The sequence below is a fragment of the Rhodococcus sp. 14-2496-1d genome, from assembly GCF_002259365.1.
GTDB lineage: Bacteria > Actinomycetota > Actinomycetes > Mycobacteriales > Mycobacteriaceae > Rhodococcoides.
Genome location: NZ_NPFV01000029.1, coordinates 1 through 57,389 on the forward strand (window position 1 = coordinate 1; position 57,389 = coordinate 57,389).

A 57,389-nucleotide genomic window follows, 5' to 3' on the forward strand; every position below is an offset into this window, starting at 1 on the left:
GGAAACGCCCGGTCCCATTCCGAACCCGGAAGCTAAGCCCTCCAGCGCCGATGGTACTGCACTCGACAGGGTGTGGGAGAGTAGGACACCGCCGAACACCCGTTGTAGGAAGGGGACCCACCTGGTGGGTCCCCTTTTTGCGTTTGTACCGAAATCCGAAAGGACGCCCGTGTCGGAAGACAACAACGATCGTCGCCCCTCCCGAGGGGACGGCGGCAACCGCCCGAGCGAGTCCCGAGACCGCAACCCCCGCGCTCAGGACCGCCGCGGAGACCCGCGTCGCTCGGACGGTCCTCCTCGCAGGCGCGGCGGTGAAGGTGGATTCTCCGGAGATCGGCGCGGAAACAGCGCATCGTCGGACCGTCGACCGCCGCGTCCGGATGAACCGGATCTGCCCGACGAGGTCGAAGCCGGGCAGCTCGAGCCGGCAGTGCGCCGAGACCTGTTGAGCTTGGACAAGAACAATGCCACTGCTGTGGCCCGTCACCTCGTGATGACCAGCAGACTGCTCGACGACGATCCGCAGTTGGCGCTACTGCATGCGAGCGCTGCTCGTCAGCGTGCCGGTCGTATCGCTGTAGTCCGTGAGACCGCGGGAATCGCGGCGTACCACGCTGGTGAGTGGGCCGAAGCGTTGTCCGAGCTTCGCGCTGCCCGACGCATGGCAGGCGGGCCGGGTCTGATCGCTGTGATGGCCGACTGCGAGCGCGGACTGGGACGTCCCGAGCGCGCTATCGAACTCGGTCGCAGCGACGAGGCGCGTGAGCTGACCGGTGAGGAGGCGTCGGAGCTTCGAATCGTCGTGGCAGGTGCGCGGATGGACCTGAACCAGTACGACCAGGCCGTCGTCACGCTGCAGACCCCGGACCTCGACGCGTCGCGATCCGGAACCGCTGCCGCGCGCCTGTTCTACGTCTACGCCGATGCGCTGGTTGCTGCAGGTCGCGTCGATGAAGGTGTGAAATGGTTCCTCAACGCTGCTGCGGCCGATGTCGATGGTGAGACCGACGCCGAAGAGCGGGTCGAGGAGCTGTCCGGAGGCAGTCAGTGACGTTGCTACGCGACGCCCACGACGTTCTGCTGCTCGACCTCGACGGCACCGTCTACGCCGGCAAGGATCCCATTCCCGGTGCAGTCGAAGCATTGTCGGGTGGGGCCGAGAAGCAGTACTTCGTCACCAACAATGCCAGTCGTGCTCCCGAGGACGTCGCCGAACATCTAGGTAGTCTCGGCTTCGCTACCTCAGCAGAGTTCGTCGTCACCAGTTCCGAGGCGGCCGCTCGGGTACTCGCGGGCAAGGTGGACTCGGGCTCACGGGTGCTCGTCGTCGGCACCGACGCATTGGCGAACGAGATCACCAAGGTCGGTCTGGAACCGGTCAGGTCTGCCGACGACGATCCCGTGGCCGTGGTGCAGGGGCACTCCGTCGATACAGACTGGAAGATGCTTGCCGAGGCTGTCCTCGCCATCCGGGCGGGTGCGCTGTGGGTGGCTACGAACATCGACGCCACCTTGCCGACCGAGCGAGGACTCGTGTTGGGGAACGGCTCGATGGTCGCGGCGGTTCGCAACGCCACCGATATCGAGCCCATCGTGGCAGGCAAGCCGGCCGCCCCGATCATGCACGACGCCATCGAGCGCAGCGGAGCACGCGCGGCCCTGGTCGTCGGAGACAGGCTCGACACCGACATCGCTGGTGCGAACGAAATCGGTCTGCCGTCGCTGCTGGTGTTGACCGGCGTCAGTACCGCTGCAGAGTTGCTGCATGCGCCTCGGCATCTGCGCCCCACTCACATCGGCCTCGATCTCGGAGTCCTGAATAAGGACGAAGTGGCGTCGAGCGTCGGCAGCAAGACCGGTTGGACGGTCGCCATCGACGACGAGGTGCTCTCGGTGCAGTACGGCGGGGACGGTACGCCCGATGCGTTCGAGGGTGCGCTTGCCACACTGCACGTCGCCTGGTCCGGCTCGGCCTTCTCGGATATTCGCTTCGAGGGGGATGGACTCGGCGATCTGCGTTCGCTGCTCGGGTGCTGATACCGCGTTCGACAGCAGTGTTCCGAGAGCGGCGGCGATCGGGCGTACGTCGGACCCATCCGATAGCGTGAGAGGCGATGAGCGCGTCTATTCCACTACCAGGACAGCACCGGCCGAGCGGTGCAGGCGATGAGTCGTCTGCAGATCCGGACACTGTTCGCACCGAAGTTACCTCGCTGCTGAATCAACTCACGATCGAGTCGACTTCCCACGAGGAATCCGAGGCTGTGGATTCCGACGCCCTTGCGCGCGACGCGAGTCTGCTCGACCGCGCGCACGAGGTACTCGTGCGCGCCCTGACCACCGTCGACAAGACCTGACGTGGCTCGTCGCGCACGGGTCGACGCCGAGCTGGTTCGTCGTGGACTTGCCCGATCTCGCGAGCACGCTTCGGAGCTGATCGAAGCGGGACGGGTGAAGATCGCCGGGACGGTGGCCTCGAAGCCCGCGACCGCGGTGGAACCGGGCACACCGCTTCTGGTGGCCGAAGAAGACAACGAGGTCTCGTGGGCCTCCCGCGGCGCGCACAAATTGCTCGGCGCTCTCGACGCATTCGAGCCGCTCGGGCTGACCGTCGAGCGTGCACGTTGTCTGGACGCCGGTGCATCCACCGGTGGCTTCACCGACGTGCTTCTCAGTCGAGGTGTGCGTGAAGTGGTCGCCGTCGACGTGGGATACGGGCAGCTGGTGTGGCGTCTGCAATCCGACGACCGCGTTCATGTCATCGACCGCACCAACGTTCGGTCGATCGATGCGGAGACGATCGGTGGACCGGTGGACGTGATCGTCGCAGACCTGTCGTTCATCTCGCTCAAGCTCGTTCTTCCCGCATTCGTTGCCTGCTCGAAGTCGGGTACCGACATGGTGTTGATGGTCAAGCCACAGTTCGAGGTCGGCAAGGATCGAGTGGGTTCCGGAGGTGTGGTGCGCGATCCTGCGCTGCGCGCCGAGGCCGTCGAGGACGTGGCGAAGGCGGCCGTCGCCTCGAATCTCACGGTGCAAGCTGTGGCGGCAAGCCCACTGCCGGGGCCGTCGGGCAATGTCGAGTACTTTTTGTGGCTGAGGGCAGGTGTGGGCGAGGACTCGCCACGCGCCGACATCACGGAACTCGTCCGGCTCGCGATCGAGGAAGGACCACAGTGACTCCGTCCCAGTCAGCACCGGAACGGGAGTCGACTCGAGAGATTCTTCTCGTCGCCCATCCAGGTCGACCGGACATCGCCGAAACCGCGCGTCGGGTGGGCAAGGTCTTCGACGAAGCGGGCATCTGCCTCCGTGTGCTCGTCGACGAGGTCGAGCCATCGAAGATCGAAGCCTCCGATACGGAGGAACACGACCATGTGTTCGTCGCAGACATGAAGCTCAACGTCGTCGAGTTCGGACCGGACGCAGCCGCCGGCTGCGAGATGGTCCTCGTGCTCGGTGGTGACGGGACCTTCCTGCGCGCAGCCGAGCTCGCGCAAGCGGCCTCGATACCGGTGCTCGGCATCAACCTCGGGCACGTCGGGTTCCTGGCCGAGGCCGAGGCCGACCACCTCGAAGGTGCCCTCGCCCGCGTCATCGCCGGGGATTACCGCATCGAACAACGCATGACGTTGGACATTGCGATTCGCGTGGGCGATCAGGTGGTCGATCGGGGCTGGGCACTGAACGAAGCGAGCATCGAGAACGGGTCGCGGCTCGGGGTGCTCGAGGTCGTGCTCGAAGTCGATGGGCGCCCGGTGTCCGCATTCGGGTGCGACGGCGTTCTGATCTCGACGCCGACGGGCTCGACGGCCTACGCGTTCTCGGCCGGTGGGCCTGTGGTCTGGCCGGAACTCGAAGCGATATTGGTCATTCCGAGCAACGCGCACGCTTTGTTCGCGCGGCCGCTCGTCACCAGCCCCGAGTCGATCATCGCGGTCGAGATCGATGCGGGCGGACACGCAGGATTCGTATTCTGCGATGGCAGGCGCACACTGAGCCTGCCGGCAGGTGCTCGCGTCGAGGTGGTGCGGGGAGCGTCACCGATCAAATGGGTTCGACTCGATTCGGCACCGTTCGCCGATCGCATGGTCAAGAAATTCGAACTGCCCGTTACCGGGTGGCGGGGGAGAGCGAGGTAGGAATGCTCGAAGAGATTCGGATCGACAGCCTCGGAGTCATTTCCGGTGCCAGCGCACAGTTTCACGAGGGGCTGACCGTACTCACCGGCGAGACCGGTGCGGGTAAGACCATGGTGGTCACCAGTCTGCACCTGTTGTCGGGTGCCCGCGCCGACGCAGGCCGGGTTCGGCTCGGCGCACAGCGTGCTGTCGTGGAGGGGCGATTCAGTACCGACACCGCGTCGGAGCAGGTGATCGACGACGTCGACAAGGTGCTCGAGTCCTCGGGAGGTCAACGCGACGAGGACAATTCGATCATCGCCGTGCGTACCGTCAACTCGGACGGTCGCTCGCGTGCGCACCTCGGTGGGCGCAGCGTGCCCGCATCGGTGCTGTCGAACTTCACCGACTCGCTGCTGACCGTGCACGGTCAGAACGACCAGCTGCGGCTGCTGCGTCCCGATCAGCAACTCGGCGCGCTGGACAGATTCGCCGGGGACGCGGTGGCGTCCCTGGTGTCGAAGTACCGCACCGCGCGCAAGACGTGGCTCGACGCGCGCAACGAGCTGATCGACCGCACCGAACGCAGCCGCGAGCTGGCGCAGGAAGCCGATCGGCTGCAGTTCGGCCTGCAGGAGATCGACTCTCTGGCACCGGAGCCGGGTGAAGATCGCTCCGTGGCCGAGGATGTGCGTCGGCTGGGGGACCTCGATTCGCTGCGTGAGACCGCGGAAGGTGCCTCGGCAGCACTCGTCGGGAGTACCGAGGAGGCGTCGGACACGGCGTCCGCGCTGTACCTGCTGGGCGAGGCTCGCTCTCGCCTCGAACATGCCGAGGACGCAGCACTGACCGAGCTGTTGCCGCGACTGAACGACGCGATGGCGATCGTGGGCGACATCGGGGCAGACCTCACCTCGTACTTGACGGATCTGCCGTCCGATCCGGGTGCCCTCGACACGATCCTGAACCGGCAGGCCGAGCTGAAGTCGTTGACGCGCAAGTACGCCGCCGATGTCGACGGCGTCATCGCCTGGGCGGAAGACGCCCGCGAGCGACTCTCGCACATCGACACCTCGGCCGATGCGCTCGCCGAGTTGAGCGCCAAGGTCGACGCGGCTGCGATCGACGTCGCCGCGGCTGCGTCGAAGCTCAGTGCGGCTCGAGCGAAGGCCGCCGTAAAGCTCTCGAAGGCGGTCAGCGTCGAGCTGGCGGGCCTGGCGATGGGAAAAGCCAAGCTGCAGATCGATGTTCGCGCACTTCCCGCCGGACCGTCCGACACTGCCCCGATCGTCGTCGACGGTACCGAATTGCATGCGGGCAGCAACGGCGTCGACGAGGTCGAGTTTCGTCTGTCCGCGCACGACGGTGCCCAGGCGCTTCCGATCAGCAAGAGTGCATCGGGCGGTGAGCTCTCGCGGGTGATGTTGGCACTGGAAGTGGTGCTGGCGGGCTCGGACAAGGGTGCGACGATGGTCTTCGACGAGGTCGATGCCGGAGTCGGTGGTCGCGCGGCCGTCGAGGTCGGGCGCCGACTCGGCCGGTTGGCTCGCACACACCAGGTCATCGTGGTCACCCACTTGCCGCAGGTCGCTGCGTTCGCCGATACCCACCTGGTGGTCGACAAGACCGACGCCAAGAAGGGCGCGGCGAACAGCGGCGTCAGAACGTTGTCGTCGTCGGAGCGGGTCGTCGAGCTCGCGAGAATGCTCGCGGGTCTGGACGACACGGAGACCGGACGTGCGCATGCCGAGGAGCTGCTGGCCACGGCAAACGCCGATCGAGCCGCGTTGTAACTTTTGGTGCTGATGTGATCAGTGTGGTAGTTGTTTCGGCGCGCCTCCGTCGCCGGGCGTGTCGATCGGGTCATCATGGTCCTCATGAAGATGCCGGCTCTGCTGTCACGTAGTCAGGATTCGCTGCCCGGAATCACCGGTATCGCGCGAGTCGATCGCAACACGGCCAAGCTCCTCAAACGGGTCGGCCCGGGCGACATCGTCGTGCTCGACGAGCTCGACCTCGATCGCCTGACCGCAGATGCGCTCGTCGAGGCGGGGGTGCTGGCGGTGGTCAACGCGTCGCCGTCGATCTCCGGGCGCTATCCCAACCTCGGTCCCGAGGTCATCGTCGCCAACGGAATCACCTTGATCGACTCGGCCGGCACCGAAGTCTTCAAGAAGATCAAGGACGGCACCAAGATCCGCCTCAACGACGGAGGTGTCTACACCGGCGATCGTCGTCTCGCCAAGGGCGAGGAGCAGAGCGAAGCCGAGATCTCCGACAAGATGATCGAGGCCAAGACGGGCCTGGTCGACCATCTCGAAGCGTTCTCGGGCAACACGATCGAGTTCATCCGAACCGAGAGTCCGTTGCTCATCGACGGAGTCGGCGTGCCGGACATCGACATCGATCTCGAGGGCCGTCACGTGGTCATCGTCGCAGACGGACCCGGTCACGCCGAGGATCTGAAGAATCTCAAGCCGTTCATCAAGGAGTACTCGCCCGTCATCATCGGCGTCGGTGCGGGTGCCGACACCGCGATGAAGGCGGGTCATCGCCCCGACCTCATCGTCGGCGATCCCGAGGACGTCACTGCACAGACGCTCAAATGCGGTGCAGAGGTTGTGCTTCCGGCGGATTCCGACGGACACGCGCAGGGTCTCGAGCGCATTCAGGATCTCGGTATCGGTGCCATGACGTTCCCGGCCACCGGTGCCGCTGCCGACCTCGCGCTGTTGTTGGCCGATCATCACGGGGCCTCGCTCATCGTGTCTGTGGGTAGCCCGGCCAGCCTGGACGAGTTCTTCGATCGTGGTCGACGCAACACCAATCCGGCCGCATTCATGACGCGTCTGAAGGTCGGCGCCAAGTTGGTCGACGCCAAAGCTGTTGCGACGCTGTACCGCAGCCGTGTGTCCGGCGGTGCGATCGCGCTGTTGGTTCTGGCGGCGCTCGTTGCCGTGATCGTGGCGTTGGCCGTTTCCAACATCGGCGGTGAAGCGTTGGATTGGGCAATCGATCTGTGGAACCGGTTCGCTCTGTGGTTCCAGGGGTTGCTTTCGTGATTTCGCTTCGCCAACATGCCATTTCGCTGGCAGCGGTCTTCGTGGCCCTGGCCATCGGCATCGTGCTCGGTTCGGGTCTGCTCTCGAGCGGTCTGGTGTCGGGCCTTCGAGACGACAAGACCGGCCTCGAAACTCAGGTGGACGATCTGGAGGCGACCAACAATCGCCTGGGTGAGCAGCTCAACTCGGCCGACGGCTTCGACGCTGCGGTTTCGGGCCGAGTGCTGCGGGATACGTTGGTCGATCGCAGCGTCGTGGTGATCACCACCCCGGACGCCGACCCCGGGGACGTGGACGGAGTCACGCGGTCGATCGGAGCATCGGGCGCCACCGTCACCGGTCGTGTGTCGCTGACCGATTCGTTCGTCTCCGCTGCGAACGGCGACGATCTTCGGACGCGTCTGACCAACGTCATTCCGGCCGGCGTGCAGTTGCGCACCGGCGCGGTGGACCAGGGCAGTCTCGCCGGGGACCTGCTGGGTTCGGTGTTGCTGCTGAACGCCGAGACCGCCCAGCCGCAGTCGACTCCCGAGGAGCTCTCGCTGGCACTGGAGACGCTGCGCAGCGGCGGGTTCATCGCGTACGACAACGGTGCCGTCGCACCCGCTCAGTTGGCTGTGGTCGTCACCGGTTCCGGTACCTCGGACGTGGAGGACGGCAATCGTGGGGCCATCGTCGCCCGCTTCGCGGGAGCCCTCGATTCACGTGGTGCAGGCGCGGTACTGGCCGGTCGCTCCGGTGCGGCCGAGGGCAACGGTTCCATCGCTGTCGTGCGAGCCGATTCGGCGCTGTCGTCCGCTCTCAGCACGGTCGACAACGTCGACCGTGAAGCAGGACGGATCACCACCGTTCTCGCCTTGGCGGAGCAGCTGGACGGCGCGTCCGGCCGTTACGGCACCGGAGCCAATGCCAACGCCGTGACCGTCGGAGCGCCGGCGAGCTGATCGTCGTACGAACGCGCGTGTCGTTGGCGGTGAGGTAGGTACTGGTGTTACCGTGAAGTCCCGTGGGTAGCAGGCCCAATTTCCACGCTTCACCTCTCTTATCAGCCCCCTGATAGGAGCAAGCCCTGCAGACTCGTCACGGGAGCCTCATTGTCACGCCTTCAGTCGCGTTCCGACACCAAGCACATTTTCGTCAGCGGGGGCGTCGCGTCCTCGCTCGGAAAAGGCCTGACGGCATCGAGCCTCGGCCAGCTACTGACCGCACGCGGACTGCGCGTGACCATGCAGAAGCTCGATCCTTACCTCAACGTCGATCCCGGCACGATGAACCCGTTCCAGCACGGTGAGGTCTTCGTCACCGAAGACGGATCCGAGACGGACCTCGACGTCGGACACTACGAGCGGTTCCTCGACCGTGATCTGTCCGGTTTCGCCAATGTCACCACCGGCCAGGTCTACTCGACGGTCATCGCCAAGGAACGCCGCGGTGAGTATCTGGGCGACACCGTTCAGGTCATCCCGCACATCACCGACGAGATCAAGCGTCGCATTCTCGCGATGAACGGCCCCGACCTACAGGGTCACCAGCCGGACGTCGTGATCACCGAAATCGGCGGCACCGTCGGCGATATCGAGTCGCAGCCGTTCCTCGAAGCCGCGCGTCAGGTGCGCCACGACGTCGGCCGAAACAATGTGTTCTTTCTGCACGTGTCGCTGGTTCCGTTCCTGGCTCCGTCCGGTGAACTCAAGACCAAACCAACCCAGCACTCCGTCGCGGCGCTGCGCAGCATCGGTATTCAGCCCGACGCATTGATCCTGCGTTGCGATCGCGACGTACCGCCAGGATTGAAGAACAAGATCGCGCTGATGTGCGACGTCGACGTCGACGGCTGCATCTCCACGCCCGACGCGCCGTCGATCTACGACATTCCCAAGGTGCTGCACAAGGAAGGCCTCGACGCGTACGTCGTTCGTCAGCTCGGTCTGCCGTTCCGTGATGTGGACTGGACCATCTGGGGTGGACTGCTCGAGCGTGTTCACCAGCCGCGTGAGACCGTGCGCGTCGGTCTGGTCGGCAAGTACGTGGACCTGCCCGACGCGTACCTGTCGGTCACCGAGGCGCTGCGTGCAGGCGGATTCGCTCATCGCGCGAAGGTCGAGATCAAGTGGGTCCCATCCGACGAGTGCTCGACGCCCGCCGGGGCGCAGGCCGCGTTGGGCGATGTCGATGCCGTGCTCATTCCCGGTGGCTTCGGTATCCGCGGTATCGAGGGCAAGCTCGGGGCCATCGAGTTCGCACGTACGCGCAAGATTCCGTTGCTGGGGTTGTGCCTCGGGTTGCAGTGTGTCGTCATCGAGGCGGCTCGTTCGGTCGGTCTGACGGACGCCAACTCCGCCGAGTTCGACCCGGAGACCAAGGATCCGGTGATCTCCACGATGGCCGATCAGGAAGATGCCGTCGCCGGTGACGCCGATCTGGGCGGCACGATGCGTCTCGGTGCCTACCCGGCAACCCTGCAGAAGGGTTCGGTCGTGGCGGCGTCGTACGGCACCGAAAGCGTTTCCGAGCGTCACCGTCATCGCTACGAGGTCAACAACGACTACCGGGATCGAATTGCCAAGAGCGGCTTGGTGTTCAGCGGTACTTCTCCGGACGGCCACCTGGTCGAGTTCGTCGAGCTGCCTGCCTCCGTGCACCCGTTCTTCGTGGCCACTCAGGCGCATCCGGAGCTCAAGAGCCGGCCCACCCGTCCGCATCCACTGTTCGCGTCGTTGATCAATGCCGCGCTGAAGTACAAGGCCGCGGAGCGTCTGCCGGTCGACGTGCACGGAGATACGGGTCAGACGGAGGAATCGGACGTCGCCGCCGAGACCGTCGGATGAGCGAGCCTCGGCACGAGTTCACCACCCTCGATTCGTCGGTGCCGTACTCCGGCGCAATTCTCGCGCTCCGGCTCGACCAGGTGGCGATGCCGAACGGTCGTCAGGCCGAGCGCGAGGTGATCGAGCATCACGGCGCGGTCGGGATCCTGGCCGTCGACGACCGGGATCGTGTGGTGATGATCGAGCAGTACCGGCATCCCGTAGGTCGTCGATTGTGGGAGTTGCCCGCCGGTCTGCTGGACGAGCCGGGGGAGCGGCCGGTGGTTGCGGCTCAGCGTGAGCTCGCCGAGGAGACCGGGCTCGCCGCGCAGACGTGGTCGGTTCTGGTCGATTTGCTTGCCTCGCCCGGGTTCACCGACGAGGCCGTGCGGATCTTCCTCGCGCAGGGCCTGACCGAGGTCGATCGGCCCGAGGCACACGACGAGGAAGCCGACATCGAGCTCTCCTACGTTCCGGTGGACGAGGCCGTCCGCCGTGCGCTGTCGGGCGAGATCGTCAACGCATCCGCCGTCGCGGGCGTTCTCGCGTTCGCCGCGGCGCGCGCTACCGGTACCGAACTGCGTTCGGCCGATGCGCCGTGGGCGGATCTGCCGACGGCCTTCGAGAAGCGAAAGAGTTCGCGAAAGTAGCCACCGTGATCGGCCAGCAGATTCAGACGTACCTCGACCATCTGGTGGTCGAGCGCGGGTCGGCACCGAACACGGTGTCGTCCTACCGTCGCGATCTGGTGCGGTACGAGCGGTTCCTCAGCGGCTACGGCATCACCGATCTGGCGAAGGTCGCCGAGAACGACATCACCGAGTTCGTGCTCTATCTACGGCGCGGTGACGACGAGTTCCCGGCACTCGCAGCGAGTTCGGCGGCCCGGACGTTGATCGCGGTGCGCGGTCTGCACAGGTTTGCGCTCGCGGAGGGGATGGTCGAGCGCAACGTCGCGAGCGAGGTCAAGCCGCCGCAGCCGGCCAAGCGGTTGCCGAAGTCGCTGCCCGTCGATCAGGTGGTTGCACTGCTCGAATCGGCGTCGATCGCCGGTCCCGATGCCCCACGCGGACTGCGGGATCGGGCTCTGCTGGAACTGCTCTATTCCACCGGGGCTCGTATATCCGAGGCAGTCGGGCTCGACGTCGACGACATCGACACCGAGGCTCGCTCGGTGCTGCTGCGCGGCAAAGGCGGCAAGCATCGCATCGTGCCGGTCGGGCGACCCGCTGTCGAGGCCGTCGACGCCTACCTGGTGCGCGGCCGGCCGGGGCTGGTCTCCCGCTCGAATCCTGCCCTGTTCCTCAACGTTCGGGGCGGCAGGTTGTCTCGACAGAGTGCGTGGCAGGTGTTGCAGGATTCGGCCGTGCGGGCCGGGATCACCGCGGGGGTATCACCGCACGTCCTTCGGCACTCGTTCGCCACTCACCTGCTGGACGGCGGCGCCGACGTCCGCGTCGTGCAGGAGCTGTTGGGTCATGCGTCGGTGACGACGACGCAGATCTACACTCTCGTCACCGTCAACACCCTGCGCGAAGTGTGGGCAGGAGCGCATCCACGGGCCCGGTAGCACGAGGCCGGCTGTCGTGCGTCAGCGTGTCCGGTGACGATGCGCGAGCGTCAAGCGGTAGCGTTTGCGTGAACTACTCGAAGACGAACGGGACAGGGGAGCGCTGGAACGTGTCGACACCGCAGCCGCCAGCGGCGGAGTCAGGCTTGAATCATCCGCATCTCGACGGTGCCCTGTTCCAGACGCGTCAACCGGAATCCAGTCGGGAGACACACGACATCATTCCCGCGCCGAACGAGCTCGGGCCCACCGGTCGCAAGACCAGGGCCGTCCCCGATCCGCAACCGCTGGCCAGTCACGGCCCGGCCAAGATCATCGCGATGTGCAACCAGAAGGGTGGCGTCGGCAAGACGACGTCGACCATCAATCTCGGTGCCTCGTTGGCCGGCTACGGCCGCCGCGTGCTGCTCGTGGATCTCGACCCGCAGGGCGCACTGTCCGCGGGATTGGGCGTCGCACATCACGAGCTCGATCTGACGGTCTACAATCTCCTCGTCGAAGCGAAGGTCTCCGCCGACGACATCATCATGCGCACTCGCGTCGAGAACCTCGATCTGATGCCCAGCAACATCGATCTCTCCGCAGCCGAGATTCAGTTGGTCACCGAGGTCGGCCGGGAGCAGACACTCGGGCGGGTGCTGCATCCGATTCTCGATCGCTACGACTACGTCCTCATCGATTGCCAGCCGTCGCTCGGTCTGTTGACGGTCAACGCGCTCACGTGTGCCGACGAAGTGCTGATCCCCATGGAGTGCGAGTACTTCAGTCTGCGCGGACTGGCGTTGTTGAACGACACCGTCGAGAAGGTGCGCGATCGGCTCAACCCGAGGCTCACGTTGGCCGGCATCGTGGTGACGATGTTCGACGCCCGCACATTGCACTCGCGTGAGGTGATGACGCGAGTGGTCGAGGTGTTCGGCGACGTCGTCTACGACACGGTGATCACCCGTACCGTCCGATTCCCGGAAACCAGTGTGGCCGGTGAGCCGATCACCACGTGGGCTCCGAAATCCGGCGGCGCACAGGCGTACCGCGCCCTCGCGCGCGAGGTGATCTACCGGTCGGGTCCGTGACCGTCGACGCTGCCGACGAGGCCCCGATCGAGGTTCCGGCCGACGCGGATCCGTCGAAATTCCGGGTGCGGTTGCTCAACTTCGAGGGTCCGTTCGATCTGCTGCTGTCGTTGATCAGTCAGCATCGAATGGACGTCACCGAAGTGGCGTTGCACACCGTCACCGACGATTTCATCTCGTTCACCAAGTCGCTCGGTGCCGATGTCGGCCTCGACCAGACGACGGAATTCCTCGTCGTTGCCGCGACGCTGCTCGACCTCAAGGCAGCACGGTTGCTGCCCTCGGGCGACGTGGAGGACGCCGAGGATCTTGCGCTGCTCGAAGTTCGAGATCTACTCTTCGCCCGGCTACTTCAATACCGGGCCTACAAGCAGGTCGCTCTGCTGTTCGGTGAACTGGAAGCTGCTGCGCTGCGACGTTATCCGCGATCGGTGTCGGTGGAGGACAGGTACGCCGATCTGATTCCCGAGGTGCTGCTCGGCGTCGACCCGGCCACATTCGCCGACATCGCCGCTGCGGCATTTCGACCCAAACCGATTCCGCAGGTGGGGCTCGATCACATCCATCAGCACGCGGTCTCGATCCCGGAGCAGGCGGCGTGGCTGCTCGACAATCTGCAGGGCCGAGGCCTCAACGAGTGGGCATCGTTCTCGGAGTTGGTGCAGGACTGCGAGGTGCAGGTCGAAATAATCGCGCGATTCCTGGCGTTGCTGGAGCTGTTCCGCCAACAGGTGATCGCGTTCGAGCAGCCCGAGCCGCTCGGCGATCTCCGAGTGAGTTGGACCGGTAAGGACGAAGGACCCATCGTGGTCACGGAAGAGGACTACGCATGAGTGTCGACCCGGAGCTCGAGCTCGAGGACGGCGAGAATTCCGAGGAGCTCGACGACGCCACCCTCGCCTCGGCTCTGGAAGCTGTGTTGCTGATCGTCGATACCCCTGCCTCGGACGAGCAACTCGCCTCGGCGGTGGGTGCGTCGATAGCGCGCGTGCGCGCCACCCTGAACGAGATGGCTGCCGCACTGACCGAACGAACCAGCGGAATAGACCTTCGCTACGCCGGTGACGGATGGCGCTTCTACACCCGAACCGCCTATGCGCCGTACGTCGAACGGCTGCTTCTGGACGGGGCTCGGTCCAAGCTCACACGCGCGGCATTGGAAACCCTGGCCGTGATCGCATATCGTCAACCGTTGACCCGCGCACGAGTCAGCGCCGTACGTGGAGTCAACGTCGATGGAGTGATGCGTACGTTGCTCGCCCGTGGACTGATCTCCGAAGCAGGAACGGACCCGGAGACGAACGGCACGATGTACTGCACCACCGAGTTGTTCCTCGAACGGCTCGGGCTCGCATCGCTCGGTGACCTACCCGAACTGGCACCGCTGTTGCCGGGTGTGGACCTGATCGACGAGATCAGTGACAGCATGGACACCGACCCGAGAACGACCCGCTCCACCAAGAACCGCGGATCGAAACCCGATCCGGCAGCCGAGCTCGACTCGGACGACTGATAGGTAAGACAAGTGAACAAGCCCGCTCGCCGTGATGGCACACCGGACCGTAACAAGAGACAAGACCCACGCAGGAAGCCGACCGCAGGTAGGTCGGACACTCCGCGTGACGCGCGCCGCGGAGATCGCACCCGCGACGCGGCGCCCCGTGACGGCGCTCCCCCTACCGGAGCCCCTCGCGCTGGTGCCCCTCGTACCGGGGGACCCCGTGCTGGTGCACCCCGCACCGGAGCTCCTCGTGCAGGAGCCCGGCCGGCCCCGCGCAAGGGCGTCGAGCAGGAATCCTTCGATTACAAGCCTGTCGAGACCGGCATCAACGACCGCAGCAACGACGCCGTTCCTCGCAAGAAGCCCTCGCGTCCCAAGCCGCCGAAGCCGCAGAAGAAGCAGGTTCCGTCGACCACGATCAGCAACGCCAAGCCGGCGAAGCATCAGCACACCGATTCCTCACCGCGCAAGCACGTGCCCGCCGGTGAAGGCGTTCGGTTGCAGAAGGTGCTCGCGCAGGCAGGCGTCGCATCGCGTCGTGCCGCCGAGGAACTGATCGCCGACGGCCGCGTCGAGGTCGACGGACGCATCGTCACCGAACAGGGCATCCGCATCGATCCCAACATCGCTGTGGTCCGCGTCGACGGCACTCGCGTGGTCGTGAAGGAAGAGCTCGTTCACCTCGCGATGAACAAGCCGCGTGGATGGCAGTGCACCATGTCCGACGATCTGGGACGCCCGTGCGTCGGCGACATCGTCTCCGAGCGCGTGCAGGCGGGGCAGCGACTGTTCCACGTCGGACGCCTCGATGCCGACACCGAGGGGCTGTTGCTCTTCACGAACGACGGTGATCTTGCTCACCGTCTCATGCACCCGTCGTTCGAGGTCTCCAAGACCTACCTCGCGACGCTGTTCGGCACCATTCCCCGCACTCTGGGCAAGCAGCTGCGTGAAGGCGTGACCCTCGACGACGGCCCGGTGAAGGTCGACGGCTTCCAGCTGCTCGACATCTCGGACGGCAAGTCTCTCGTCAAGGTGACGCTCCACGAGGGCCGCAAGCACATCGTGCGTCGGTTGTTCGACAAGGTCGGCTTCCCCGTCGGACGTCTCGTGCGTACCGATGTCGGCAACATCGTGCTCGGCGATCAGCGTCCAGGAACACTGCGTGTCCTCGGACGCGGCGAGATCGGCAAGCTCTACGAATCCGTGGGCCTGTGATGAGCGCGCTCGTGGTGGCGATGGACGGGCCTTCGGGCACCGGCAAATCGTCGGTATCGCGCAGGCTCGCATCGGCACTCGAAGCAAGCTACCTCGACACCGGTGCGATGTACCGCGTGGCGACGGTGTGGGTGCTGCGCTCGGGCGTCGAGCCCACCGATGCAGACGCTGTCGCGAAAGCTGTTGCAGCACTTCCCCTCAAGATCGGCAAGGACCCGCTGTCCGAGACCGTTCTGCTCGACGGTGAGGACGTCAGCGGCGAAATCCGCGGCGATGCGGTCACCAAGGCCGTCTCGGCCGTGTCCGCAGTGCCTGCGGTGCGCGAGCTCTTGGTGCAGATGCAGCGCGACCTTGCGAGTTCGTCGACGCGAATCGTGGTGGAGGGACGCGACATCGGCACCGTCGTTCTTCCCGACGCCGACGTGAAGGTGTTCCTGACTGCCTCACCGGAAGCGCGGGCACAGCGTCGCAACAAACAGAACATCGAACAGGGTCGCGACGACGACTACGAATCCGTGCTCGCGGACGTGCAACGCCGCGATCACGCAGATTCGACGAGAGCAGTGTCACCGCTTCGTCCCGCCGAGGATTCGGTGATCGTCGATACCAGCGAGCTGGATCTCGACGGCGTGATCGAGCGTTTGCTGCTCGTGGTGAACGACAGAAGTGGAGCAGTCCAGTGAGTGAAGAATTCTTCTCCGGCGCAGCGGAAACCGCGGGCGACGGAACATGGAGTGACGAGGGCGAGTGGGAGTACGTCGACCTCAACGAAGGTGAAGACGGCGAAGATGCCGTAGCGGTACCGACTCTCGCCGTGGTGGGCCGACCGAACGTCGGTAAGTCGACGCTCGTCAACCGCATCATCGGACGACGCGAAGCAGTGGTCGAGGACGTCCCAGGCGTCACCCGCGACCGGGTGTCGTACGAGGCGAACTGGAGTGGTCGACGCTTCCTGGTGCAGGACACCGGCGGTTGGGAACCCGACGCGAAGGGTCTGCAGCAATCCGTTGCGCGCCAGGCCGAGTTGGCGATGAACACCGCCGACGCGATCCTGTTGGTCGTCGACGCGCGAGTCGGTTCGACGACGACGGACGAGGCAGTGGCGCGAGTACTGCGTCGCTCGAAGACTCCGGTTCTGTTGGTGGCCAACAAAGTCGACGACGGCCGCACCGAGTCCGAGGTTGCCGCGCTGTGGTCACTGGGTCTGGGGGAGCCGCTGTCGGTCTCGGCCACCCACGGGCGCGGTACCGGTGATCTGCTCGATCGCGTGCTCGAGGCCTTGCCCGAGACGCCGCGTGAGGGAATTCCCGGTGGGGGACCCAGGCGTGTCGCTCTGGTCGGTAAGCCGAACGTTGGCAAGTCCTCGCTGATCAACAAGCTGTCGGGCGACGAGCGCTCGGTGGTGCACGATGTTGCCGGCACCACCGTCGATCCTGTCGACTCGTTGGTCGAATTGGGCGGCAAGACTTGGCGATTCGTCGATACCGCAGGACTGCGTAAGCGCGTCAGCCATGCCAGCGGTGCCGAGTTCTACGCGTCGCTGCGCACCAAGTCCGCCATCGAGGCCGCCGAGGTCGCGATTCTGCTTCTCGATGCCTCACAGGTGATCTCGGAGCAGGACATGCGTGTGCTGAGCATGGTCTCCGATGCCGGCCGCGCGTTGGTGTTGGCGTTCAACAAGTGGGATCTGGTGGACGACGATCGTCGTCAGCAGCTCGAGAAGGAGATCGATCGTGATCTCGCTCGGGTTCCGTGGGCGCAGCGTGTGAACATCTCGGCACAGACGGGCCGTGCGGTACAGAAGCTCGTACCTGCGCTCGAAACGGCTCTGGAGTCGTGGGACAAGCGAGTGCCCACCGGACGCCTCAACACGTGGCTCAAGGAAGTCGTGGCGGCCACACCGCCGCCGATGCGTGGCGGACGTCTGCCGCGCATCATGTTCGCGACGCAGGCCAGCACGCGGCCGCCGACGTTCGTGCTGTTCACCACGGGCTTCCTCGAGGCAGGCTATCGCCGATTCATCGAGCGGCGTCTGCGTGAGGAGTTCAACTTCGACGGCAGCCCCGTGCGTGTGTCGGTGCGTATCCGCGAGAAGCGGGAACGGCCGGGCAAGGGCAACAACCGCTGATGTAGCCCGACCCCGCCTCTGAGCAGGCGATTTCCTCTCAGGGGTAGGGCTGGGGTAATCTCAGCAAGCGCCTTTCGAGGCGCGGCGGGCTGTGGCGCAGCTTGGTAGCGCACTTGACTGGGGGTCAAGTGGTCGCAGGTTCAAATCCTGTCAGCCCGACAGATAGATGCAGGTCAGAGGCGGTTTCGGAGAGATCCGGGGCCGTCTTTTTTGTGTGCGTGCCGCGGGGGTGTCACTACTCAATGCTTACACGGTCGAACTCGGCGCTGAGGCGCTGTCCAGGTGTATCCGCTGGTGTCCGGCGATCTGCGTGCGTCGGTCGAATGGACCTGAGCGGACGGAGCCACTTTGTTCAGCTGGTTCGCTCCTCGAGGAGCTACTGGGTCCATAGGCGTCCGTGTCGAGCTGCAACTCGGACGAATCGGTGGCTCCGGTTCTTGTTTCTTCGTCCAGATCCGCTGTAGCGCTGCCGCAGGGGTTCGATCCGGTTCCGTCAGCGGTCAGTGCTGATGCTTTGTCCGGCGAGGGACGTCGATGCGGGAAATGTTGGTTTTGTGTTCGTACAGAGCGAGGTCGGCTCGGGTGAGCATGTCCTCGAGAGTCGACTCACCTGTGTTGTGTGCGATTCCGACGCTCAATTCGATCGAGAGGGTGGAGTCGTTCAAGTCGATGGGTGCGCGTGCTGCGCGGCGTAGTCGTCGGCGAAGTTGTTCGGGCTCGTTCGTCGTCAGTGGTTCGTCATCGTCGAACATCGCTATGACGAATTCGTCGCCCCCGATCCGGCCGAGGACAGTGTTGGAATTGCACAGGTCGGCGAGTCGGGCGGCGGTGATGCGTAGAACGTGATCGCCGACGAGATGGCCGTGGGTGTCGTTGATGGTCTTGAAGTTGTCGACGTCGATGAACAATATTGCTGTGGGGAGCGATATTTCGGCGCTGACCCTCTCGATTCGTTCGAACAGAGCAGATCGGTTCAGCACTCCTGTGAGGTCGTCGAGTCGGGATTTGGCGAGAAGTTCTCGGTATGCGTCGAGTAATCGTGTGGCTCTGTGAACTGCATCGGTGACGTTGCGGAAACTGACTGCGACAACGTCCTCGACGTAGTTGGCGGTCACCTCCATGATCGTGTCGGGGCGAAAGAGTGCGGGTGCTTCGATGCTGACCTCGCCGCAGGTGAGCAACGCGTCGCGGTGAAGGTTGTCGAAGTAGGAGCCCTGGGTATCGGGGAGCGCGTCGTGCAGATGTCGTCCGATGAGCTGATCCCGGGCGATGCCGAGGTGCCGTTCGGTTTGCGTGTTGACGTAACGGATGATCATGTCGCGGTCGAGAATCGCGAAGCCCAGCGAGACGGAGTCCAGAACTGTGCCGAGGCGTTCGCTCGTATCGATGAGCGGTCGGACCTGTGAAACCACTCCGGTCAGAACCGTCGGATGGCCATCGGGCGCGGTTTCCACGGCGACACTTCGAGTGAGAATGTGGCGAACGGTGCCGTCGGAGAGAACAACCCGGTAGATACACTCCGCACCGACGTCGGCGCTTGCGTCCTCGTAGAGTTGGACCAGCAGGTGCGCGTCGTCCGGGTGCACACGTTCGTGCCAGATCTCGATTGCAGGCCGGGGATCGAGGCCCGCCTCGAAGATGTCGGCGGCACGAGCATCCCATTCGAGCCGCCCGGTGTCGATGAAGTATCGGGTGATGCCTATCGATGCGTTCGGCGTCTCGATCCCCGAAACGTGATCGGGCCCCAGGTTGTCCTCACGATGTCGATCGCCCACGACAGCACGTCCGTTCCAGCTGCAACTGATCCGATAGGGAGTCTGCTCCGTTCGTCCCGATCGTGCCCGAGCTTTCGAGCGATCGGCCTCAGCCAGAGCTCGGAGGCTGGACGCGTAGGTTGTAGCTTCGTCCCTTCAGCGGGGTGTCCTCGCGGTCTGGATACGAGGCCGTGTCGGGTCGGTGGTTCGATCACTTTTCGCAGCGGTGCATCGGTGTGGTGCGTGGGGCTTTCGGTGGATCCGCGTGGAGCAATCGATGTTCGAGCGTGTCCCTACTCGGTTCGACCGAGGGCGGATTGACCTGGACCGATCCGGGCGAGAGCGCCTGGTCAGCAGCTGTGTGTTGCGTCCGGGTGGGTCCATCGATGTAACGGTCGATCCAGCTGGGGGTCAAGTGGTCGCAGGTTCGAATCCTGTCAGCCCGACACATTGCAGGTCGAAGACGGTTTCGGAGAAATCCGGGGCCGTCTTTTTTCGTCTGTATGCCGAGTGACTGTCACCGCCCGGCCTGTGGCGGTGAGCGGTGAGCGGTGTGGCCAGATGCTCTCGTGCGGCAGCGAATGCGCAGTCGACGAATGCGAGCGTGAAGACGGGCACGACTACATCGGTGGAAGTTGCAGGTGGTGCGGGCAACCGTTCGGGGATCTCCGCCTCGTTAGCGGTCCATGACATCGCCGGTAGGCATCTGGACTGTGCGCTTGCTCAGGTTGAGCCCGAGCTGTAGAGGCGCCGACATCCTGCGGTCGGGTGTTGGTCCGAGGGATCACTGATCTAGGGCATCATGGGTCCATGAGCGATCTCGAGTACCTCGCCACTTTGCTTTCCGCGCTCGATGGAGAGATCGCGCGAATCTCTGCCGCCGAATCGGGCTCCGACGAACAGGCATCGGCCATCGACGACGCGGCCGATGCCGTCTTCCGGTTGCGCGAGAAGGTCAAGGCCGGGTACCCCGGCAAGAAGGCCTATTACATCGCGGCGTCGACCGATCCGAATGGGATCAGGGTCGAGGGTATTTCGGCGCTACCCAGCAAACGCGCCCACGAACTGGTTCGGGACGGTGGTTGGATGCACGCAGATTCCAGTACCGTCCTCGAAGCTCTCGATGACGACCGGCTCAGTCGGTACCAAGCCATCGCCGGACGCGGTGTTGCGCAAACATTTCGAGACTCACGCGAATATTTGGCAGAGGCAACGGGACTTGCCGACAAGTAGACCTATCGGATCGTCCGTGGACGAAGAGCGAGATCGCTCGTGTACGAGGATCACATACTGAATGCCCCGCTGAAGTCGAGGGGTGAGGCCTCGAGGTGTCGACCGCGGGGAGTGGCGTCGATGAGTTCGCCGTCGTGGACAACAATCTCGCCGCCCACGATCACGGTGACCGGCTTTCCTCGAAGTCGGTGTCCCTCGTACGGGGTGTAGTCGGTCGCCATGTGGAGTGATTCGGTGGTCACCGTCCATTCCAGTTCGGGATCCCAGATCGCGATGTCGGCGTCGGACCCCGGCATCAGTGAGCCCTTGCGTGGATAGAGGCCATTGGTGCGCGCTGGATTCGCCGAGGTCAACTCCACGAATCTGCTGGCCGTCAGACCCAATCCGTCCACGTAGTGCGAGTAGATCACCGGGAGACGCGTCTCGACTCCGGGGAGTCCGTTGGGCATATGCCGCACGTCGTGGCTGTGCACCTGCTTCTGTGCGGTGTCGTAGCAGCAATGGTCGGAACCGATGGTAGTGACGTGCCCGGTGAACAGGTGACGCCCGAGTTCCTCGACCACCTCGGCCGAGCGCAGCGGTGGGCAGCAGACGAATCCTTCCGGTTGCTCACCCTCGTAGGCCGAGTCGTCGAGGATCAGATGGTGAGCGACCGATTCGGTGAAGGCAACAAGTCCTCGTTTGCGAGCGTCCGCGACCAGTTCGACGGCAGCCGGAGTGGACTGATGCACGAAGTAGACCGGTGCACTCTGTGATTCGGCGATCGCGAGAATGGCTGCGACCGAGGCGGTCTCGGCGAGCTCCGGCCGTGTTTGCGACATGTGTGCGGCATCGACACCGTCCGATGCCGCCGCGAGGTTCTGCGCATCGGTGACGATCGCGTCGGATTCGCAGTGGATGATGACCATTCCGCCGAGGTCGCGAGTGGTCTGCATCGTGTTGAGGATGGTGTGTTCGTTGGCCATCGTCTCACCGGCATAGGTGGTGAACATCTTGACAGTTCGGATGCCGGCGTCGGCCAGCGTCTTCAGTTGGTCGGCCGTAGTGTCGGTCCACTCGACGACGCAGGCGTGCAGAGCCGAATCGCACAGTCCGCTCGACGCTTTCGCGCGCTGTACCTCGGCGGCGTCCAGCGGCTGTTGACCTGGACGGGGGATAGCGAAGTCGATGATCGTGGTGGTGCCGCCGAACACGGCCGCCGTCGTGCACTCCAAATACGAATCGAGCGAGGTGAATTCGCCGGAGGTGAACCCGACGTGGCAGTGTGGATCGACTCCACCCGGCATCACCAGCTTCCCGGTTGCATCGATGACCTCTGCTGCCGCGTCGACCTTGCTCCCTGGGGTGAGCACCGCAACGACTCTGCCGTCGTCGATGAGCAGGTCTGCCGGAGCGGCCCAGTGGGATTCGACGACCATCCCACCGCGCACGACCTTCATCGTGTGCTCGCGAGGTAGGCCAGCCATCCGCCGCGGTCACTGATGTCGGTGACACCGGCGGCCGTCAGATGGCTCTCGCGCATTCGCATCGACAGGGAGCCCGAGCCATCCGCCAACTCGATGACCCCGAGTTCGAGTTCCTTCGGTTCCCGGGGAAGGAGCTCGTCGCGCAATACGTCGTACTCGACCTCGTAGAGCTCGCCCGGTACCACATATCCATCGGTTGTCACCGGGTGCAAACCGGGAAATTCGTTACGCACGGAGAAGAATCGGTATTTCGGTGCGGTATCGATTTTCCCCACGAATCGCGCCTTGTGCAACGCGTCGTTCAGGGTGCCGCCGGACATCGCCTGTCCGTTGACGAACATCGTGACCAGTGCCATTCAAAGCCTTCTTTCAGTGAGCTTGGATTCGGACGAGTCGGTTCGGAGAGAACGCTGTTACGTCGAGTTCTGGTTTCCTACCGTGCACCAGCTCGGTGAGGATGTGTCCCCAGAGCGGTGCGAAGGTGAAGGAGTAGGTGCCGCCTGCCACGAATAGTCCCGGGGCGCCGGCGAGTTCGCCGATGACCGGCATTTCGTCGGGCGTGGTGACCACGGGCCCGGTCCATGTATCGAGGAGCGCATTGTGGCTCAGCGCAGGCAGAAGCCGTCGAACCTGCTCCAGGTTTCCCGTGGTGCTGTCGGATCTGCTCGGGGCCGGCTCGCTGTCGTGGAACGCACCTGCAGGCCAGCCGCCGCCGAGGACGAGGCGTCCCGATCGATTCTGCTTGATCGACATTCCTTCCCCGACGTGCTGTACGAGCACTTCGAGCGTCCGGGGCGCGGCTTTCAGCGCGTGCATTTGCAACGACGTCGGGACGAGTTCGAGCGATATCCCCGCCATCGCGGCGATCGGTGCCATCCACGGACCTGCAACGTCTATCACCACAGGTGCAATCCACGTCCCACCATTGGTGTCGACGGTCCAGACGTCACCGTCGTGGGTCAGTCCGATCACCGGTGTCGACGGGTGTACAGACGCTCCCTCGGCCGCGACCTGTCGCAACAGGGCAGGGCCTGCGAGGTCGGGTTCGGCGAATCCGTCCCACGGGCACCAGGTTGCGGCCTGAATGCTCGGGCCGAGCAGAGGTAGCGCCTGCCGCGCTTCGTCACCGCTCAGTACCTCCGTCGGAATCCCCGCATCGCGTTCCCATCGGTGCTTCGTGATGAGGGCGTGGACCTGCTCTTCGGTCTCGGCCACCATGAAGCCGCCGCACCGGTTCAGCCCGAGACCAGGCACGGTCTCGTCCAGCGTGTTCCACAATGTGCTCGTCGACTTCTGCAACGGAAGTAGCTGTTCGACGTCGACGGCTCGGCCCTGCCCAGGCCTGCGGGTGTGAATCGTCTGGATGTGCAGGTTGCCCGCGGTCGTACCCGAGCCGGCGGTGTTGGGCAGGGTGCGATCGAGTACAGCGACGCGGGATCCCGCGCGGGTGAGGGCGAGAGCCGTTGCTGCGCCGACGATTCCGGCTCCGATGACAACGACGTCGACTTCAGTTCGCATGCACAGCTCCTAAGGTCGCGTAGGCATCGTCGATACTCGATTCGACGATGACCGATTGCAGCGAGGCAAGCGTGTCGGCGTCGGTGACCGGAAGCAGTGGTTCTCGCACAGTGCCTCCTGGTTGACCGAGAAGGTTCATCACGGCCTTCAACTGAGGGATGGGGGAGGCGTAGACGCCGCTGTAGTCCGAGGCGATGAGCCGGCCCGAAAACGCGCGGTAACGATCGACCCACATGCGCGCGGTGTCGGCGTCCCGTGCAGCAACGGCCTCGTAGAACGGCACCGCGAAGGGCGCGCCCACCCCACCTCCGTCGATGTTGCCGTCCCCGCCCAGCTCGAGCAGCGTGGCAAGGCCGCGTCGATGCAGAAAACTCCCGAATACACGAACGCGGTCGGACACGGCCTCGACGGTGTCGAGCATGGCGAGCCAATCACCGGTGCTGTCTTTGATCGCGACGACGTTGTCCAGGTCGGCCAGTCGAGAGAACAAGTCGGGTGAGGTTCCCATGTCGACCGCAACGCCCCGTGGCCAGTTGTAGGCCATGAACGGCAGTGATGTTGCGGTGCTGACGCTTCGGTAGTACTGGAATGTCTCTTCCGCCGAGGTGTGTACGTAGGGCGGAGGCGTCGCCAGTATGCCGTCCGCGCCGACGGAAGCAGCGTGCTTCGCGAGCGCGGAGGACTGCGCAGCTGTGTACGCGCTGACACCGATCACGACAGGGAAGCGGCCTGCGACTGCATCGATCGATGCTTCCGTTACGGTCTTTCGTTCGTGGTCGCTCTGGCTGAACCACTCGCCTGTGCTGCCGTTCACGAGTACACCGTGAACTCCCGTCTGCGCGTAGAGATTCATCAAGTCGAAAATTGCCTCGGTATCGACGGCACCCGACTGCGTGAACGGTGTGGGGGCAGCGGGCCAGTAGCCGGACCACGCGACATCATCGCGATTCATGGGAGTGCCTTTCGGGCTCGGGACGATCGACGACGCGTCGTACCCGCATTTATGGGATCGATTGCATAGACTGCCTTCGGGGTGGTCGAGTCGTCAAGCCGGAAACGTACTTGTAACGCGACCACGGTCGAATATGTCTGTCCTAGGCGTGAAGCAAGAGAACGGAGAACCGATGGCGGTCACCTTGATCGACGTTGCGAGCGCTGCTGGGGTTTCGCGCAGCACGGCATCACGCGCGTTGAGTGGATCGTCGCTGATCTCGGCGGAGACACGGGCAGCGGTGGAGGATGCGGCCCGGGTTCTCGGGTATCGGCCCAACAGGGCCGCGAGCGCGCTGCGCTCCAACCGGTCGCATTTGATCGGTCTGGTCATGAACAACCTGCTCAACGCGACCTTTCACACTGTCGCCGAGGTCGTCCAAAAGAGGGCAGCAGCCAGTGGATTTCAGGTACTGCTCTGCATCACCGATGCCGATCCGGCGCGCGAGGACGACGTACTGGCCATGCTGGGCGAGCACGGCGTCGACGGAACCATCGTGATCGGCAGCGGTCGAAGTGCTGCGGCGTCGAATGCGCTTCTGGAGCAGGGCCGAGCGGTGGTCAACCTGATCCGTTCGGTGAAGGGGAGCTCTGCGTCGACGGTGCTGGCAGATGACGTAACGGGTGCTCGCGACGCGACAGCGCACCTGATCGAGCTCGGGCACAGTCGTATCGGGTATGTCGGTGGAAACGAGGATGCGACGTCCGGACGTGAGCGCTACGAGGGCTATCGACTGGCGCTGGCCGACGCAGGTATTCCGGTCGACGAGACGATCGTCCGGAAAGGCCCGTTCACCACGGAGTTCGGCGCCGAAGCGATCAATTCGTTACTGGATGCACCCCAGGCGATGACTGCTCTCTATGCGGCCAACCACGAGGCTGTCTTCGGCATCCTGCCCACGCTCGTCGGCAGAGGAGTGTCGGTGCCGGACGAGTTGTCGCTGATCTGCCACGAGGACATGCCGTGGCTCGCGATGTGGCAGCCGGCAATCACAGTCGTCGACAACGGTGCCGCTCAGTTGGCGAATGTGGCAATGGACCTGCTGTTCCAGCAGATCAAGGATTCACTCGAACCCGATGGGCGCACGTATCGAATCGGTGCTCGTCTGGTGGAGCGGTCGTCGTGTGCCGCACTGTGATCGGTGAGCGCGATCACCTGCGAACGGTTAACAGTTGATGTACCGCGTGTCGGCAGTGTTAACCGCGTTGACGCCTCCGAATTCGTCTGCGACGCTTGATGCAATCGATCCCAAAAGATCGATTCTTCTCGAACAACTCCCTCATCGTCGCTGCCGCCCCGTCCTCGAACGTGTAGTGCTGCAGTCGATATGGAAAGGCTCGCTCAATGCGTAAGTTAACAGGAATCGCCGCTATCGCTGTCGTGGTGGCCGGCCTCACTGCCTGTAGTTCCTCGGACGATTCCGTAGCCGCGCCGACGGACTGCACACCCACGCTCGGTGCTTCGGACCTTGCCGAAGAAGGCGTACTGACGATGGCCACCAACGCGACTCTTCCGCCGATGCAGTACGTCGATCCGAACGGGGACGTGATCGGCATGCGTGTCGACCTCGGTAAGGAGATCGCCAAGCGCCTGTGTTTGACGCCGAAGTTCGTCAACATCGAGTTCGAGGCACAGATTCCCGGTGTGCAGGCCGGCCGTTGGGACATGATCGACACCGGAATGTTCTACACGCCTGCACGTGCCGAGACCATCGATCTCGTTCCGTACGAGGTGCAGGCAGTCTCGATCTCGGTGCCGTCGGGCAACCCCGAATCGATCTCCAGCGTGGACGACCTGGCGGGCAAGACCATCGGGGTCGAAGCGCCCGGATACGAATTCGACACGCTGACCGCCATGGCCGAGCAGTTTGCGGCCGAAGGAAAGCCGGCGCTGACAGTGCAGACATTCAAAACCAATGCCGATGCCTATCAAGCGCTTTCGGCAGGCCAGCTCGACGGCACGTCCATCGTCGAGTCGGTCACGTCGTTCTACCAGGAAGACGGACGATTCGAGACAGCCGTCGGTGGAATCAACGAGGCACCTCTGGCCATGGGATTCGCCAAGGACAGCAAATCCTCTGCAGAGGTGGCGCGTGTGCTGTCGGAGATGAGGAGCGACGGATATCTGCCCGAACTGTTCGAGCAGTACGACGTCACCGGATACGACGGCGATATTGCCGTGAGCACCGGTCCTCTCGACAGCTGATCCGACCAACGTAAGTCGAAAGGCACCCACATGTGGTCCTGGGACGCATTCTTCTCCATCCTGACGAGCACCCAGCTGCTCGAGGGCGCGTGGGTCACGATCTGGCTCACCGTAGTCAGCATGATCCTCGGACTCGCTCTCGCAGTGGTGGTCGCCTCCGCGCGATCATCCAAGCTCGCACCCCTGCGGATAGTCGCCGGGTTCTACGTGTGGCTGATGCGCGGCACGCCTCTACTGGTGCAGTTGGTGATCATCTATACCGGACTTCCTCAGGTCGGCATCAAATTGGGCGTGATCGAGGCGGCACTCGTGGGCCTGGTTCTCAACGAAGCCGCATACCTGTCGGAAATAGTCCGTTCCGGATTGCTCTCGGTTCCGACCGGACAGACCGAAGCGGCACGAGCCCTCGGCATGTCGCCCACGAAGGTCTTCCGCGTGGTGGTTCTCCCACAGGCGCTGCGGGTGATGATTCCTCCACTCGGCAACAGCTTCAACGGGTTGCTCAAGACCACAACTCTGGTGTCGGTCATCTCCGTACAGGAATTGCTGAGACGGACCCAGTTCCTGGTGCAGGTGAATTTCCGAGTGCTGGAAGGGCTCTGCGCCGCAGCGTTGTACTTCCTGGTGCTGACGACTCTGTGGGGGTTGATTCAGAAGATGATCGAAGTACGGGTAGGGCGTGGATACGACCGCAATTACCGTCGTAAGGGCGGTCCGTCGAGTCCGAAGCTCGACGACAGCGCAATGAAAGCCGAGGCCGTGAACCGATGACCAGTGCGACGTCTACTACCAGGAAGGCCACGACGATGGTCGAGGTCAGGAACATGACCAAGGCCTACAACGATCTCGTCGTCCTCGACGACATCGATTTCACGGTGGACAAAGGGGAAGTGGTCCTGCTGCTCGGGCCGTCGGGAAGTGGAAAGAGCACCTTGCTGCGCACGCTCAACTGTCTCGAGACCATTGAATCCGGGACCGTCCGAGTGTGCGGCGAGATGATGGGCTTCTCGGAAGGGGTCAAGCGAACGCCGCTGTCGGAGGCGCAGATCGCCAAGCAGCGGCACCACACAGGAATGGTGTTCCAGAGCTTCAACCTGTTTCCGATGATGACGGCGCTGGACAACGTCGCATCGGGCCCACGTCATGTCCTCGGCACGCAGAAGGACAAGGCGCGCAGGCAAGCTCAGGAACTACTCGACCTCGTCGGCCTTGCAGACAAGGGAGAGAACTATCCGTCACAACTGTCCGGCGGTCAGCAGCAACGCGTGGCGATCGCACGAGCGATGGCAATGAAGCCCGAAGTGATGTTGTTCGACGAGCCCACCTCTGCCCTCGATCCCGAGATGGTCAACGAGGTGCTCGACGTCATGCTTCGACTCCGCGACGAGGGTATGACGATGGTGGTGGTGAGCCACGAAATGGGCTTCGCGAAAGCGGCCGCAGACCGAGTCGTTTTCATGAGCGACGGGAAGATCGTGGAGGAAGCACCTCCGCGCGAGTTCTTCGACAATCCAAAAAATGCTCGTACACAACAGTTCTTGAGTCGTATCCTCTGACCGGCGTAAGCGGGGCCAATCATGCGTGCCGTCGGCCGAATGAATGAATGTCGGGCGTCATCGACTCACACCGTCACGCTGTGAATAGATGCGTCTGCATTGCTGGTGAATTCGAGCGGGCACGTTCGGTCCGATGCAGACTTCGTCTTCTACAACCAGCCGGAGTCCGCGGACGCGACCGTACGCTACCGCGGGAGCAGTAGCACCGACGAAGGCAAACAGGAACGAGTGTCGATCCATCTCGATTCTCTCGCAGCCGAAGTCGAGAAGGTGGTCATCGCGGGTAGCTCCGACGATGTTCCATTGGGTGACTTCGGGAAACTGTCGATGCAGGTGCGGGATCAAGCAGGTTCGGTGCTCGGGGAGTTCCTCACTGCCGATGCGTCGTCGGAACGAGCATTGGTGTTCGGGGAGGTGTATCGACGGAACGGCGTGTGGAAACTACGCGCGGTCGGTCAGGGCTGGGAATCCGGATTGGGTGGTTTGGCCCAGGACTTCGGCGTCGACGTCGACGACGGCGAGCCCGAAGCTTCGGCGAATGAAGTTGTCGTGGTCGAGGTCGCCGACTCGCACGTGCTGGCCGTCGATACGACCGGTGAGATCGTCGACGTCTCGGTTGTCGATGTCGAACCGCCGAAACGCGGCGTTCGCACCAAGAAGCCCGTTGCCAAGAAGGTCGCGCCGCCTCAGTTCACCCTGGCGGGGGGGGGGGAGAGGTGTGGCAGACGGCTCGCCTGTTCTCCGTGTCCGGTGTCGGATCCGGTGAGGAGCAGGAGAAGAGGGCCACCTCGGCGCTGATCGCGACGATGCAGGCGGTTCGTCCGTTCGCTCGCGCAATCTGCGCACATGCCGGAGCGCCGTCCGGTCCCTTCGAGGGCTACCTCGAAGTGCAGTTCGTCAAGGGCGAGGGCAAGGTCATCCCCGACGGTGTGTTTCGAGTATCGCGCGCGGGCCAAGTGTGGACAGCGTTGCTGGAAGTGAAAACCGGCACCGGCAAGCTACAGAAAGAGCAGCTCGAGAATCTTTCAGCGGAGATCCCCAGGCGCGCAACGAGTACATCGTCGAGCAACTCGTTGCCTCCGGGTGTCTCTCGGCCACATTGCGCATTCCTGATGCCGCCGGAGATGTCACTGTCGAAGCGGACCTGCGTACCAACAAGATTCAGTGCAGCACCGCTATCGACGCGCCGACCGACGGGACCGCGCTCAGACGAGCATCATGGCTGCTCAAGCAATTGAAGAACGCTCCTGCCGACATCCTGGTCGAAGCCGTGTTCGCAGACCCAGGCGAAATATCCTGCGAGAACTTGGCGACAGTGCGCTCGGACACCAAATCGTTGACCGCAGGCCGGATCAGCGAACTGCAGTACTTCACGCTGACGTCACCGACCAAGATGGGTAGCAAGCGCTCGGGCTCTGCGGCCAGCTTCATCGGAAGTGTGACCGACGGCCTCGATTCCTTCTACCGCGACGTCGTGCAACCGCTGAAGCCATGGGTCCCGTCGGCCCCGGAATCGTCGTCCACCGACACTGCGGTCGACTGACTGCGCGACTGTACGAGTTGCCCCGACGTCTTCACTGATCCGGGCCCGCAGTGAAATTCAGTCGAGTATCGCCGTCGCCTCGACCTCCACGAGTACGTCCGGTTCGAAGAGGTAGTCGACTCCGATGAGCGAGGCGGGCGGCATGGGAGTCGGAAGTCCTATGTCGACTGCAACCTGTTCGACACCTGTCAAGAACTCGCCGATCTTCTCCGGTGCCCAATGGGTGACATAGAAGGTCAATCGCACCACGTCGCTGAATGTCGCACCCGCACCTGCCAATCCGATGGCAGTATTTTTCAGCGCGTGTGCAACCTGACCCGCAAGGTCGCCAGGGGCCACCGGGGCACCGTCGACGCGGCGTGCGATCTGGCCACTGACGTGTACGTGGCGCGTTCCGGTACCTACGGCTACATGGTGGTACGGCACGTGCTGAGTCATGCCTTCCGGGCTGGAATAGATGACGGACATCGGCTTCTCCTCGATGGTTGCGGTTAGGTATAGCATTGATACCTGGTGTACCAAAGTTACTTCAAGGAGACGTGGTTTCATGACCGATACCCCGGCCGTGCAGGACGAACTCACCATCAGCGCGCCCCATCGCGAGTTGCTCGATCAGGTACTCGACAAATGGTCGCTGGCGGTGCTCGACGTACTCTGCGAACAACCGTCCCGCTTCAACGAACTGCGTCGCGCCATCCCGAACGTGACACAGAAATCGCTCACCGCGACATTGCGCAAACTCGAACGAAACGGTGTCGTCGAAAGGGTCCTGCTCAGTTCGCGTCCCGTCGCCGTCGAGTACCGAATCACGCGACTGGGGAAGACCCTTCGGATGCCGATCGACGCCATCTTGCAATGGGCTACCGACCACATGCCGGAGATCGAACGAGCTCGCGCGGACTTCGACCTCCTGTGACGACGGTCCGAGTCGGCAACTCGATATGCAGTGTCACTCGAACTCGAGATGGCCGAAGATTGAAGCTGGCGAATTCTGGGCAAGCGGTAGTCATGACAGAGAATTCCAAGGTCACAGTCGAACGCACCATCGAAGCACCCGTCGACGCGGTATTCGATGTGCTGTCCAATCCCGAGCGGCATCAAGCTCTCGATGGATCCGGGTTCGTCCGGAGCGTGGACCACGCCGACCGCATTCAGAAGGTCGGCGAGAAATTCACGATGAACATGCAGGGCGATCACATGGGCGGCGAGTACCAGACCGACAATGTGGTGAGCGGCTACATCAAAGACAAGCTGCTCGCGTGGAAGACGGCGCCCGCCGGCAACGAGCCTCCCGGCTGGGAATGGCTGTGGGAGCTCGAATCTCAGGGCCCCAACGAGACGCTGGTCCGCCACACCTACGACTGGTCCAAGGTCACGGACAAGAAGTTGCTCCAGCAGATCAAGTTTCCGCTGGTGACCGAAGATCAGTTGAACGACACACTCGCTCGACTGGCAGTCGAAGCGACGTCCTGATCTCGAGCCGCAGGTCTCAGGTCAGCCGAAGAACGCTGTGCTGTCGAGATTTTCGATCGGCATCCAACGTCGAGGAACATCCTTCGCCGTAGTCGCTGCCGAAAGATCGACTCCACGGACGGCCAATGCGGACGTCGGCATCTGATCGACGATCAGACTGATGGCGTACGTAGCGGCCGTTACGTGGAGGCACGGATCGATTCTTCCGGAGCAGGTACAGAACGCTCCGGTGGCGTCGGGGACCGGCGACAACTTTTCCGCTACAAGTTCGGCGTGAACCTCATCGGGGAGGTCACCGCTGCTCGCACCTCCGCGCGTGTGGCGGGCGAGAATGCGCATCACCGACTTTCGTTCCGTCGCCGTGTATCGGGGCAGTGAGAGCACAGCCGTCTCACTCTTCATGCCCGCGGACACGACGCAGCGAAACTTACCGATTTGGTTGCGGTTCACGACAACCGAATCGTTGCGCACAAGACTGCGCGCCCGCGGCAGTATTGGGTTCGGCCGAGTGACAGCGATGGGCTCGACGCGCCGGATCCACTCTTTCCCCCACGGGGTCGACCCGAATACCGCGGCCCGAGGTGTTGTGGCCATCAGCGTGACACCGTCCTCAGTGACAGCGTCTCGCGCAAAGTCGAATCATCGAGTGCCGCCAGGGCCAACTCGTTGTTGCTCTCGGTCAAACCGGCTATCGCCTTCTTGCGGTTATGGAGTGATGCGATGTGCTCCTCCAGAGTCGCTCCGTCGTCAGTGCCATGACCGTCACCGGCGACTTCTGTCCGATTCGGTGCACTCGGTCGGTGGCTTGCGCTTCGACCGCGGGATTCCACCATCGGTCGTAGTGAATCACCGTGTCGGCGCGGGTGAGATTGAGGCCGTACCCCGCCGCGCGCAGACTGAGAACCATGACGCGGGATCGGTTACCGTTCTGAAACTGCTCGACCATCTCGTCGCGCTTGTCTACGTCGAGTCCGCCGTGGAAGAACGGAATCGGAGCTCCGGTGAGGTTCTCGAGGTGCTCGGCCAGTATTTCCCCGGTTCGGCGGTACTGCGTGAACACGAGCGCAGCTCGCGAGGACTCGGTGAGCTCCTCGACGATGTCGGTGAGCCTGTCGAGTTTGCCGGAGCGATCGGCCAGGCGACTCACATCGCCCTTGACGAGCCCAGGATGGTTGCAGATCAGTTTGAGTTGGGTGAGCAGCGCCAGTACTGCCGTTCCCCGTCCACGGTCGGTGCCGAAACCGGTGTCGAATGCTTCCTCGACGGCCGAGTTGTACAGCAGCGCCTGCTCATTCGAGATCGGACACAGAACGTCGATGTGGTGCTTCGGCGGCAGATCCGTTGCAACCTCGGCCTTGGTCCGGCGGAGGACGACCGGCGCGATCGCGCTCGACAGTTGTGCGAGTGCGGTCGCCGAACCTCCTTGCTCGATGGGTGCCGAGAATCGTCGGGTGAACCGAGCCCGGGTTCCGAGCAGTCCGGGATTGGTGAGATCGATCAGTGCCCAGAGTTCGTCCATTCGGTTTTCGACGGGAGTGCCGGTCAGGGCTATCCGCGTGGTGGACTTCAGTCGACGTGCTGCGCGAGCGATCTTGGTCCGCGAGTTCTTCATCACGTGCGCCTCATCGAAGAACACAGTGCTCCAGGATATTTCGCTCAATCGATCTGTGTCGGTGCGCAGGGTGGGGTACCCGGTGACGGTCACCGAGCCTGGCTCGGCGCAGTGCTCGAGGGTGCGAGACGGTCCGCGGTACACGTTGACGACCAATTCGCCGTCGGAGAAGTTCTCGATCTCACGGCGCCAGTTGCTGATCAGCGACGTCGGGCAGACGACCAGGTAGCTGCCCTCGCCTCGCCGCGCTCCGACGATCATGTGCGAAATCGCCTGGAGCGTCTTGCCCAGCCCCATCTCGTCGGCGAGGATTCCGCCGCCGCCGATCTCCTGAACCGTCGGCACCCAGGACGCACCGTGCAGTTGATAGGGCCTCGGAGTGAAGGTCGACGCACTCTCGGTCAGATCGTCTTGCATGCGCAGGCTGGCGCGGAGCGCGTCAACGGCACCATGTGCAGTCAGCACGCTGGAGCCGCCGGCATTGGGAACAGCGTGCGCCGCAGGCGGAAGTGCATCCACGAGCTCTCGTGGAACCCCGCTCGCGTCGGGATTGTGCTCGACGTGGTTCAGGATCGCCAACCATCCGCGTGCCGACATGCCTTCCGCAGAGCCGGCTGCGGTTCGGAGCTCGCCACCGTTCGCCGCCACGAGTTGCGCGTCCACAGTGCGCACGGCAACGGTGCCGTCCGCGCCGGGAACCGCGAGCTCGACGGGAGTGGACTCATCTCCAGGCGTCGCCCCCGGTGTGCTGCGCCAGACGGCGAAACAATGACGCTGCGGCAGATAGGTGACGTGCGGAGCGGGGTCCATGTCGGCGGTCGAAAGCATGCACCCTCCGGCGAAGTTCACTGCCTCGGCTGGGTCCGAAGCTGCCAACACCGTACGCCGTCCGGTGACATTGTGCCGCATCCGGAAATGGCTTGACTTTTCCCAAAATTACTGTCCTACAGTGCCATCGGATAAGACCCCGCGATGGATCGGATCAGGATTGCTCGCCAGAACACCACCACGTCGTGCGGCCGCCCACCGTTCCGCGGGCCATCGGCGCACCACATCGAGGGCACGCCGCATCCGTTTTTCGGAACGGAATGATCTCCCCGGTGTGTACGCCACCCTTCTTTATCGCTGATCTGATCGCGCGGCGCAGAACAACGCGGAGCTCGTCGAGTTCCTCCGTCGTGAGTGTCTTGGCGCGCCTGGACGGGGATTGCTCGCTCTGCCACAGCACCTCGTCGGCCAGTAGATTGCCGACGCCTGCAATGGCGGACTGATCGAGTAGTCGGGCTTTGAGAGGTGCACCACTGGAACCGATTCGGTGACGGAAGTCGTCGCGGGTGATTTCCGCGGCATCCGGGCCGAGAGCGTCGATATCGGGTTCGAGTCGAACCCGGCCGAGGCGGCGTTTGTCGAAGAGTCGAAGCTGTCCACCGTCGTCGAACGTCATGGAGAAGCGCGTCCACTCGGGCTTGTCGGTCGGGCGCTCACCGACATGAGGGTCGCCACCCCCGTACTGCGACGTGCGTTCACCGTCGGGAGCGGTGACGATGACGCGTCCACCCATCCCCAGGTGGATGCCCAGGGTCGGACCGCCCGAGCCGTCGGCCGTGACGGTTTCGCACCACATGGCCTTGCCTCGTCGACGCGCCTCGGTGAGTTTCCCGCCCTTCAGTGCGCGGGCGATATCGCCTGGCATGTGCGGTCGGCATTCAAAGGAGTCGCTGTCATCTATGTCGACGATGACACGGTCGAGCGCTTTCTCGACGACCTGTCGGGCGTTTTCCACTTCGGGTAGTTCTGGCATGGATCCGGTGTACCCGATTCGCGGGCGCTATCCGCGGGTGCCGTCATCGGTCTTTCGACTCGTTCGTGTCCCCTTCGGGCACCAGCGGTCCCAGTTCGGCGTCGAGGACCTTCTGCACGACGCGCATCGCCGCCAGCGCGGCCGGTGCTCCGCAGTAGCCCGCTGTATGAATCACCGTCTCGGTGATTTCCGTTCGGGTGAGGCCGTTGCGCAGCGCCCCTCGTACGTGGCCTGCGAGTTCCTCATGGGCACGCAGCGCGATGAGGATTCCGAGGTTGAGCAGGCTTCGGCTGCGGTGATCGAGGCCGGGCCGCGTCCACACCCCGCCCCACACGGTGTCGGTGACGAAGTCTTGCAGTGCAGCGGAGTCGGTGTTCGCGGCATGGGCAAACGCCTTCGCGACGTACTCGTTTCCCATTACATTTCGGCGGACCTCGAGTCCGTCCTCGAATCGCGGGCCCCTGCTCCGATTCGTGGCTTCGTCGTCGATCATGGTGTTTCCTCTCCCTCGTGCGCGGTGTCGACAGATCATGGCAGGGGGCTGGTGGGGGAATTGCCGGCGCAGGCGAACTCGGCCACGGTCTGTCAGCGCAGAGAGGCCGGCCCACCGCTACGGTCGTCGCGCGAAGGCTGTGTGTCGTCGAAGACATGCTCTGCGCGAGTCGCTTCGAGAAACAGCTCGAGAAACGAAGAATGCGCGCCAGGTTCCTGCGCCGTACTTCCCTCTCGGGGGTCTTTCGATGCCTTCGACATAGCGATTCGCGTTCCTCCCGTGTCAGCGAACAACAATCTCAGATTCTGAATAGTCAAGCAACTGAGACAGTGAGTACAACGCGCGGCACGAAGTGAACGATCGAGGAAAAAGTTGCGATCGAGCAACTCACAACGGTGTGGATCAGTGGCGAGGATGCCCGGAAGCTGCACCGCATCGGAGGCGGGGCTGTTCGGTTCGGCGTGACAGACACACCGGGTCTGGGCGCCGGTTATCCGGAACCGTCGGTTTCCGCCTCGTCAGTGTGCTGGCGATCGACTGTCTGTCGGTAGGCGCGATGAGAACCTTGTTGTCGACACGCGTCGCCGACACAGCCCGAATTTCGGTCACGGCGTCGGTTGTGACGCAGGTCCGAACGCGATCCAGCTCGCGGCTGTCGGCATCGAGAGTGACCGAGCGTGCATCGCCGGCCGTGCCTTCGAACGGAACGTCACATCCCAGCGGCGGTGGGCGGCTCGATCAGCATTCTCTTGATCACCTTGCCGGTCGCGGTTCGGGGCAGTTCGTCGAGGAACGTGATGTCGCGGGGAACGCAGAAGCGGCTCAAACGATTTCGAATGTAGGCGCGCACCATGTCCGCATCGAGGCCGGCCGACCCACGGCCGACGACGAATGCGGCCAAACGCTGCCCGTATTCGGGGTCGGGCACACCGACGACCGCGACCTCGCCGACCTGCGGAAGATTGGCGATGGCATCCTCGACGGGGCCCGGAAAGACGTTCTCGCCTCCGGAGATGATCATCTCGTCGTCCCTGCCGCAGACGAACAACCGTCCGTTGCAGTCGATGTACCCGAGATCGCCGGTGTCCATCAGGGCAGCTCCGCGGGCGGACGCCGTCGACGGCGGCGCGGCGTTGGTGTACCCGTCGAACAGCATGTCGTTGCCGACGAATATTCGGCCGAGGGTCCCCATTGGAACAGCAGTACCGTCCGCGTCGAGCACCGCCACAGTCGTACCAAGGGGAGGGCGTCCGGCGGTCGCCGGCGCAGCGCGAAGGTCTTCGGGAGTCGCGATCGTGGCCCACGAGACCTCGGTGGACCCGTAGAAGTTGTAGAGGACGTCACCGAAGACGTCCATGAAGCGGCTGACGGTCGACCCTGTCAATGCCGATCCACTGCACGCGACGACCCGGAGGCTCGAGGTGTCGTAACGTGAGCGCACCTCGTCGGGCAGGTCGAGTATCCGCTGCAGCATGATCGGAACCGCGATCAACGAGGTACATCTGTGCGCCTCGATCGCCCGCAGGCAGTCCTCCGGATCGAATCGGTCCAGGAGGACCACAGTGGCTCGCAGGGGAGTACTGATCTGCAATGCCGCCAGCCCCCAGCTGTGGAACATCGGTGCCGCGATCAACATCCTCTCGTTCATCCGAAGGGGCATGCGAGACAGCATGGCTGCCACGGTTCCGAAGCCCTTCGGCGTGGGCCGAACCGCCCCCTTCGGTGAGCCGCTGGTACCGGAGGTCAACACGACAACCGACCCGGGGCGGTCCGGCCTGGTGAACGTGGCGGACGGGGCTGCGACGAAATGCTCGAGGGTGCGTCGACGCGGAACGGCGGTATGGGAAGACAGACTCACCCGAGTCACGTGGTCGGGCAGATAGCGCACCATCGAATCGAACTCGTCGTCGACGAACAGCATTCGGAGCTGGTGGCGGGCGGCGATCGTCTCGATCTGTCGGGCAGCGAGACCGGTGTTGAGAAGCACCACCTCGACGCCGAGCATGCCGCACGCGACGGTGCACTCGATCATCGCCGAGTGGTTTCGAGCCAGAATCCCGACGGTGCTTCCGGGGCTGATTCCGGACGCGTCGAGACCCGCTGCGATGCGGTGCGAACGGTGGTGGATCTCCGCGAAAGTACGGGTTCCTCGGTCGTCTATCAGGGCGATCTCGTTCGGCGACTTCGCTGCTGCGGCCGCGAAACCGCCGCCGAGGGTGAAACCCCATTTGGCCAGCGAGTTCAGCTGTCGGTACGCGCGGTCGGGACGTGCAGCACGAATGACACCGGTTCCCACCATCGTCTTCATGATCGCCAGCGGCAGCGACCGCGAATCGCCGGTGTTGGTCACGATCGACGTCGAGGTTCCGGAAAGGGAGTTCTCGAGACGGCGCAGACCACCCATCACCCAATCGACCACTGCGCGGTTGTTCTCGGGCTGGGGTGAGTAGGACCCGCCGAGCCCCGCCCTGAAGACGGTGACATCGATCTTGGTCTCACCGGCCGCGCGCGCAGTCAGGGTGAATCTGACGAATCCGCCGGACTCGACATGCTCGATGGTGATGATCGGCCGGTTGCGTCTGTCCACCACCAGGTCGAGGGCGTGCTCGACACCATTGACTCCGCACAGGTAGCCGGCCGTGGACTCACGGAGTGTGCAGTGGTCGAGCCCGGGGAAGTAGCGTGGAAACAACTCGACCGCGCTCAAGACACCGCATACCTGCTCGATGTCGTGCTCGAAGACCATGTTGCAGTCGATGACGTCCGAGACCATGTTCCACCCCCGTGCCTTGCCGAGTCGACGGCAACGCCGACGCAGCACCGACCAGGGGATGGCGGCGCGCACCTGGAACGGGTCATCCGCCTGGATGAAGTCGTCATCGTAAACCCGGTGCACGGTTGTGCGGGCGAAATCGGCCGAAGTCGATCTCGAATCGTTCGACTTCTTCTGTACAGAGCGTCAGAACTGAATGCCGAGCGACCACGCGAACACCGTGTACGCGGCGATGGTGATCAGTGAGATTGCGATCAGATTGAGCCAGAAACCGCCTCGCATCATCTGGCCGATCGTGATGTAGCCACTGGCGTAGGACACCGCGTTCGGCGGAGTCGCCACGGGCAACATGAACGCGCAGGTGGCCGCGAGCGCTACCGGAACGGTCAGAACCAGAATATCGATGTTCATGCCCATCGCGACGCCACCTGCCACCGGAAGGAACGTCGCGGCCGTCGCGGTGTTGCTGGTGATCTCGGTCAGGAAGATGATCGCGGCCGTGGCGACGACGACCAACATGACCACCGGAATGGTGTCGAGGCCACCTGCGACGCTGCCGATCCAGTCCGTCAGGCCGCTCGACTCGAACTGGGCCGACAGGGCGAGCCCGCCGCCGAACAGCAGCAACACGCCCCAGGGCAGCTTGACAGCGGTCTCCCAGTCGATCAGGCGGACGCCCTTCTTGCTTCCGCTGGGTAGCAGGAACAGCAGCAGTGCTGCTGTCATGGCGATCCCGGTGTCGGAGATCGGGGCATCGTCGAAGATCAGCGGAACGGCCACCCACGACACTGCCGCCAGGGAGAAGACGATCGCGACCCGGATCTCACCCTGCGACATCCTGCCCAGGGCGTCGAGCTCACCTCTGATCAGCTGCTTGCCACCGGGTATGTCGTCGATCTCCGGCTTGAACATCACGTGGGTCAACAGGAACCAGGCGATCACGAGCAGGATCACGGCGAGCGGAACACCGGCGATCATCCACTGGAGGAACCCGATCGTGATTCCCTGCCCCTCCAGGTAGCCCACCAGCAGAGTGTTGGGTGGAGTGCCGATGATGGTTCCGAGCGAGCCTATCGACGCGGCATAGGCGATGCCGAGCATCAGAGCGGTCCCGAAGTTGCTCTTGATGACGGCCTGGGTGATGGTGTCGTCGTCGGGGGCGGAGTCAGCACCGGTGCCGGGCACCGCTCCGGCCTTCTTGCCGATGTCGAGAACCAGAACCAGCACCGAGACACCGATCGGAATCATCATGACGGCGGTGGCCGTGTTGGACACCCACATCGACAGAAAGCCTGTCGCGATCATGAACCCGGCGATCACCATCGTCGGTTTGGTGCCCATCGCGTCGACGGTCAACAGGGCTATACGTCGGTGCAGATTCCACCGTTGCATGGCCAGCGCCAGGAGGAATCCGCCCATGAACAGGAAGATGATGTTGTTGCCGTAGGAAGCTCCGACATCGTTGACGGCGACATCGGAATCGAAGACCGGAAAGATGACCAGGGGAAGCAGTGCGGTTGCCGGGATGGGTACCGCCTCCGTCATCCACCAGATACCCATCAAGACGGCGGTGCCTGCGGTCAGCCGCGCTGGATGCGCTACGTCATCGGGGAGAATCAGGTACACGAGGATGGCCAACAGGATGCCTGCGCCGAGGCCGACCCATTGACGCTTGCGGCGACCGGGCTGCACTTCGGCTTCTCGTTCTCCGGCCGATCTCTGATCCACCTCGTCGAAGTCGTGGCCTTCGGATGAGCGCCCGGCCTTCTCCTCGTCGCCGACCTGCGTCATGGATCCTCCTCGGTGTGGACGTTTCATCACCCTAACGCGTGAAATGTCCGAAAGGTCCGACTTGGCTGGGGCCGGTGTCGACGCTTACCGCGCGACGTCGGGCTTGTTCATCGTCGGGTCGTTGTCGAGCACCGGATCCCACACGTCGCCGGGAAGGTCGCCCGGCAGATGACTGTTGCCGCGTCCGACGAATTTGTCTTCGCAACCCTCGCGCCGCATGGCCTCGAAGTCCGCCAGCGCACCGAAGGCCCATTTACCCAAGGCCGGGCCACCACGAAAGCTGCCATAGGGATTGCGCACCTTGTACATCTGCGCCAGAGTCGCCTCGACGAACGCAGTCGCCATGCCGACCACCGCAACCAGCCACATCCAGAAGATCGCGCCCGGTCCACCGAGAGTGATGGCGATGGCTACGCCGGCGATGTTTCCCGTACCCACCCGAGATGCCAGACCGACGCAGAATGCCTGGAACGCGGAGATTCCGCCCTCGGCTTCGATCGAGATCCGCCGATCGACTCGAACATCGACGGCAGCAACCGGACCTGGACGAACGTGGTGCGGACGGTGAAGTACAGCCCGACGCCGATCAACAGATAGATGTGAAAAACGCTGTAGAGACGGTCTGCCGAGAAATCCACAACTGAACTGACGGTATCCACGGTGCCATCCGTCACTCCTCGGTAGCACCCCAGATATCTCGGTAGGGAATCGGACGCCCCAGAATCCGTTCTGCTGCACGATGTCCCGACTTCAACGCCGCGGTGACCGTTGCCGGATCATCGGTCCACGTTGCTTCACCGGCGAGGTGAAGTACATCGCCGATCGGAGTGGCCAGTTCGTCGTGATCGCGCGTACGTGAACCCACCGTCATGTACGAGTACGAACCGTGGGAGAACGGATCGTCCTGCCAGCGAGTGACATACACGCTGTCCGGCGTAGCGACACGGTCACCGTACAGGCCACGTAGTGCCTCGAGAACCGAGTCCGCGATGCGCTCGTCCGACCAGTGCCGGATCTGCTGAGCGCACGCGCCCGCTGCGAACGTCAGAAGCGTCGGACGCCCCGGCGGCATGGTGACGTCGTACCAGGAGTGCCACCAGCGCCCGGCTTCGCCCTGCTGCCGCACGGCGTAGACGTTCTCGTCCCAGAACTTGGTGGGGAACCGGATGAACACCTTCTCGAAGGCATTCATCTCCAATCGTTCCAGGGCACCCGAAACGGGTTCCGGCAGAGAAGGTTCCACCGTGAACGCCGGAGACTTCAGTACGCCGATCGGCACCGTCACCACAGCGCGCTCGGCCGAGAACCTCCCGGACCCGGTATCGACCAGAACTCCGTCTCGACCCCACCGGACCTGCGTCACAACATGTTCGAGTCGAACATCGAGCCCCTCGGCCAGCCGAACGGCCAATTCGTCGTAACCATCCGGGAACACGACTTCGTCGCCCTCGATGGCGTCGTCGTCCAAACCGTGCGCGTCGAGGAGATCCTTTCCTACCCCCAACTGTTCCTCGGCCCGATGTCCCAGGAACTCACGAACTCGTTCGAGTCGATCGTCGTCCCAATCCAGTTGCGTCAGAGTTGCTTCCACCGCGTCACCGAACGACTTTCCGGGGGGCGAATTCGCGATGGTCGTCGCGAACAGTTCGTCGAAAAGGTGAACGTCGGCACCGAACTGGGCGGCGGCCGCATCGCTCAACCTGGTCCCGGTAGGGGAGTAGTACGCGATGGGCCTGCCGTCCGGCTGGTAGCTACCGACGGTGAATTCGACGGTCCGCATTCCGAAAGCGTTTACTGCATCGGCGAGGGGGTTGTCGTCTGTTCCGTGAATCCAGGACGCTCCGACGTCGAGGGTGCCTTCGTCGGTGCGCAGTGTCCGGACGCGACCGCCTACGCGATCTCTGGCCTCGAGAACGACGACGCGCTGACCGGCGCGATGCAGGAGTGTCGCAGCGACCAAGCCGGAAATACCTGCTCCCACCACGAGGGTATCGACGTGTGTCACCGTCACTCCTGTCTGTCGACGGCCGCGGGGTCAGTTCCCTCGGCCGGAATTGCCGTTGCCGTTGCCACTGTTTCCGTTGCTGTTCCCGTTCGCGTTGCCGTTTCCCGAATTGCCGGGGCTCTTGTTGCCCTTCTCCGAGTTCCCGCTGCCGTTCCCCGAGCTTCCTCTGTCGTCACCCGGCGGTAGCGGGGCCGGCGCAGCGGGCTCGGTCGGAAGCGAATTCGTCGTGGGTCCGGGAGCAGGCTCAGGTGGGTTCGAGAGCACTGGAATCGGGCTCGCAGGTGCGGGCGCGGGCGTTGTGGGCGCCGCCGCGGGCGACTGCACAAGCGTCGGCGTCGGCGTCGACGGTGACAGGGGCTCCGGCTCCTCGCCCGTGCCGACTGCGACCCAGAGGATTGCTGCGCCCAGCGCGACGAACAGAGCCGCTGCTCCCGGAACGATCCATCGACGGCGCGGAGGTTCCGCTTCGGTCGACGCTGAAACTGCTGGGGGCGCAACCGTATTCACAGTTTCCATTGGAATCGCGGCGGTGCGGGGAAGAGATGTCGTGCTTCGCGAGAGCCCACGCAACCGGTGGGCGACCGCAGCTGCGGCCGGTCGATCCTCCGGCCGTCTCGATGTCATCTCCGTCAACAACGCGTGCCAGTCCGATCCGAGCCCCTCGGGGACGGCGGGATCGCGGTGTAGACGCGTCACCGCCGCTGCCACCGCGCTTCCCTCGAATGCCATTGTGCCGGTCAGGCATTCGATGAGAACCAGCCCGAGCGTGTAGATGTCCGTCGGGGGACCTGCAGAGGTACCTGTCGCCTGCTCCGGGCTGAGGTAGTGCGCAGTACCGACTGTGGTGCCGTGCTCGGTGAGTCGTTCGGCGTCGACGATACGAGCGATGCCGAAGTCGGCAAGTTTGGCGCACTGTCCCATCGATACGTCCGGAGCCTGCGCAAGGAGGATGTTGGCCGGTTTGATGTCGCGATGCACCACACCCTGACCGTGGATGTAGGCGAGAGCCTCCGCCAGCTCGTATCCGATCCGAGCGACGTGGGCGGTGTCCATCGTTCGGCTCCGGCGATACGCACTCAGAGTCGGACCGTCGACCAGCTCCATCACCAGGTACGGCACGGGCACCCCGCTCGGATCGAGCGCAGTGCCCGCGTCGTACAGCGTCACCAGACCCGGGTGCGACAGCGACGCGAGAGTCCGTATTTCTGCATCGATGCGTTGGGCGTTGTCGGGGGGCTCGCCGTGGCGGAATATCTTCACCGCTACGGATCGGCCGAGAACGTGGTCGTCGGCGAGCACGACGTCGGCCATTCCGCCGCGCCCCAGGATCGTGCCCAGTCGGTATCGACCCGCGAAGAGGCGGTCGTGAGGGGTATGAGGACGTGAGTTCGCTCCCACCATCGGTCACCGCCGTTCCTCGAGTCCTCGGAGCACCATATAACCAACGAACAGACACGTAGACCGCAGTCGGGTGTCGACATCAGGGTGCGGTCGGGCATGATGATGCCCCGGGTGGGGACCGATCGATCAGTATCGAGGGAGGGTCCACCCATGCATCGATCCTCGGCGAGTGCGGAGATTTCGCCGATGTCGGTCCGGATCACGTCGGTCTACCAGCCGATCGTGACGCTGGACGGACGCGCCGTTGTGGGGTACGAAGCCTTGGTGCGGACCTGCGGAGGCGGTGCGCCCATTTCGCCGCCGGAACTGTTGGGCGTGGCGCGGGCACAGGGCGTCACTGCCGATTTCGATTGGCGCTGCCGAATCAGCGCGTTGCGCGGTGCCTTCGAGTCCGGCTATCCCGACCAGCTCGCACTGTTCGTCAATGCCGAACCCATCGCCCTCGATGCACCGCCTCCACGGGACTACCTACCGATTCTCGAGGACGCGTCGCGGCTGTCCATCATCGTCGAAATCACCGAGCGAGACCTGATGGGTGATCCGGCCGGTCTGCTGAGGGCGGCCGAACACGCTCGAAACCTGGGGTGGCGAGTCGCCATCGACGATGTGGGGGCAGATTCTTCCAGCCTCGCCCTGATCCCACTGCTGCGTCCAGACGTGATCAAGCTGGACATGGAACTCGTACAGGGGCGCTCGAGCTACGAGACCGCCGCCATCGTTGCCGCTGTCGCCGCCGAGGCCGAGCGCACCGGTGCCCTGGTTCTGGCCGAAGGGATCGAGACCGAGCATCACGAGAGTTGTGCGCTCGCCATGGGTGCCGTGCTGGGGCAGGGATATCTCTACGGGGCACCGGAGGCTCTTCCGGATTTCGGCGAGGTGCAGGGGCCGGTCCGATCGCTCGATCCGACTGGAACGCTGACCGTGCGTGCCCCCGTTGCGGTCACGCCCTACGGGCTCACCCATGCTCTCGGCGCCCGCAGGCACGCGGATTCGACACTGCTCGACGCCATCGAGAACAGCCTGTTGCACAGTGCGTACGGCACCGGTTCCTCGACCGTCGTACTGGCGACCGTCAGTGCGTCCACCGGCCTGACGCCTGCGCGCGAGGCGATCTTCGAGGACCTCGCCGCACGTACTGCGCTGATGGCCGTCTTCGACTCGAATGCCGCGTCGCCGGAATCAGGTTTCCGGAAAGTGTTCGTGGACGCGGACGAACCGTTGGCACTGGAACGTTCGATCGTGATCGTGGCTCCGATGTCGAGCGTGGCGCTCATCGCGGTCGAGCGAGGAGCGGCCGAGGACGGCACCCCGATGTACGACTACCGCCTCACCTACGACCGTCATGTCGTACTGGATGCTGCAACGGTGCTTCTGAGACGGATACCGGCCAGATCTGCGATGTGAGTCCGCGGGCTCATCGTCAAGATCAAGTAAATTGTTGCCCGAAATTCGGTAAATTACGTCTTCGGCCGTCCCCGTGCTGTTCACTCGAAGCCATGAGCTCTCACCCCCTCGCACCCGATTTATTGGCCGCGGACGGAGGCACGATCAGCTCCATCGAGACGGCGATCAACAATGCCTTCGATCCGATCTCCGCTGCCGTGTCGAATGTCGTCTTCTTCACCGTGGATATCGGTGGAGCCGCTGTTCCACTGATCGTCCTGTGGCTCATCGTCGGAGCCGTCGTCTTCACGGTGGCGTTCAAGTTCATCCAGGTCCGCGGAATCAAGAGAGCGTTGATTCTGGTCAGCGGCAAGGAGGACGAGGCAGACGCGCCAGGAGAAGTCAGCCACTTCAGAGCCCTCACCGCCGCGGTGTCCGGAACCGTCGGGCTCGGCAACATCGCCGGTGTCGCCGTCGCAGTGACGCTCGGTGGCCCCGGCGCGACCCTGTGGATGATCCTCGCCGGCTTGCTGGGTATGGCATCGAAGTTCGTCGAGTGCACGCTCGGTGTGAAGTACCGAGACATCAACGAGGACGGCACCGTCTCCGGTGGGCCGATGAAATACCTGACCAAGGGTCTCGCGGAGCGGGGACTCGCGAAGGTCGGCAAAGTCATGGCCGTCTTCTACGCCATCGTCATCACGTTCTTCGCCATCAGCGGCGGCAACATGTTCCAGGCCAATCAGACCTACGCGCAGGTCCGTTCGGTCACCGGTGGTGAGGACGGATTCCTCGGCTCCGACGGAGCAAAAGCCGTATTCGGTATCGTCGTCGCACTGATCATCGGACTGGTCATCATCGGCGGCATGAAATCGATCTCGGCGGTGACCGCCAAGCTCGTACCGACCATGGCGCTGATCTACATCGTCGCGTGCGGCGTCGTCATCGCCGTCAACTTCCGTTCGGTCCCCACGGCATTCACCGCGATCTTCGAAGGTGCGTTCTCACCCGAGGGTGTGGCCGGCGGCGTACTCGGCGTCATGATCATCGGATTCCAGCGCGCCGCGTTCTCGAACGAGGCCGGACTGGGTTCAGCGGCCATCGCGCACTCGGCCGTCAAGACCAGGCATCCGGTCACCGAGGGCTTCGTGGCCATGCTCGAGCCCTTCATCGACACGGTCGTCATCTGTACCGCGACGGCATTGACCATCGTGATCGCCAACACCGTCACCTGGCAGGACCAGCGGGCGATCGTCGCCGAAACAGGTGAGCTTCCCGCCGGAGGAGTCACCCTCACCTCCGACGCTTTCGAGACGGTGCTGCCCTGGTTCCCGTACGTGCTGACTGTCGCGGTGGCACTGTTCGCTCTGTCCACCGCAATCACCTGGGCCTACTACGGACTGCAGGCATGGACGTCGTTGTTCGGACGGAGCCGCTTCTCGCGCACCTTCTTCAACGTGATGTTCTGCATGTTCACCGTCATCGGAACCGTGTTGTCCCTCGGTTCCGTGCTCGATTTCGCCGATGCGACGCTGTTCCTGCTGGCGCTGGTCAACATCACGGGCCTGTACCTGCTCTTGCCGGTGGTCAAGCGCGAACTCTCCGAGTACCTGGCGATGCGCCGAGGCGAGCCGGACAAGGTCGACGCCGGGGTGTGACAGATCGGACGAACCGACATCGACGAGACCGGGCGGTATCGGTCTCGTCGATGTCCGTTGTCGGGTATCTCTTGGAGATGTTTCGCAGTATTCGACAGTGGTGGTAACCGGGGGCCGAATGACGAAAGTCGATTTCAAGAAAACGTTCGACGCATACTCTGCGCAGCACAACATCTTTCGTACCCTTGTCGTTCCGCCGCTGACCTTCCTGATGATCGACGGACACGGCGATCCGAACACCGCTCCGCAGTACACCGAAGCAATCGGGGCGCTCTACCCCGTGGCCTTTGCACTGAAGTTCGCCAGCAAGAACACCCTCGACCGCGACTATGTCGTCCCGCCGCTCGAGGCTCTGTGGTGGGCCGAGAACATGGCCTCGTTCACGACCGCCCGCAACAAGGCCGAGTGGAACTGGACGGCCATGATCATGGTGCCCGACTGGATCGACCGTCGGATGTTCGACGTGGCGAAGGCGTCCGCGGAAGCGAAGAGCACCTCGGATGCGTCGAGCAGAATTCGACTGGAGACTCTCGACGAGGGGCTGTGCGTGCAGACGCTGCATGTCGGGTCCTACGACGACGAGACGCCGGTACTCGACGAGCTCCATCACCGATACATTCCCAGTTCTGGAATGACGATGACCGGCAAACATCACGAGATCTATCTCAGCGATCCGCGCAGGGTGGAGCCGACGAAGCTGCGCACCATCCTCCGCCAGCCGGTGGCGCGTTCGGCGGAGTCGGCGTCGCTCTGACACGATGACCGGCATGACCAATGCGGTGCGTCCGGCATCGTTCACCGCCGGGACTCTGACTCTCCTGGGTGCGCTCTACTTCGCACAGGGACTGCCGTTCGGATTCTTCACCCAGGCCCTACCTGTCGTCCTCCGGGAGTCGGGCTTCTCCTTGGTGAAGATCAGCGCGACCGGTGTGCTGTTTCTCCCGTGGGCGCTGAAATTTCTCTGGGCTCCGTACGTCGATCGGTACGGATCGAGGCGACGGTGGCTGTTGTCGCTGCAGTGTTCGGCCGCGGCGGTGGCACTGGCGTTGTCGTTCCTCGATCTGTCCTCGACACTGCGTTGGCTGTTCGTCGGAATCTTCGTCATGAATGCTCTCTCGGCGACGCAGGACATCGCGACCGACGGTATCGCGGTGCGTACGCTCAGCGCGGCGCAGCGCGGGTTGGGCAACGGTCTGCAGGTCGGTGCCTACCGCATCGGGATGGTGTGCGGCGGCGGACTGCTGTTGTGGCTGTTCACCTTTGCCGGATGGCGGGTGCTGTTCGTCGCGATGGCACTGCTCATCGTGCTGACGACTGTTCCGGTGTGGTGGATGCGGACGCAACTGGACGCTGCAGACGCCGAATCCGACCGAGCGGCCGAGCCGGAAACGCCGGTGCGGCTGGCGGTTGCCTGGTGGTCCCGACTGCGTAGGCCCGGCATGGTTGCGTTCATCCTGCTGATCATCGGCTTCAAGTTCGGTAACTCGATGGGCTCGGCCCTCGTGGGTCCGTTCCTGTCGGACAGTGGACTGTCATTGCCCCAGATAGCGCTGGTCGAGGGCGGTCTGTCGTCGGTGGCTGCGCTCGGGGGAGCCGCACTGGGGGCATGGTTGTCATTTCGACACGGACGGCGTCGGGCGCTGCTGGTCGGCGGGGTGAGTCAAACGCTCAGCCTTGCCCTGTATGTCGTCGCCTCCCTGGGAGTCGGCGGCTTCCCACTTCTGGTCACCGCCAACATCACCGAACACGTCCTCGGTGGTGCGGCCACGGTGGCGGTGTTCGCCCTGATGATGGACGCGTCCGAGAAGCGTTTCGCGGGAAGCGATTACACGCTGATGGCGTGCGCAATCGTCTTCGCGCAGGGCGCAGCCGGGATCGCAGCCGGTGTGGTCGGCGACCTGTTCGGCTACACGGCGATGTTCGGCTCCGCGCTCGTCCTGTCCGGTATCGGCTGTGCATTGTTGTTGACGGCACTCGATCGAGGCTGGGGGCCCGACGGTCTCCGACAGGTGGTCCCGCCGAAGAACCTCGTCCGGTAGCGGCGGAAGCCGTACTCAGCTCTCGCTGGGGGATCCGGCGATGTTGACCATCCACTGCACACCGAACTTGTCGGTCAACATACCGAAGGTGTCGCCCCACGGGGCCTTGTCGAGACCCATCGTGAACTGCGCGTCGACGGCCAACGCGTTCCAGTAGCTCGTCAGTTCGTCCTCCTCGTCGCCGCTGAGCGAGACGCTCATGGTGTTCCCGGGCGTGTGCTCCATCGACGACGGCGTGTCGGCTCCCATCAGAGTGAACCCGTTCGGGGTGGTCAACTGGCCGTGCATGATCTTGTCCCGGTCAGCGGGATCCTCGCTGGCGTTGGCCTCGCCGAGCGTGGTGACGGTCAGCTCGCCACCGAAGACCGACCGATAGAACTCCATCGCCTCGCGCGCGTTGTCTCGGAACGACAGATAGGGGTTGAGAATGGACATGATCGAAGTCTCCTTCTTCTGATGAACGAGCGGGCTGAACTACGACGGGATCCGTCGAATCAGTAGACCCGCACCGCGGGGGAAAGTCACCGCAGAAGATCAGATGGATGCGTCGGTGTCGGCAACAATGGCACGCAGTGCGGCCACGTGACGTCGATAGGCCGTTCTACCGTCCTTGGTCAACGACAACCACAGTCGCCGCGAGTCCGTCCGTGATCGCTGCTGCTCGACGTATCCCGCATCGACCAGAGCAGCGACCTGTTTGCTCAGCGCCGATGCGCTCAACCCGCTGTGTTCCTTGACGATCGCCAGTTCCACCGTTGTCGCAGCGGCCAGAAGGGCACAGATTCGGAGCCGGTGGGCCGGGTGAATGATCGGATCGAGATCGCTCATCGACGCGTACTGCGGTAGTGCAGAATCGATCCGATCGAGTAGATCGACGCGGCTGCTGCCGCCAGCAGAACAACCGGCCAGGCCGGTCCGCTGGGATCACCGACAGCCTGCGCCAGCGCGACGGAGAAACCCGACAGCGCGACACAGGTGAGGAAGCCGCGGTCGGTGGGTAGGGCCCACGGCGTCCCCATCCGATATCCGGTGACGACGTTGACCGCGATGATCACCGCGGCGACACCCAGGAACGCGAGCCGGCTGTCGAGAAGGGCGGTCAGTGCGAACATCGCGAGCAGCGCGGCGTTGACCGGATACAGCCATACCGGCCACGGAGTGTCTCGTACTGCGCGCTGAATTCGATCGATGTCGTCGAGAGCCGTTCGGGCTTCGGCAGGTGTGGGTTCTCCGATGCTTTCCATGGTGGAAACTGTATTGGATAGTTTCCACTATGGCAACCATCGGGCGGATGTCAGGTGTCGGACGGCCTCGCCACTTCCGATTCCCATCGGGCCCGTCGCTCGTCGTCCGACTGCTCCCACCACGGGGTTCCTCGCTCGCCGAGGGCGACTTTGGTGGCCTGCACGCCTGCGCGAGATTCCGGTGCACCCGACGTGCGTTTGACCTCCCTGCGCCACGCCATCAGAATCGACCGCAATTCGGCATTGCGATTCTCCGGGATATCAGGATCCGTTGCGCGCCAACGGCGACCCTTGATCACGATGTAGTGACCGTCCTCGGTGTGTTCCGGTTCTTCGGCCATGGGTCCACCCTGCCATGCGTCAGCTGCTCAGATACTGCGGTACTGGACTTGCGTCGAGCCCGAGCGCCACGGCGGCGCGAGCGGTGACCGGTCCGACCAGATTGCCTGTGCCGTTGTAGCCACCGAATGCGATCACGGTGTCGTCGACCCATGTGCACAGCGGCCGACCGTCGGTGGTGAATCCGACGGACGCGGCCCACCGTGCATCGACCGAGACAGGTTCTCCTGCAAACGATGCCGCGACCGACTCGATGTAGTGCTGAACCTGAGCGGTCGGTTCGCCGGACGGTGTCCATTCGTGCTCGGCGAAGAGGTCACGACCGCCCCCGACATACAGCCGTCCAGACGCGTCCTGTTGCGCGTAGTCGTACCCCCATCGTCCGTACACGGGGCACGGCAGTCGCCCCGGGGTGACGGGCGAGGTCGCGAGCATCTGCAGACGGGCGGTCCGAACCCGTCCGTCGAGCTGGGGGAGTACCTGTTCGAGTCGACCGTCGACGGCTACGAGAACCAGGCCGCATCGAACCACTCCATTCGGCGTCGTGACCGCGCCCGGCTCGATGGCGATTGCGGGCGTGTATTCGTACAGTCGAGCGCGTCCCGCGAGAATCGATGCCAGCCCGAGCGCGCGACGCGCAGGATTCATCACCGCATCGTCCGGTAGGAAGATGCCGTTTCCCAACGCGCCGGAATAGTGCTCGACGGCAACGTCGTTCTCGCGCAGGCACTGTGCCAGCGCGTCACAGTCCTCCGCATCGGCGAGCTCGCTCGGAGAACCGGGGACTCCCGCGAGCCTGATCGATCCGGTGCGTCGGACGACGTCGGGTCCGAGAAGCCCTTCCAGATTGTCGATCTCCGCCAGAGTCGCTCGATACAGATCCACCGCGCACGGACCCCATGTCGCGAGTGCTGTGTGCAGAAAGGTCGCAGGACCACCGAGCAGGAAGCCGCCGTTCCGGCCCGCAGCGCCGGCTGCGACTCGCCCTGCGTCGATTCCGACCACATCGACACCGCGGTCGAGGAGGTCGGCGACGGCGGCCAGACCCGAGCCTCCCAGGCCGACGACGCAGACGTCGGCGGTGCGGTCATGGTCGAGTGCGGGCAGTCCCGACCAGCCGGACACGATCGGATCGTCGTCCCACGCCGGGCGGGACATGTCGCTGGCGATCATCGGTCGATGGTATCGACGGATTCGGCGCGAGGATGGTTTACGATTCCGGCACCCACCCCACCACCGGTAAGGACCGTCCATGCGCACTGTGATCGTGACCGCGTTCGTGTCGCTCGACGGCGTGATGGAGGGGCCGGGCGGCGAGGTGGGCTATCGCAACTCCGGGTGGACGTTTCAGGGCATCGACTTCGATCCGGCAGCGTACGAGATCAAAGGACGTGAGCAGGAAGAAGCCACTGCGCTGCTGTTGGGCCGCACCTCCTACGAAGCATTTGCGCCGATCTGGCCCACCATGGACGATTTCGCGGGGTACAACGCCATGCCGAGGTATGTGGTGTCGACGACGCTCGAGCAGGACGACTCACGCTGGCCTGCAACCGTTCTGCGCAGTATCGACGACGTTGCCGAGCTCAGGAACTCCGAGGGTGGCCCGATCTCGATACACGGCAGCGCCACGCTCGGCCGAAGTCTCGCCGACGCCGGGCTGGTCGATCGGTACCACCTGCTCGTCTTTCCACTCCTGCTCGGTGCGGGAAAGCGACTGTTCAGCGCGGCCGACAAGGACACCACGCATCTCGAACTGATCGAACACGAGGTCTACGGCAACGGAATTCAGAAGCAGGTGTTCGACGTACGTCGATGACCCGGCGGGGCGAGTGTTCAGATGTCGTCGCTTCGGATGGTGCGCCGCCGAACGGAGACGAGTTGCAGCTCGGGCCGCGAGGCCGCGACGCGCTCGATTCGGTCGAGAACATCGGTGACGTGGTCGCGATCGCCTGCTACGACGGACGCGCCTATACCTGCTCGCCTGTGCAACTCGCGATGATCGGTTTCCGCCGCCGATACCGCGAACTTGCGTTGCATTTCGGAGATCACCGGCCGGATCACGGAGCGCTTCTCTTTGAGTGAGTGAACATCTCCGAGAAGGAAGTCGAATTCTATCCATCCAATCCACATAGGCGTGCCAGTCTAACGCCGGGGTGGGCGAGCGGCCCCCGACTCGGCCCGGCAATACCGTGGATGCACGCCATTCGGCGCGCATGTTCGTACACTGGCGTCATGGCTGCACCGGCGGGACACGGTTCCTTGCCGCCGAGCCTTGTCGAAATGGCGACTCGCCAGGTCCGATCCGAGGTGCTCAGCGGTGCGCTCGAGCCCGGATCGCGCGTGGTCGAGGAAACACTGTGCGCGCGACTCGGGATCAGCCGAGCACCCGTGCGTGAGGCGTTGCGCCTGTTGGCTCAGCAGGGTCTGGTCGAGCATCTCCCACGTCGCGGGTTTCGAGTGACGGTGTGGTCGGCGGAGGACATTCTCGAACTTTTCGAGCTGCGTCAGGTTCTCGAACGACACGCGCTCGAGCGTGCGCTCCCACTCGCGTCGCCTCCCGACAGTGCTTTCGCGCCGGTGAGAGCGGCGCTCGACGAGATGCGCGACGCCGATGCGCGGGGGGACACTCTCGAGAAGGACGACGCTCACCGGCGTTTCCACGAGGCAATCGTGGCGTTGGCCGGAAGCCGCCAGCTCGATGTGGCCTATGCGCCGATCCTGTTGAAGTTACAGCTACCGATGGCCCGCAACCTCAGGGAAGAAGCCCGAGTCGCCAATCCGATCGATGGGATCAGGCGTCACGAGTGGTTGCTCGACGCCATCGAATCGAACGACCTCTCGGTCGCGCTCGCTGCGTTGAAGGAGCATGGCGAGCTGACCTACCTGCATCTCGAGAGTATTTCCTAACAGACTCGAAACACGGCAACAACCTGCATTAACAGAAAACTGTCGACAATCGACGGTATGACTTCAGACCTGGGACCGGCACTCGGCCCGACCGTCACCGAGATGCTCGCGTCGTACAGAAACGGCACATCGACTCCCACTGCAACGGTGGAGGCGTTCTCGACCGCCGTGGCTGCACGCGGCGACGACGGAACATGGATCACCGTTGTCGGCCGTTCGGAATTGCTCGCGGCCGCCGCTGCACTCGAAGCGCGACCCGACGCAGTGTCGCTACCCCTGTACGGAATTCCCTTCGGAGTCAAGGACAGCATCGATGTGGCGGGATACCCGACCACGCTCGCCTGTCCCGACTACGCCTACACGTCGGATTCGACGGCCCCGGCAGTGCAGGCACTGGTCGACGCGGGCGCCATTTTCGTCGGCAAGACCAGCCTCGACCAGTTCGCGACCGGGCTGAACGGAACTCGCACGCCCCATGCGATTCCGCGGAGCGTCTACGGCAACGACATGATCTCCGGTGGCTCCAGTTCCGGATCGGCACTGGCCGTCGCCCTCGGGCAGGTGCCGTTCTGTGTGGCCACCGACACCGCAGGATCGGGTCGTGTGCCTGCCGCGCTCAACGGGATCGTCGGCTACAAGCCGTCGCGCGGCCTGATCAGCACCGTCGGCCTCGTCCCCGCGTGCAAGTCGCTGGACTGCATCACCCTGATGGCGTCCACCGTCGAGGACCTCGAACTCGTCTTCGACATCATGTGCGCCGAGGATCCAGCGGACGGTTGGTCACGTCCGCGCGGAGAAGAGTACGACGGGCGTGACATCACCGTCGGGCTACCGGACCTGCAGCAGCTGGACTTCTTCGGCGACGCGGCCATGTTCGATGCGCATTCGGTGGCGCGCCTGTCGCTTCCCGATCATGGGTTACGGACCACCACAGTCGATCTCACACCCTTCCTCGACGCCGGCTCGCTGCTGTATCAAGGACCGTGGGTCGCCGAGCGACTGGTCGAATTCGACGAATTCCTGAGCGAGAAGCCCGATTCCATCGTCCCGGTCGTCCGCGAGATCTTTCTGGGAGGGCGGAACTACACCGCTGTCGATGCCTTCCGTGCTCTGCAGAGATTGCAAGACCTTCGCGCTCGTGTCTCTCGGCTCTGGACGTCGATGGACGTGATGATCGTGCCGACCATCGGCACCACCTTCACCGTGCCGGAGGTACTCGCAGACCCCGTCGCGTGCAATACGAAGCTCGGTCACTACACCCACTTCGGAAACCTTCTCGATCTGACGGCCGTAGCGGTTCCCGTCGGGCTCACCCAGGACGGTCGACCGGTCAGCCTCATGGTGATCGGGCCTGCGCTGGCCGACGATATGATCCTCGCGGTCGCGGCCCGGTTGCTCGGAGAACGGCGTGCCGTTCCACCGCATCCCGCAGCAGCCGAAGGGTCGACCCTCGAGACCATCGACATCGTCGTTGCCGGGCACCACCTGTCGGGGGAGCGCGCCAACCCGCAGCTGCTCGAGCTCGGTGGGGCCCTGGTCGAGGCGACGTCCACCGCGCCGACGTACACACTGCTTCGGATCGGAACCACCGACCCGACACCCGGACTGTTGCGAGTTCCTCTCGGCGGCAGCGCAATCGACGTGGAGAGGTGGCGTCTGCCCGCCGCTTCTCTTGCGGTACTCGCGGGCAGAATGCCAGCGGTGCTCGCTCTGGGACGAGTACTGCTGGCCGACGGTTCCGACGTTCTCGGCTACGTCTGCGACGCGACTGTCCAGACCGGCGCGCATCGGCACACCGTCGACGACATCAGCGAGTTCGGTGGCTGGCGGGCATATTCCCGGGCGATCAATTCTGCTCACGATACTTCCATTGCAGCACAGGAGATCTCATGACCTCAGCACAGACACCGGAAACGTCGATACCGTCGGCGTCTCCGTCGGAGTTCACCATCGATCCCACGACGACGGCACTGCTCGTGATCGACATGCAGAGGGATTTTCTGCTCCCCGGAGGGTTCGGGGAGAGCCTCGGCAACGATGTCGGCCTGCTCCGATCCGTGATCGAACCACTCGCAGGTCTCATCGCAGTGGCCAGGGAAGCGGGGATACCCGTGATCCACACCAGGGAGGGGCACCTACCGGACCTGTCGGACTGCCCGCCGGCGAAATTACGCCGCGGCACACCATCGCAGCGCATCGGCGATCCGGGAGCGTTCGGTCGCATCCTCGTTCGCGGTGAGTACGGTCACGACATAGTCGACGAACTGGCGCCACTCGAAGGTGAGACCGTCATCGACAAGCCCGGCAAAGGGGCGTTCTACGCCACCGAGCTCTCCGAGATCCTCACGAGCGCCGGAATCACCACCCTGCTCGTCACCGGTGTGACGACCGAGGTGTGCGTGCACACCACGGTTCGCGAGGCCAACGATCGAGGATACGAATGCCTCGTCGTGACGGACTGTGTCGGTTCGTACTTCCCGGAGTTTCAGCGCGTGGGCCTCGAGATGATCTCGGCTCAAGGCGGCATTTTCGGTTGGACCGCGCCGTCGGAGGACGTCGAGGCCGCGTTGGTTGCACTCGTCCCCACCTCGGCAAGTCGATAGGACCGAACATGACCATGGACGTGAAAGACTCACCCGCTGCAGGCTCTTCGTCCTCGTTCACCCTCCCGTGGTGGACGAAGGGCGACACCAATGCATTCTTCGGACTCGGCTTCAACATTCTCGTGAACGTGCTCACCCTGACCACCCTGAGCATCGCGGTGGTCGGAATTCCAGGAACCGACGTCCTCGGGACCCTGCTGCCTGCCCTCGGGATCGCCCTGATCCTGGGGAACCTCTACTACATGGTTCTCGCTCGTCGGCTCGCCAAGCGCGAGAACCGAACCGATGTGACGGCGCTTCCGTACGGTCCGAGCGTTCCGCACATGTTCATCGTCGTGTTCGTGGTCATGCTCCCGGTCTACCTGGCGACGGGTGACGCGATGCAGGCCTGGGCGTCGGGGCTCGCCTGGGCCTTCATGATCGGCATCATCGTCATGATCGGAGCGTTCGTCGGACCCTACATTCGCAGGATCACCCCCCGCGCGGCGATGCTCGGCACACTGGCCGGCATCTCGATCACGTTCATCGCGATGCGCCCGGCCGCGCAGATGTGGGAGGCCGCCTGGATCGGGTTGCCCGTTCTCGCAATCATTCTCATCGGCTTCTTCACGGACGTGAAACTGCCCGGCAACATTCCGGTCGGTCTCGCCGCGCTTCTGGTAGGCACGGCTATCGGCTGGATCGGCGGATACATGTCGGTGCCGGACGTGACCGAGGCTGCCGGCAATATCGCACTCGGGCTTCCCGATCTGCGCCTCGATCTGCTTCTCGACGGTCTCGGTAACCTGGCTCCGCTGCTCGCGACCGCAATTCCTCTGGGTGTCTACAACTTCACCGAGGCGATGAGCAACGTCGAGAGCGCGTCCGCTGCGGGAGACAACTACAACCTCCGCAGTGTGCTGCTCGCAGACGGATTCGGAGCGGTCGTCGGATCTGCCTTCGGATCGCCGTTCCCGCCCGCTGTCTACATCGGCCATCCGGGCTGGAAAGACGCAGGCGGACGGACCGGCTACTCGCTCGCGTCGGGCATCGCGATCGGCCTGATGTGTTTTCTCGGGCTCTTCGGTCTACTGGCCACGCTGCTTCCGATACCCGCGATCGTCCCGATTCTGCTGTACATCGGCCTGCTGATCGGTGCCCAGGCATTTCAGTCGGTGCCGAAGCTGCACGCCATCGCGGTGGTGGTGGCACTGCTACCCAACCTCGCGGAGTGGGCGGTGGGCCTGATCGACAACGCGCTCAGCGCGGCAGGTACATCGGCGACGGAAGTGGGGAGCGAGGCACTGGGTCAGGCGGGTGTCGTGTACGACGGGCTGAAGACGTTCGGATCCGGCGCGGTACTCGCCGGACTGATGCTGGGCACCATCGTCACGTTCATTCTCGACAAACGGTTTCTCGCTGCCGCCGCAGCAGGTGGGGTGGCCGCGGCACTGTCGTGGGTCGGTCTGATTCATTCACACGAGGTGGGGTGGGCAGCCAATCCCCAAGTCGCCCTGGGCTATCTGTTCTTCGGACTGGTGTGTCTGGCGTGCTCGCGGCTGACTCCGGCTTCGAAGCCGACGGGCGAGCCGCAACCGGTCGGCGAGTAGTGCTTCCCGGTGCGGGCCGTACGGCCCGCACCGGGAACTGCTCTAGCGTGTGCTCACGAGCTCGAGCGCCAGCAGATCGGAGAGATATTTCTCGATCAGTTCGCGTCCGAGGTGCGGAATGTCCCCGACGGCAGAGGCGAACTCGTCGGCAGGCAGGATCGCTCCTGACGACGGGTGTTGCGGACGTGCGTACGAGTCGATCAACGGGAGCAGCGAGTGCGAACGCTGCTTCTCCGGCAGAGCCTCGACTGCAGCGTTGAAACGCTCGAACCATTCGTCGTAGTTCTCGACGATCTCGATGTCGCGACCTGCATCCCGGATCCAGTCGACGAACGTATCGAGTGAGATGTCGTCGTCGTGTGGGTTGAGGATGTCGAAGGTTCGGTAGCCCGAGGTATCACCACCTGCGATCGACGTGATGGCCGACGCACTGAAATCGGCCGGCAGTCCGTCGTAGTGGGCCAGCGGGCGCCCCTTCTCGTCGGTGGGCGCGCCGGTGTCGGTGGCGTAGAACGTGTGTGGAGCCAGACCG

58 protein-coding genes, 1 tRNA gene and 1 rRNA gene (1 of these 60 running past the window's edge) are annotated in these 57,389 nt (G+C 63.8%); 37 read left to right on the forward strand and 23 right to left on the reverse strand.

The features are described from left to right. The 19 genes from rrf to CH296_RS21585 all read left to right on the forward strand — a co-directional run. Positions 1 to 97 (forward strand): 5S ribosomal RNA (gene rrf, locus CH296_RS21495); the annotation flags it as partial. A 72-nt stretch (positions 98 to 169) separates the two neighbouring features. Beyond that, complete coding sequence (locus CH296_RS29335; protein ID WP_094685726.1) at positions 170 to 1,051, forward strand: M48 family metallopeptidase; 882 nt, start codon at positions 170 to 172, stop codon at positions 1,049 to 1,051. After that, positions 1,048 to 2,037, forward strand: coding sequence for an HAD-IIA family hydrolase (locus tag CH296_RS29340; RefSeq protein ID WP_094682724.1), 990 nt, complete (start codon positions 1,048 to 1,050; stop codon positions 2,035 to 2,037). Before CH296_RS29335 ends, CH296_RS29340 begins: the two co-directional genes overlap by 4 nt. Positions 2,038 to 2,114: 77 nt before the next feature. Beyond that, positions 2,115 to 2,357, forward strand: a complete 243-nt coding sequence (locus CH296_RS21510; RefSeq protein ID WP_032398198.1) for a hypothetical protein — start codon at positions 2,115 to 2,117, stop codon at positions 2,355 to 2,357. A 1-nt stretch (position 2,358) separates the two neighbouring features. Further along, positions 2,359 to 3,180, forward strand: a complete 822-nt coding sequence (locus tag CH296_RS21515) for a TlyA family RNA methyltransferase (RefSeq protein WP_032398197.1) — start codon at positions 2,359 to 2,361, stop codon at positions 3,178 to 3,180. Then, complete coding sequence (locus CH296_RS21520; protein ID WP_045195018.1) at positions 3,177 to 4,142, forward strand: NAD kinase; 966 nt, start codon at positions 3,177 to 3,179, stop codon at positions 4,140 to 4,142. Before CH296_RS21515 ends, CH296_RS21520 begins: the two co-directional genes overlap by 4 nt. 2 nt (positions 4,143 to 4,144) lie before the next feature. After that, a complete protein-coding gene (gene recN, locus CH296_RS21525; RefSeq protein WP_176459399.1) occupies positions 4,145 to 5,914 on the forward strand; it encodes a DNA repair protein RecN in 1,770 nt (589 codons plus the stop codon). Positions 5,915 to 5,998: 84 nt separating this feature from the next. Then, positions 5,999 to 7,183, forward strand: a complete 1,185-nt coding sequence (gene steA, locus CH296_RS21530) for a putative cytokinetic ring protein SteA (RefSeq protein ID WP_094685727.1) — start codon at positions 5,999 to 6,001, stop codon at positions 7,181 to 7,183. Beyond that, on the forward strand, positions 7,180 to 8,127 hold the full coding sequence (locus tag CH296_RS21535) for a copper transporter (protein ID WP_032398509.1): 948 nt from the start codon (positions 7,180 to 7,182) through the stop codon (positions 8,125 to 8,127). Before steA ends, CH296_RS21535 begins: the two co-directional genes overlap by 4 nt. A gap of 150 nt (positions 8,128 to 8,277) precedes the next feature. After that, a complete protein-coding gene (locus CH296_RS21540) occupies positions 8,278 to 10,011 on the forward strand; it encodes a CTP synthase (protein ID WP_045195020.1) in 1,734 nt (577 codons plus the stop codon). Further along, a complete protein-coding gene (locus tag CH296_RS21545) occupies positions 10,008 to 10,640 on the forward strand; it encodes an NUDIX hydrolase (RefSeq protein ID WP_094685728.1) in 633 nt (210 codons plus the stop codon). The genes CH296_RS21540 and CH296_RS21545 overlap by 4 nt, the downstream gene beginning before the upstream one ends. Positions 10,641 to 10,645: 5 nt before the next feature. After that, a complete protein-coding gene (gene xerD / locus CH296_RS21550; RefSeq protein ID WP_032398193.1) occupies positions 10,646 to 11,560 on the forward strand; it encodes a site-specific tyrosine recombinase XerD in 915 nt (304 codons plus the stop codon). 146 nt (positions 11,561 to 11,706) lie between these two features. Next, a complete protein-coding gene (locus CH296_RS21555; protein ID WP_371828399.1) occupies positions 11,707 to 12,633 on the forward strand; it encodes a ParA family protein in 927 nt (308 codons plus the stop codon). Then, the gene (locus CH296_RS21560; protein ID WP_032398191.1) at positions 12,630 to 13,466 is read left to right on the forward strand and encodes a ScpA family protein; all 837 of its coding nucleotides are present in this window, start codon (positions 12,630 to 12,632) and stop codon (positions 13,464 to 13,466) included. Before CH296_RS21555 ends, CH296_RS21560 begins: the two co-directional genes overlap by 4 nt. After that, the gene (gene scpB, locus CH296_RS21565) at positions 13,463 to 14,146 is read left to right on the forward strand and encodes an SMC-Scp complex subunit ScpB (RefSeq protein WP_094682726.1); all 684 of its coding nucleotides are present in this window, start codon (positions 13,463 to 13,465) and stop codon (positions 14,144 to 14,146) included. Before CH296_RS21560 ends, scpB begins: the two co-directional genes overlap by 4 nt. 12 nt (positions 14,147 to 14,158) lie before the next feature. After that, positions 14,159 to 15,352, forward strand: a complete 1,194-nt coding sequence (locus CH296_RS21570) for a pseudouridine synthase (RefSeq protein ID WP_094685729.1) — start codon at positions 14,159 to 14,161, stop codon at positions 15,350 to 15,352. Continuing rightward, on the forward strand, positions 15,352 to 16,035 hold the full coding sequence (gene cmk / locus CH296_RS21575) for a (d)CMP kinase (protein WP_094685730.1): 684 nt from the start codon (positions 15,352 to 15,354) through the stop codon (positions 16,033 to 16,035). Before CH296_RS21570 ends, cmk begins: the two co-directional genes overlap by 1 nt. After that, positions 16,032 to 17,480 (forward strand): ribosome biogenesis GTPase Der, encoded by a 1,449-nt coding sequence (der, locus tag CH296_RS21580; RefSeq protein ID WP_032398188.1) that lies wholly within the window; start codon positions 16,032 to 16,034, stop codon positions 17,478 to 17,480. Before cmk ends, der begins: the two co-directional genes overlap by 4 nt. A gap of 85 nt (positions 17,481 to 17,565) precedes the next feature. Beyond that, positions 17,566 to 17,639: transfer RNA gene (locus CH296_RS21585), tRNA-Pro, on the forward strand. 341 nt (positions 17,640 to 17,980) lie between these two features. Here the strand turns inward: CH296_RS21585 and CH296_RS21590 are convergent. Next, positions 17,981 to 19,255, reverse strand: coding sequence for a diguanylate cyclase (locus CH296_RS21590; RefSeq protein WP_094685731.1), 1,275 nt, complete (start codon positions 19,253 to 19,255; stop codon positions 17,981 to 17,983). 789 nt (positions 19,256 to 20,044) lie between these two features. Between CH296_RS21590 and CH296_RS21600 the strand changes: the two genes are divergently transcribed. Continuing rightward, complete coding sequence (locus CH296_RS21600; RefSeq protein WP_094682729.1) at positions 20,045 to 20,467, forward strand: phosphate acetyltransferase; 423 nt, start codon at positions 20,045 to 20,047, stop codon at positions 20,465 to 20,467. 50 nt (positions 20,468 to 20,517) lie between these two features. Here the strand turns inward: CH296_RS21600 and hydA are convergent, their stop codons facing one another. From hydA to CH296_RS21620, 4 genes are read right to left on the reverse strand one after another with little or no spacing between them, the layout of a single operon-like run. Next, a complete protein-coding gene (gene hydA / locus CH296_RS21605; RefSeq protein ID WP_094685924.1) occupies positions 20,518 to 21,906 on the reverse strand; it encodes a dihydropyrimidinase in 1,389 nt (462 codons plus the stop codon). Further along, a complete protein-coding gene (locus CH296_RS21610) occupies positions 21,903 to 22,289 on the reverse strand; it encodes a gamma-glutamylcyclotransferase (RefSeq protein ID WP_032398172.1) in 387 nt (128 codons plus the stop codon). Before CH296_RS21610 ends, hydA begins: the two co-directional genes overlap by 4 nt. A gap of 13 nt (positions 22,290 to 22,302) precedes the next feature. Further along, positions 22,303 to 23,451 (reverse strand): FAD-binding oxidoreductase, encoded by a 1,149-nt coding sequence (locus tag CH296_RS21615; protein ID WP_094685732.1) that lies wholly within the window; start codon positions 23,449 to 23,451, stop codon positions 22,303 to 22,305. Further along, a complete protein-coding gene (locus tag CH296_RS21620) occupies positions 23,441 to 24,403 on the reverse strand; it encodes a dihydrodipicolinate synthase family protein (protein ID WP_094685733.1) in 963 nt (320 codons plus the stop codon). The genes CH296_RS21615 and CH296_RS21620 overlap by 11 nt, the downstream gene beginning before the upstream one ends. Before the next feature lie 172 nt (positions 24,404 to 24,575). On the opposite strand from CH296_RS21620, the gene CH296_RS21625 reads away from it, so the two are divergent. From CH296_RS21625 to CH296_RS29630, 6 genes are all read left to right on the forward strand, one after another. Next, a complete protein-coding gene (locus tag CH296_RS21625; protein ID WP_094629456.1) occupies positions 24,576 to 25,580 on the forward strand; it encodes a LacI family DNA-binding transcriptional regulator in 1,005 nt (334 codons plus the stop codon). A gap of 206 nt (positions 25,581 to 25,786) precedes the next feature. Continuing rightward, entirely contained in the window at positions 25,787 to 26,647 is an 861-nt protein-coding gene (locus tag CH296_RS21630; protein ID WP_032398169.1) for an ABC transporter substrate-binding protein, read from the forward strand. Positions 26,648 to 26,677: 30 nt separating this feature from the next. Then, positions 26,678 to 27,418, forward strand: a complete 741-nt coding sequence (locus CH296_RS21635) for an amino acid ABC transporter permease (protein WP_094629410.1) — start codon at positions 26,678 to 26,680, stop codon at positions 27,416 to 27,418. A gap of 35 nt (positions 27,419 to 27,453) precedes the next feature. Continuing rightward, positions 27,454 to 28,203, forward strand: coding sequence for an amino acid ABC transporter ATP-binding protein (locus tag CH296_RS21640; protein ID WP_094685925.1), 750 nt, complete (start codon positions 27,454 to 27,456; stop codon positions 28,201 to 28,203). 105 nt (positions 28,204 to 28,308) lie between these two features. Further along, on the forward strand, positions 28,309 to 29,001 hold the full coding sequence (locus CH296_RS29625; protein ID WP_256980532.1) for a TerD family protein: 693 nt from the start codon (positions 28,309 to 28,311) through the stop codon (positions 28,999 to 29,001). A 301-nt stretch (positions 29,002 to 29,302) separates the two neighbouring features. Then, complete coding sequence (locus tag CH296_RS29630; protein ID WP_256980533.1) at positions 29,303 to 29,746, forward strand: hypothetical protein; 444 nt, start codon at positions 29,303 to 29,305, stop codon at positions 29,744 to 29,746. Positions 29,747 to 29,803: 57 nt separating this feature from the next. Here the strand turns inward: CH296_RS29630 and CH296_RS21650 are convergent, their stop codons facing one another. Continuing rightward, a complete protein-coding gene (locus tag CH296_RS21650) occupies positions 29,804 to 30,214 on the reverse strand; it encodes a RidA family protein (RefSeq protein ID WP_094685734.1) in 411 nt (136 codons plus the stop codon). Between the two features lie 79 nt (positions 30,215 to 30,293). On the opposite strand from CH296_RS21650, the gene CH296_RS21655 reads away from it, so the two are divergent. Both CH296_RS21655 and CH296_RS21660 read left to right on the forward strand, forming a co-directional pair. Further along, the gene (locus tag CH296_RS21655; RefSeq protein ID WP_032398165.1) at positions 30,294 to 30,662 is read left to right on the forward strand and encodes a helix-turn-helix domain-containing protein; all 369 of its coding nucleotides are present in this window, start codon (positions 30,294 to 30,296) and stop codon (positions 30,660 to 30,662) included. 92 nt (positions 30,663 to 30,754) lie between these two features. Beyond that, positions 30,755 to 31,219 (forward strand): SRPBCC family protein, encoded by a 465-nt coding sequence (locus CH296_RS21660; protein WP_032398164.1) that lies wholly within the window; start codon positions 30,755 to 30,757, stop codon positions 31,217 to 31,219. Between the two features lie 21 nt (positions 31,220 to 31,240). Here the strand turns inward: CH296_RS21660 and CH296_RS21665 are convergent, their stop codons facing one another. The 10 genes from CH296_RS21665 to CH296_RS21705 all read right to left on the reverse strand — a co-directional run bounded on the left by CH296_RS21665 (position 31,241) and on the right by CH296_RS21705 (position 43,095). Then, entirely contained in the window at positions 31,241 to 31,621 is a 381-nt protein-coding gene (locus tag CH296_RS21665) for a hypothetical protein (RefSeq protein WP_143546407.1), read from the reverse strand. Between the two features lie 286 nt (positions 31,622 to 31,907). After that, positions 31,908 to 33,659 (reverse strand): DEAD/DEAH box helicase, encoded by a 1,752-nt coding sequence (locus CH296_RS21670; RefSeq protein ID WP_179277793.1) that lies wholly within the window; start codon positions 33,657 to 33,659, stop codon positions 31,908 to 31,910. Positions 33,660 to 33,813: 154 nt separating this feature from the next. After that, a complete protein-coding gene (locus CH296_RS21675; protein ID WP_094647858.1) occupies positions 33,814 to 34,632 on the reverse strand; it encodes an Fpg/Nei family DNA glycosylase in 819 nt (272 codons plus the stop codon). Positions 34,633 to 34,675: 43 nt separating this feature from the next. After that, entirely contained in the window at positions 34,676 to 35,125 is a 450-nt protein-coding gene (locus CH296_RS21680; protein ID WP_094682738.1) for a carboxymuconolactone decarboxylase family protein, read from the reverse strand. A gap of 709 nt (positions 35,126 to 35,834) precedes the next feature. Further along, a complete protein-coding gene (locus CH296_RS21685; RefSeq protein WP_032398500.1) occupies positions 35,835 to 37,898 on the reverse strand; it encodes an AMP-binding protein in 2,064 nt (687 codons plus the stop codon). Between the two features lie 186 nt (positions 37,899 to 38,084). Further along, positions 38,085 to 39,689, reverse strand: a complete 1,605-nt coding sequence (locus CH296_RS21690) for a DASS family sodium-coupled anion symporter (protein WP_094682739.1) — start codon at positions 39,687 to 39,689, stop codon at positions 38,085 to 38,087. 84 nt (positions 39,690 to 39,773) lie between these two features. Next, complete coding sequence (locus tag CH296_RS29905) at positions 39,774 to 40,127, reverse strand: alanine:cation symporter family protein (protein ID WP_373557294.1); 354 nt, start codon at positions 40,125 to 40,127, stop codon at positions 39,774 to 39,776. Then, the gene (locus tag CH296_RS29910; protein ID WP_373557295.1) at positions 40,100 to 40,327 is read right to left on the reverse strand and encodes a hypothetical protein; all 228 of its coding nucleotides are present in this window, start codon (positions 40,325 to 40,327) and stop codon (positions 40,100 to 40,102) included. Before CH296_RS29910 ends, CH296_RS29905 begins: the two co-directional genes overlap by 28 nt. A gap of 32 nt (positions 40,328 to 40,359) precedes the next feature. Then, on the reverse strand, positions 40,360 to 41,694 hold the full coding sequence (locus CH296_RS21700) for an NAD(P)/FAD-dependent oxidoreductase (protein ID WP_094685737.1): 1,335 nt from the start codon (positions 41,692 to 41,694) through the stop codon (positions 40,360 to 40,362). A 30-nt stretch (positions 41,695 to 41,724) separates the two neighbouring features. Continuing rightward, complete coding sequence (locus CH296_RS21705; protein WP_094685738.1) at positions 41,725 to 43,095, reverse strand: serine/threonine-protein kinase; 1,371 nt, start codon at positions 43,093 to 43,095, stop codon at positions 41,725 to 41,727. Positions 43,096 to 43,281: 186 nt separating this feature from the next. On the opposite strand from CH296_RS21705, the gene CH296_RS21710 reads away from it, so the two are divergent. The 4 genes from CH296_RS21710 to CH296_RS21725 all read left to right on the forward strand — a co-directional run bounded on the left by CH296_RS21710 (position 43,282) and on the right by CH296_RS21725 (position 48,175). After that, complete coding sequence (locus CH296_RS21710; RefSeq protein ID WP_256980535.1) at positions 43,282 to 44,499, forward strand: EAL domain-containing protein; 1,218 nt, start codon at positions 43,282 to 43,284, stop codon at positions 44,497 to 44,499. A 92-nt stretch (positions 44,500 to 44,591) separates the two neighbouring features. Then, positions 44,592 to 46,136 carry a sodium:alanine symporter family protein gene (locus CH296_RS21715; RefSeq protein WP_094685740.1) on the forward strand — a complete coding sequence of 515 codons (1,545 nt, stop codon included), beginning with the start codon at positions 44,592 to 44,594 and terminating at the stop codon, positions 46,134 to 46,136. Between the two features lie 118 nt (positions 46,137 to 46,254). Beyond that, complete coding sequence (locus tag CH296_RS21720; protein WP_094685741.1) at positions 46,255 to 46,890, forward strand: GyrI-like domain-containing protein; 636 nt, start codon at positions 46,255 to 46,257, stop codon at positions 46,888 to 46,890. 13 nt (positions 46,891 to 46,903) lie between these two features. Continuing rightward, on the forward strand, positions 46,904 to 48,175 hold the full coding sequence (locus tag CH296_RS21725; protein WP_094682911.1) for an MFS transporter: 1,272 nt from the start codon (positions 46,904 to 46,906) through the stop codon (positions 48,173 to 48,175). 15 nt (positions 48,176 to 48,190) lie between these two features. Here the strand turns inward: CH296_RS21725 and CH296_RS21730 are convergent, their stop codons facing one another. From CH296_RS21730 to CH296_RS21750, 5 genes are all read right to left on the reverse strand, one after another. Then, a complete protein-coding gene (locus CH296_RS21730; protein WP_032398156.1) occupies positions 48,191 to 48,613 on the reverse strand; it encodes a VOC family protein in 423 nt (140 codons plus the stop codon). Between the two features lie 96 nt (positions 48,614 to 48,709). Then, positions 48,710 to 49,003, reverse strand: a complete 294-nt coding sequence (locus CH296_RS21735; RefSeq protein ID WP_094629422.1) for a transcriptional regulator — start codon at positions 49,001 to 49,003, stop codon at positions 48,710 to 48,712. Then, a complete protein-coding gene (locus CH296_RS21740; protein WP_094685742.1) occupies positions 49,000 to 49,419 on the reverse strand; it encodes a hypothetical protein in 420 nt (139 codons plus the stop codon). Before CH296_RS21740 ends, CH296_RS21735 begins: the two co-directional genes overlap by 4 nt. A gap of 50 nt (positions 49,420 to 49,469) precedes the next feature. Then, positions 49,470 to 49,760 (reverse strand): hypothetical protein, encoded by a 291-nt coding sequence (locus CH296_RS21745; RefSeq protein ID WP_094685743.1) that lies wholly within the window; start codon positions 49,758 to 49,760, stop codon positions 49,470 to 49,472. A 19-nt stretch (positions 49,761 to 49,779) separates the two neighbouring features. Continuing rightward, positions 49,780 to 50,931, reverse strand: coding sequence for an FAD-binding oxidoreductase (locus CH296_RS21750; RefSeq protein WP_094647865.1), 1,152 nt, complete (start codon positions 50,929 to 50,931; stop codon positions 49,780 to 49,782). Positions 50,932 to 51,010: 79 nt separating this feature from the next. On the opposite strand from CH296_RS21750, the gene CH296_RS21755 reads away from it, so the two are divergent. Further along, complete coding sequence (locus CH296_RS21755; protein WP_032398152.1) at positions 51,011 to 51,574, forward strand: dihydrofolate reductase family protein; 564 nt, start codon at positions 51,011 to 51,013, stop codon at positions 51,572 to 51,574. 17 nt (positions 51,575 to 51,591) lie between these two features. Here CH296_RS21755 and CH296_RS21760 read toward each other — a convergent pair whose 3' ends face one another. Further along, a complete protein-coding gene (locus CH296_RS21760) occupies positions 51,592 to 51,888 on the reverse strand; it encodes a DUF503 domain-containing protein (protein WP_032398151.1) in 297 nt (98 codons plus the stop codon). Between the two features lie 102 nt (positions 51,889 to 51,990). Here CH296_RS21760 and CH296_RS21765 point away from each other — a divergent pair, with 102 nt between their 5' ends. Genes CH296_RS21765 through CH296_RS21780 form a run of 4 tightly spaced genes read left to right on the forward strand, consistent with a single transcriptional unit; the run spans position 51,991 to position 56,857 of the window. Then, complete coding sequence (locus CH296_RS21765; RefSeq protein ID WP_045195076.1) at positions 51,991 to 52,665, forward strand: GntR family transcriptional regulator; 675 nt, start codon at positions 51,991 to 51,993, stop codon at positions 52,663 to 52,665. A 57-nt stretch (positions 52,666 to 52,722) separates the two neighbouring features. Then, positions 52,723 to 54,558: an allophanate hydrolase gene (gene atzF, locus CH296_RS21770; RefSeq protein ID WP_094647868.1), complete on the forward strand. Its 1,836-nt coding sequence runs from the start codon at positions 52,723 to 52,725 to the stop codon at positions 54,556 to 54,558. Beyond that, positions 54,555 to 55,268, forward strand: a complete 714-nt coding sequence (locus CH296_RS21775; protein WP_045195078.1) for a cysteine hydrolase family protein — start codon at positions 54,555 to 54,557, stop codon at positions 55,266 to 55,268. Before atzF ends, CH296_RS21775 begins: the two co-directional genes overlap by 4 nt. 8 nt (positions 55,269 to 55,276) lie before the next feature. Beyond that, positions 55,277 to 56,857: a regulator gene (locus CH296_RS21780; protein ID WP_094685744.1), complete on the forward strand. Its 1,581-nt coding sequence runs from the start codon at positions 55,277 to 55,279 to the stop codon at positions 56,855 to 56,857. 42 nt (positions 56,858 to 56,899) lie between these two features. On the opposite strand, the gene car is transcribed toward CH296_RS21780, so the two are convergent. Then, on the reverse strand, positions 56,900 to 57,389 hold the 3' end of the coding sequence (car, locus tag CH296_RS21785; RefSeq protein WP_094685926.1) for a carboxylic acid reductase. 3,038 nt of this gene lie beyond the right edge of the window; the window shows 490 of its 3,528 coding nt (coding positions 3,039-3,528); its start codon lies off the right edge, out of view; its stop codon occupies positions 56,900 to 56,902.

Bases quoted from the DNA above. Each gene is read 5' to 3' on its own strand.
- CH296_RS21765 (WP_045195076.1), top strand. From the start codon at position 51,991: ATGGCTGCACCGGCGGGACACGGTTCCTTGCCGCCGAGCCTTGTCGAA.
- CH296_RS21600 (WP_094682729.1), top strand. From the start codon at position 20,045: ATGAGCGATCTCGAGTACCTCGCCACTTTGCTTTCCGCGCTCGATGGA.
- CH296_RS21735 (WP_094629422.1), bottom strand. From the start codon at position 49,003: ATGAGCGATCTCGATCCGATCATTCACCCGGCCCACCGGCTCCGAATC.
- CH296_RS21685 (WP_032398500.1), bottom strand. From the start codon at position 37,898: ATGGTCTCGGACGTCATCGACTGCAACATGGTCTTCGAGCACGACATC.
- CH296_RS21665 (WP_143546407.1), bottom strand. From the start codon at position 31,621: ATGAAGAGTGAGACGGCTGTGCTCTCACTGCCCCGATACACGGCGACG.
- CH296_RS21775 (WP_045195078.1), top strand. From the start codon at position 54,555: ATGACCTCAGCACAGACACCGGAAACGTCGATACCGTCGGCGTCTCCG.
- CH296_RS21655 (WP_032398165.1), top strand. From the start codon at position 30,294: ATGACCGATACCCCGGCCGTGCAGGACGAACTCACCATCAGCGCGCCC.
- CH296_RS21780 (WP_094685744.1), top strand. From the start codon at position 55,277: ATGACCATGGACGTGAAAGACTCACCCGCTGCAGGCTCTTCGTCCTCG.
- CH296_RS21760 (WP_032398151.1), bottom strand. From the start codon at position 51,888: ATGTGGATTGGATGGATAGAATTCGACTTCCTTCTCGGAGATGTTCAC.
- CH296_RS21660 (WP_032398164.1), top strand. From the start codon at position 30,755: ATGACAGAGAATTCCAAGGTCACAGTCGAACGCACCATCGAAGCACCC.
- scpB (WP_094682726.1), top strand. From the start codon at position 13,463: ATGAGTGTCGACCCGGAGCTCGAGCTCGAGGACGGCGAGAATTCCGAG.
- CH296_RS21745 (WP_094685743.1), bottom strand. From the start codon at position 49,760: ATGGCCGAAGAACCGGAACACACCGAGGACGGTCACTACATCGTGATC.
- CH296_RS21690 (WP_094682739.1), bottom strand. From the start codon at position 39,689: ATGACGCAGGTCGGCGACGAGGAGAAGGCCGGGCGCTCATCCGAAGGC.
- steA (WP_094685727.1), top strand. From the start codon at position 5,999: ATGAAGATGCCGGCTCTGCTGTCACGTAGTCAGGATTCGCTGCCCGGA.
- CH296_RS21625 (WP_094629456.1), top strand. From the start codon at position 24,576: ATGGCGGTCACCTTGATCGACGTTGCGAGCGCTGCTGGGGTTTCGCGC.
- CH296_RS21510 (WP_032398198.1), top strand. From the start codon at position 2,115: ATGAGCGCGTCTATTCCACTACCAGGACAGCACCGGCCGAGCGGTGCA.
- CH296_RS21640 (WP_094685925.1), top strand. From the start codon at position 27,454: ATGGTCGAGGTCAGGAACATGACCAAGGCCTACAACGATCTCGTCGTC.
- CH296_RS21725 (WP_094682911.1), top strand. From the start codon at position 46,904: ATGACCAATGCGGTGCGTCCGGCATCGTTCACCGCCGGGACTCTGACT.
- CH296_RS21740 (WP_094685742.1), bottom strand. From the start codon at position 49,419: ATGGAAAGCATCGGAGAACCCACACCTGCCGAAGCCCGAACGGCTCTC.
- CH296_RS21680 (WP_094682738.1), bottom strand. From the start codon at position 35,125: ATGATCGACGACGAAGCCACGAATCGGAGCAGGGGCCCGCGATTCGAG.
- hydA (WP_094685924.1), bottom strand. From the start codon at position 21,906: ATGAAGGTCGTGCGCGGTGGGATGGTCGTCGAATCCCACTGGGCCGCT.
- CH296_RS21545 (WP_094685728.1), top strand. From the start codon at position 10,008: ATGAGCGAGCCTCGGCACGAGTTCACCACCCTCGATTCGTCGGTGCCG.
- CH296_RS21710 (WP_256980535.1), top strand. From the start codon at position 43,282: ATGTCGGTCCGGATCACGTCGGTCTACCAGCCGATCGTGACGCTGGAC.
- CH296_RS21675 (WP_094647858.1), bottom strand. From the start codon at position 34,632: ATGCCAGAACTACCCGAAGTGGAAAACGCCCGACAGGTCGTCGAGAAA.
- atzF (WP_094647868.1), top strand. From the start codon at position 52,723: ATGACTTCAGACCTGGGACCGGCACTCGGCCCGACCGTCACCGAGATG.
- CH296_RS21635 (WP_094629410.1), top strand. From the start codon at position 26,678: ATGTGGTCCTGGGACGCATTCTTCTCCATCCTGACGAGCACCCAGCTG.
- CH296_RS21670 (WP_179277793.1), bottom strand. From the start codon at position 33,659: ATGCTTTCGACCGCCGACATGGACCCCGCTCCGCACGTCACCTATCTG.
- CH296_RS21715 (WP_094685740.1), top strand. From the start codon at position 44,592: ATGAGCTCTCACCCCCTCGCACCCGATTTATTGGCCGCGGACGGAGGC.
- CH296_RS21705 (WP_094685738.1), bottom strand. From the start codon at position 43,095: ATGGTGGGAGCGAACTCACGTCCTCATACCCCTCACGACCGCCTCTTC.
- CH296_RS21620 (WP_094685733.1), bottom strand. From the start codon at position 24,403: ATGAATCGCGATGATGTCGCGTGGTCCGGCTACTGGCCCGCTGCCCCC.
- CH296_RS21755 (WP_032398152.1), top strand. From the start codon at position 51,011: ATGCGCACTGTGATCGTGACCGCGTTCGTGTCGCTCGACGGCGTGATG.
- cmk (WP_094685730.1), top strand. From the start codon at position 15,352: ATGAGCGCGCTCGTGGTGGCGATGGACGGGCCTTCGGGCACCGGCAAA.
- CH296_RS21750 (WP_094647865.1), bottom strand. From the start codon at position 50,931: ATGATCGCCAGCGACATGTCCCGCCCGGCGTGGGACGACGATCCGATC.
- CH296_RS21610 (WP_032398172.1), bottom strand. From the start codon at position 22,289: ATGGCACTGGTCACGATGTTCGTCAACGGACAGGCGATGTCCGGCGGC.
- CH296_RS21630 (WP_032398169.1), top strand. From the start codon at position 25,787: ATGCGTAAGTTAACAGGAATCGCCGCTATCGCTGTCGTGGTGGCCGGC.
- CH296_RS21720 (WP_094685741.1), top strand. From the start codon at position 46,255: ATGACGAAAGTCGATTTCAAGAAAACGTTCGACGCATACTCTGCGCAG.
- recN (WP_176459399.1), top strand. From the start codon at position 4,145: ATGCTCGAAGAGATTCGGATCGACAGCCTCGGAGTCATTTCCGGTGCC.
- CH296_RS21615 (WP_094685732.1), bottom strand. From the start codon at position 23,451: ATGCGAACTGAAGTCGACGTCGTTGTCATCGGAGCCGGAATCGTCGGC.
- CH296_RS21650 (WP_094685734.1), bottom strand. From the start codon at position 30,214: ATGTCCGTCATCTATTCCAGCCCGGAAGGCATGACTCAGCACGTGCCG.